This window comes from Paucilactobacillus wasatchensis (genome assembly GCF_000876205.1).
Taxonomy (GTDB): domain Bacteria; phylum Bacillota; class Bacilli; order Lactobacillales; family Lactobacillaceae; genus Paucilactobacillus; species Paucilactobacillus wasatchensis.
This window is the reverse complement of record NZ_AWTT01000006.1, coordinates 1-57,027: the sequence shown is the minus strand read 5'-3', so window position 1 is coordinate 57,027 and position 57,027 is coordinate 1. Positions and strand designations below refer to the sequence as shown.

50 protein-coding genes and 2 pseudogenes are annotated in these 57,027 nt (G+C 40.5%); 35 read left to right on the top strand and 17 right to left on the bottom strand.

Annotated elements, in window-relative coordinates; all coding sequences use genetic code 11:
- Positions 1-912, top strand: a 912-nt coding sequence (locus WDC_RS02140) for a DgaE family pyridoxal phosphate-dependent ammonia lyase (protein WP_044010174.1), incomplete at its 5' end; no start/stop codon positions are given.
- 14 nt (positions 913-926) lie between these two features.
- Positions 927-1,667, top strand: a complete 741-nt coding sequence (dagF, locus tag WDC_RS02135) for a 2-dehydro-3-deoxy-phosphogluconate aldolase (protein ID WP_044010173.1) — start codon at positions 927-929, stop codon at positions 1,665-1,667.
- Positions 1,668-1,814: 147 nt separating this feature from the next.
- On the opposite strand, the pseudogene WDC_RS02130 reads toward dagF, so the two are convergent.
- Positions 1,815-2,684, bottom strand: a pseudogene (locus WDC_RS02130) (NAD(P)-dependent oxidoreductase); the annotation flags it as partial.
- 120 nt (positions 2,685-2,804) lie between these two features.
- Between WDC_RS02130 and WDC_RS02125 the strand changes: the two are divergent.
- Positions 2,805-3,758, top strand: a complete 954-nt coding sequence (locus tag WDC_RS02125; protein WP_044010171.1) for an aldo/keto reductase — start codon at positions 2,805-2,807, stop codon at positions 3,756-3,758.
- Positions 3,759-3,906: 148 nt separating this feature from the next.
- Here the strand turns inward: WDC_RS02125 and WDC_RS02120 are convergent, their stop codons facing one another.
- The 3 genes from WDC_RS02120 to trpX are packed head-to-tail and all read right to left on the bottom strand — an operon-like array spanning position 3,907 to position 6,552.
- A complete protein-coding gene (locus WDC_RS02120; protein ID WP_044010170.1) occupies positions 3,907-4,671 on the bottom strand; it encodes an ABC transporter ATP-binding protein in 765 nt (254 codons plus the stop codon).
- Positions 4,664-5,563 carry an ABC transporter permease gene (locus tag WDC_RS02115; RefSeq protein ID WP_044010169.1) on the bottom strand — a complete coding sequence of 300 codons (900 nt, stop codon included), beginning with the start codon at positions 5,561-5,563 and terminating at the stop codon, positions 4,664-4,666. The genes WDC_RS02120 and WDC_RS02115 overlap by 8 nt, the downstream gene beginning before the upstream one ends.
- A complete protein-coding gene (trpX, locus tag WDC_RS02110; RefSeq protein WP_044010168.1) occupies positions 5,560-6,552 on the bottom strand; it encodes a tryptophan ABC transporter substrate-binding protein in 993 nt (330 codons plus the stop codon). Before trpX ends, WDC_RS02115 begins: the two co-directional genes overlap by 4 nt.
- Positions 6,553-7,217: 665 nt before the next feature.
- Between trpX and serC the strand changes: the two genes are divergently transcribed.
- The 4 genes from serC to WDC_RS02090 all read left to right on the top strand — a co-directional run bounded on the left by serC (position 7,218) and on the right by WDC_RS02090 (position 12,546).
- Positions 7,218-8,288, top strand: a complete 1,071-nt coding sequence (gene serC / locus WDC_RS02105) for a 3-phosphoserine/phosphohydroxythreonine transaminase (RefSeq protein WP_044010167.1) — start codon at positions 7,218-7,220, stop codon at positions 8,286-8,288.
- 1 nt (position 8,289) lies between these two features.
- A complete protein-coding gene (locus tag WDC_RS02100) occupies positions 8,290-9,492 on the top strand; it encodes a phosphoglycerate dehydrogenase (RefSeq protein ID WP_044010166.1) in 1,203 nt (400 codons plus the stop codon).
- Positions 9,492-10,742, top strand: a complete 1,251-nt coding sequence (locus WDC_RS02095; RefSeq protein ID WP_044010165.1) for a DUF1015 domain-containing protein — start codon at positions 9,492-9,494, stop codon at positions 10,740-10,742. The genes WDC_RS02100 and WDC_RS02095 overlap by 1 nt, the downstream gene beginning before the upstream one ends.
- An 811-nt stretch (positions 10,743-11,553) precedes the next feature.
- A complete protein-coding gene (locus tag WDC_RS02090) occupies positions 11,554-12,546 on the top strand; it encodes a ketopantoate reductase family protein (RefSeq protein ID WP_044010164.1) in 993 nt (330 codons plus the stop codon).
- Between the two features lie 50 nt (positions 12,547-12,596).
- Here the strand turns inward: WDC_RS02090 and thrB are convergent, their stop codons facing one another.
- Both thrB and WDC_RS02080 read right to left on the bottom strand, forming a co-directional pair.
- A complete protein-coding gene (gene thrB / locus WDC_RS02085; protein WP_044010163.1) occupies positions 12,597-13,463 on the bottom strand; it encodes a homoserine kinase in 867 nt (288 codons plus the stop codon).
- Between the two features lie 33 nt (positions 13,464-13,496).
- Positions 13,497-14,780, bottom strand: a complete 1,284-nt coding sequence (locus WDC_RS02080) for a homoserine dehydrogenase (protein WP_044010162.1) — start codon at positions 14,778-14,780, stop codon at positions 13,497-13,499.
- 110 nt (positions 14,781-14,890) lie between these two features.
- Here WDC_RS02080 and thrC point away from each other — a divergent pair, with 110 nt between their 5' ends.
- Positions 14,891-16,384, top strand: coding sequence for a threonine synthase (thrC, locus tag WDC_RS02075; RefSeq protein WP_044010161.1), 1,494 nt, complete (start codon positions 14,891-14,893; stop codon positions 16,382-16,384).
- A 72-nt stretch (positions 16,385-16,456) separates the two neighbouring features.
- Here the strand turns inward: thrC and WDC_RS02070 are convergent, their stop codons facing one another.
- Positions 16,457-16,837, bottom strand: coding sequence for a VOC family protein (locus tag WDC_RS02070; protein ID WP_044010160.1), 381 nt, complete (start codon positions 16,835-16,837; stop codon positions 16,457-16,459).
- A 153-nt stretch (positions 16,838-16,990) separates the two neighbouring features.
- Here WDC_RS02070 and WDC_RS02065 point away from each other — a divergent pair, with 153 nt between their 5' ends.
- The gene (locus WDC_RS02065; RefSeq protein WP_044010159.1) at positions 16,991-18,535 is read left to right on the top strand and encodes an ABC-F family ATP-binding cassette domain-containing protein; all 1,545 of its coding nucleotides are present in this window, start codon (positions 16,991-16,993) and stop codon (positions 18,533-18,535) included.
- 234 nt (positions 18,536-18,769) lie between these two features.
- On the opposite strand, the gene WDC_RS02060 is transcribed toward WDC_RS02065, so the two are convergent.
- Both WDC_RS02060 and WDC_RS02055 read right to left on the bottom strand, forming a co-directional pair.
- The gene (locus WDC_RS02060; RefSeq protein ID WP_225349607.1) at positions 18,770-19,399 is read right to left on the bottom strand and encodes an HAD family hydrolase; all 630 of its coding nucleotides are present in this window, start codon (positions 19,397-19,399) and stop codon (positions 18,770-18,772) included.
- Between the two features lie 546 nt (positions 19,400-19,945).
- Positions 19,946-20,857: a proline-specific peptidase family protein gene (locus WDC_RS02055; protein WP_044010157.1), complete on the bottom strand. Its 912-nt coding sequence runs from the start codon at positions 20,855-20,857 to the stop codon at positions 19,946-19,948.
- 113 nt (positions 20,858-20,970) lie between these two features.
- On the opposite strand from WDC_RS02055, the gene WDC_RS02050 reads away from it, so the two are divergent.
- The gene (locus tag WDC_RS02050; protein WP_044010156.1) at positions 20,971-21,951 is read left to right on the top strand and encodes a biotin--[acetyl-CoA-carboxylase] ligase; all 981 of its coding nucleotides are present in this window, start codon (positions 20,971-20,973) and stop codon (positions 21,949-21,951) included.
- Entirely contained in the window at positions 21,944-22,477 is a 534-nt protein-coding gene (locus WDC_RS02045; protein ID WP_044010155.1) for a biotin transporter BioY, read from the top strand. The genes WDC_RS02050 and WDC_RS02045 overlap by 8 nt, the downstream gene beginning before the upstream one ends.
- Here WDC_RS02045 and WDC_RS02040 read toward each other — a convergent pair.
- A complete protein-coding gene (locus WDC_RS02040) occupies positions 22,465-24,867 on the bottom strand; it encodes a Xaa-Pro dipeptidyl-peptidase (protein ID WP_044010154.1) in 2,403 nt (800 codons plus the stop codon). The genes WDC_RS02045 and WDC_RS02040 overlap by 13 nt on opposite strands.
- 121 nt (positions 24,868-24,988) lie before the next feature.
- On the opposite strand from WDC_RS02040, the gene WDC_RS02035 reads away from it, so the two are divergent.
- Genes WDC_RS02035 through WDC_RS02020 form a run of 4 tightly spaced genes read left to right on the top strand, consistent with a single transcriptional unit; the run spans position 24,989 to position 28,792 of the window.
- Positions 24,989-26,071, top strand: coding sequence for an ABC transporter ATP-binding protein (locus tag WDC_RS02035; protein ID WP_044010153.1), 1,083 nt, complete (start codon positions 24,989-24,991; stop codon positions 26,069-26,071).
- 26 nt (positions 26,072-26,097) lie between these two features.
- On the top strand, positions 26,098-26,907 hold the full coding sequence (locus WDC_RS02030) for an ABC transporter permease (protein ID WP_044010152.1): 810 nt from the start codon (positions 26,098-26,100) through the stop codon (positions 26,905-26,907).
- Complete coding sequence (locus WDC_RS02025) at positions 26,904-27,725, top strand: ABC transporter permease (RefSeq protein WP_044010151.1); 822 nt, start codon at positions 26,904-26,906, stop codon at positions 27,723-27,725. Before WDC_RS02030 ends, WDC_RS02025 begins: the two co-directional genes overlap by 4 nt.
- Entirely contained in the window at positions 27,722-28,792 is a 1,071-nt protein-coding gene (locus WDC_RS02020) for an ABC transporter substrate-binding protein (protein ID WP_044010150.1), read from the top strand. Before WDC_RS02025 ends, WDC_RS02020 begins: the two co-directional genes overlap by 4 nt.
- 374 nt (positions 28,793-29,166) lie before the next feature.
- Here the strand turns inward: WDC_RS02020 and WDC_RS02015 are convergent, their stop codons facing one another.
- Positions 29,167-30,561: an APC family permease gene (locus tag WDC_RS02015; RefSeq protein ID WP_044010149.1), complete on the bottom strand. Its 1,395-nt coding sequence runs from the start codon at positions 30,559-30,561 to the stop codon at positions 29,167-29,169.
- Between the two features lie 206 nt (positions 30,562-30,767).
- Between WDC_RS02015 and WDC_RS02010 the strand changes: the two genes are divergently transcribed.
- From WDC_RS02010 to WDC_RS01955, 12 genes are all read left to right on the top strand, one after another.
- Positions 30,768-31,181 (top strand): bis(5'-nucleosyl)-tetraphosphatase, encoded by a 414-nt coding sequence (locus WDC_RS02010; protein ID WP_044010148.1) that lies wholly within the window; start codon positions 30,768-30,770, stop codon positions 31,179-31,181.
- An 18-nt stretch (positions 31,182-31,199) separates the two neighbouring features.
- The gene (locus WDC_RS02005; RefSeq protein WP_044010147.1) at positions 31,200-31,769 is read left to right on the top strand and encodes a guanylate kinase; all 570 of its coding nucleotides are present in this window, start codon (positions 31,200-31,202) and stop codon (positions 31,767-31,769) included.
- Between the two features lie 60 nt (positions 31,770-31,829).
- Positions 31,830-32,270 carry a Fur family transcriptional regulator gene (locus tag WDC_RS02000; RefSeq protein ID WP_044010146.1) on the top strand — a complete coding sequence of 147 codons (441 nt, stop codon included), beginning with the start codon at positions 31,830-31,832 and terminating at the stop codon, positions 32,268-32,270.
- 201 nt (positions 32,271-32,471) lie between these two features.
- Positions 32,472-32,858: a hypothetical protein gene (locus WDC_RS01995; RefSeq protein WP_044010145.1), complete on the top strand. Its 387-nt coding sequence runs from the start codon at positions 32,472-32,474 to the stop codon at positions 32,856-32,858.
- Between the two features lie 21 nt (positions 32,859-32,879).
- On the top strand, positions 32,880-33,686 hold the full coding sequence (locus WDC_RS01990) for a DUF6681 family protein (protein WP_044010144.1): 807 nt from the start codon (positions 32,880-32,882) through the stop codon (positions 33,684-33,686).
- A 109-nt stretch (positions 33,687-33,795) separates the two neighbouring features.
- A complete protein-coding gene (locus tag WDC_RS01985) occupies positions 33,796-34,977 on the top strand; it encodes an aminotransferase class I/II-fold pyridoxal phosphate-dependent enzyme (RefSeq protein ID WP_044010143.1) in 1,182 nt (393 codons plus the stop codon).
- A gap of 335 nt (positions 34,978-35,312) precedes the next feature.
- On the top strand, positions 35,313-36,056 hold the full coding sequence (locus WDC_RS01980) for an amino acid ABC transporter ATP-binding protein (RefSeq protein ID WP_044010142.1): 744 nt from the start codon (positions 35,313-35,315) through the stop codon (positions 36,054-36,056).
- A gap of 13 nt (positions 36,057-36,069) precedes the next feature.
- The gene (locus tag WDC_RS01975; protein WP_044010141.1) at positions 36,070-36,909 is read left to right on the top strand and encodes a transporter substrate-binding domain-containing protein; all 840 of its coding nucleotides are present in this window, start codon (positions 36,070-36,072) and stop codon (positions 36,907-36,909) included.
- The gene (locus tag WDC_RS01970; RefSeq protein WP_044010140.1) at positions 36,906-37,544 is read left to right on the top strand and encodes an amino acid ABC transporter permease; all 639 of its coding nucleotides are present in this window, start codon (positions 36,906-36,908) and stop codon (positions 37,542-37,544) included. The genes WDC_RS01975 and WDC_RS01970 overlap by 4 nt, the downstream gene beginning before the upstream one ends.
- A gap of 13 nt (positions 37,545-37,557) precedes the next feature.
- The gene (locus WDC_RS01965; protein ID WP_044010139.1) at positions 37,558-38,211 is read left to right on the top strand and encodes an amino acid ABC transporter permease; all 654 of its coding nucleotides are present in this window, start codon (positions 37,558-37,560) and stop codon (positions 38,209-38,211) included.
- 197 nt (positions 38,212-38,408) lie between these two features.
- Positions 38,409-38,897 (top strand): pyridoxamine 5'-phosphate oxidase family protein, encoded by a 489-nt coding sequence (locus WDC_RS01960; RefSeq protein WP_044010138.1) that lies wholly within the window; start codon positions 38,409-38,411, stop codon positions 38,895-38,897.
- Between the two features lie 39 nt (positions 38,898-38,936).
- Positions 38,937-39,611: a B3/B4 domain-containing protein gene (locus WDC_RS01955; RefSeq protein WP_044010137.1), complete on the top strand. Its 675-nt coding sequence runs from the start codon at positions 38,937-38,939 to the stop codon at positions 39,609-39,611.
- 87 nt (positions 39,612-39,698) lie between these two features.
- On the opposite strand, the gene WDC_RS01950 is transcribed toward WDC_RS01955, so the two are convergent.
- Positions 39,699-40,691, bottom strand: coding sequence for a 3-hydroxyacyl-CoA dehydrogenase (locus WDC_RS01950; RefSeq protein WP_044010136.1), 993 nt, complete (start codon positions 40,689-40,691; stop codon positions 39,699-39,701).
- A 216-nt stretch (positions 40,692-40,907) separates the two neighbouring features.
- Here WDC_RS01950 and WDC_RS01945 point away from each other — a divergent pair, with 216 nt between their 5' ends.
- The 5 genes and pseudogenes from WDC_RS01945 to WDC_RS01925 all read left to right on the top strand — a co-directional run bounded on the left by WDC_RS01945 (position 40,908) and on the right by WDC_RS01925 (position 46,236).
- Positions 40,908-41,375, top strand: a complete 468-nt coding sequence (locus WDC_RS01945; RefSeq protein WP_044010135.1) for a universal stress protein — start codon at positions 40,908-40,910, stop codon at positions 41,373-41,375.
- A 193-nt stretch (positions 41,376-41,568) separates the two neighbouring features.
- Positions 41,569-43,056: pseudogene (locus WDC_RS01940) on the top strand (ABC transporter substrate-binding protein/permease).
- A 73-nt stretch (positions 43,057-43,129) separates the two neighbouring features.
- Complete coding sequence (locus WDC_RS01935) at positions 43,130-44,299, top strand: aminotransferase class I/II-fold pyridoxal phosphate-dependent enzyme (protein WP_044010134.1); 1,170 nt, start codon at positions 43,130-43,132, stop codon at positions 44,297-44,299.
- Between the two features lie 5 nt (positions 44,300-44,304).
- Positions 44,305-45,291, top strand: a complete 987-nt coding sequence (locus tag WDC_RS01930) for a D-2-hydroxyacid dehydrogenase (RefSeq protein ID WP_044010133.1) — start codon at positions 44,305-44,307, stop codon at positions 45,289-45,291.
- A gap of 72 nt (positions 45,292-45,363) precedes the next feature.
- Positions 45,364-46,236: a TSUP family transporter gene (locus tag WDC_RS01925; RefSeq protein ID WP_044010132.1), complete on the top strand. Its 873-nt coding sequence runs from the start codon at positions 45,364-45,366 to the stop codon at positions 46,234-46,236.
- A 94-nt stretch (positions 46,237-46,330) separates the two neighbouring features.
- Here WDC_RS01925 and hflX read toward each other — a convergent pair whose 3' ends face one another.
- From hflX to WDC_RS01905, 4 genes are all read right to left on the bottom strand, one after another.
- On the bottom strand, positions 46,331-47,605 hold the full coding sequence (hflX, locus tag WDC_RS01920) for a GTPase HflX (RefSeq protein ID WP_044010131.1): 1,275 nt from the start codon (positions 47,603-47,605) through the stop codon (positions 46,331-46,333).
- A gap of 20 nt (positions 47,606-47,625) precedes the next feature.
- Positions 47,626-48,285 (bottom strand): histidine phosphatase family protein, encoded by a 660-nt coding sequence (locus tag WDC_RS01915; protein WP_044010130.1) that lies wholly within the window; start codon positions 48,283-48,285, stop codon positions 47,626-47,628.
- An 84-nt stretch (positions 48,286-48,369) separates the two neighbouring features.
- Positions 48,370-50,238 (bottom strand): cation:proton antiporter family protein, encoded by a 1,869-nt coding sequence (locus WDC_RS01910; RefSeq protein WP_044010129.1) that lies wholly within the window; start codon positions 50,236-50,238, stop codon positions 48,370-48,372.
- A gap of 89 nt (positions 50,239-50,327) precedes the next feature.
- Positions 50,328-50,978: a VTT domain-containing protein gene (locus tag WDC_RS01905; protein ID WP_156126982.1), complete on the bottom strand. Its 651-nt coding sequence runs from the start codon at positions 50,976-50,978 to the stop codon at positions 50,328-50,330.
- A gap of 199 nt (positions 50,979-51,177) precedes the next feature.
- On the opposite strand from WDC_RS01905, the gene helD reads away from it, so the two are divergent.
- Positions 51,178-53,469, top strand: a complete 2,292-nt coding sequence (helD, locus tag WDC_RS01900; protein ID WP_044010127.1) for an RNA polymerase recycling motor HelD — start codon at positions 51,178-51,180, stop codon at positions 53,467-53,469.
- A 66-nt stretch (positions 53,470-53,535) separates the two neighbouring features.
- Here the strand turns inward: helD and WDC_RS01895 are convergent, their stop codons facing one another.
- Positions 53,536-54,546 carry an AraC family transcriptional regulator gene (locus tag WDC_RS01895; protein ID WP_044010126.1) on the bottom strand — a complete coding sequence of 337 codons (1,011 nt, stop codon included), beginning with the start codon at positions 54,544-54,546 and terminating at the stop codon, positions 53,536-53,538.
- A gap of 155 nt (positions 54,547-54,701) precedes the next feature.
- Here WDC_RS01895 and WDC_RS01890 point away from each other — a divergent pair, with 155 nt between their 5' ends.
- Both WDC_RS01890 and WDC_RS01885 read left to right on the top strand, forming a co-directional pair.
- A complete protein-coding gene (locus tag WDC_RS01890) occupies positions 54,702-55,979 on the top strand; it encodes an MFS transporter (protein WP_044010125.1) in 1,278 nt (425 codons plus the stop codon).
- Between the two features lie 33 nt (positions 55,980-56,012).
- Positions 56,013-57,027, top strand: a 1,015-nt coding sequence (locus WDC_RS01885; protein ID WP_044010124.1) for an alpha-L-rhamnosidase-related protein, incomplete at its 3' end; no start/stop codon positions are given.

The window sequence follows — 57,027 nt, the reverse complement described above, 5'->3', positions numbered from 1 at the left end:
TCTGTCTCAAATATTGACTTCAATCCATCTGCTGGAATTGCACAAGCCGTTGCAGGTGTGATTGGACAGGGAAGTAAGTATCATGCTTATCATTCAGAAACTGATCGAATTACTAAACGTGAGATTGTTATGCCCAAAGGCCAAAACGTTGATTACGGTACTCCAGAAGAAGTAATGATTCGTCTTGGTGGCGGTCATGTTGTTGAAGCTGGGTATGCAAATATGTGTTCAGCAGAGCACGTAGATTTAATGATTTCTGAAAATACAGCGGCAGCGTTGTATGTTAAGAGTCACCACGCTGTTCAAAAGAGCATGTTAGAAGTTGCCGATGCTGTCAAAGTAGCACATGCGCACAATCTACCACTTATTTTGGATGCGGCTGCAGAAGAAGATCTGCACAAATATCTTGACCTAGGAGTAGATATTATCATTTTTAGTGGTGCTAAATCATTAGAAGGACCTGCTTCTGCACTTGTTTATGGTAAGAAAAAGTATATTGAATGGGTTCGCTTGCAGAGCCTGGGCATTGGCCGTGCTATGAAGATTGGCAAGGATAATATCCTTGGATTGACTGCAGCCATTGAGGAATATTTAAAGTTTGGTCCCGAAAATGGTGAAAAGATGAAGGCGCGGTTAGCACCGTTCTTGGTTAATTTAAACAAGATCAACGGTATCAAGGCTGAACAAGTTCAAGACGGTGCTGGTAGGGATATTTATCGTGCCAGTGTCACAGTTACAGAGGATTCACCACTAAATGCAGAAGAGGTTACTGCAAAATTAAAGGAAGGTAATCCTGCTATTTATACTCGTGAATACCGTGCCAACGTTGGTATTATTGAATTTGATATTCGTGCTGTAGATGCCGAAGAAATGGATCTCATCATTGCCAGATTGAATGAAATTTTGAAATAAGGGGAGTTAATACAATGCAATTAAAACCAAATTATTTAGATGACAAAATTTGTTTGAATGTTTTAGCCAATTCCGTTGAGAATGCTAAAGAATGTTACGAGGCTGCTGAAGGACATGTGGTTTTGGGTGTTTTAACCAAAAACTATGATCGTGATGAAGCTGCCATTGAAGATATGAAAAAATACCAACAAGAAACAAACAATGCATTATCAGTTGGCCTAGGCGCCGGCGATCCAAATCAATCAGAAATGGTTAGCCGAGTTTCCCAAGTTTTGCAACCACAACACGTTAACCAAGTCTTTACAGGTGTCGGCACAAGCCGTGCGCTGCTTGGCCAAAGTGATACTGTGGTAAATGGTCTGATGTCACCAACTGGCAAGGCTGGTTTTGTCAACATTGCTACCGGCCCTAAGAGTAGTCAACAACCTGCTGCCGAGGTTCCGGTTGAGACAGCGATTGCTTTGTTACAAGATATGGGTGGTACTTCAGTTAAGTTTTTCCCAATGCATGGGCTGGAACATGAAGCAGAATTTAAAGCTGTTGCACAAGCTTGTGCGGCTGCGGGCTTTAACCTCGAACCAACTGGTGGTATTACATTAGATAATTTTGAAGAAATCGTACGCATTGCTGTCGATGCAGGCGTTAACCAAATCATTCCGCACGTTTATAGTTCTATTATTGATAAATCAACTGGTAATACTAAGCCAGAAGATGTGAAGAAACTGTATGAAATTGTTAAAAACATTCTAGCTTAAGTGTTTTTGACATTAAAAAATGTTTAAAAGCAGCCTAAGATTAGTTTCTAGGAAAAGAGAATAAATCTATTCTCCTAGAATCGTTAATCTTAGGCTGCTTTTTTGGATTGTTTTACTTGGCATTGATACCAAATTTGTACGATCTTGTTAGTTTTCCCACCACAACTTGACTAATGCTTGAGTTCCATCATCGCCCAAACCGCGTTCATCAACCAACTTTTCATAGAGCTCTTTGGCCTGACGAGTTGCTGGCAAGTCAAGCCCCATTTTATCAGCTTCATCCAGTGCAATACGTAAGTCCTTCAGAAAGTGTTTGGCGAAAAAGCCAGGTGTGTAGTCATTTTTTAAGATTCGAGGTACATAGTTTGCCATGCTCCAGTTAGCTGCACCACCAGAATTGAGTGTTGCCAATACAGCTGGTAAGTCTAAATTTGTTTTTTGGGCGTAAAGCAACATTTCCGTTAACCCGGTCATGGTGCCCGCAATCATAATTTGATTAGCCATTTTAGTGTGTTGGCCGGCACCGTAGCTACCAAAGTATTGGACGCGTTGACCTAGTTGGTTAAACACAGGTGTTAATTGATTAAATGCAGACTGATTCCCACCGACCATCACGGTTAAGGTGGCATTTTTTGCGCCGACATCGCCCCCAGATACTGGCGCATCTAATGCTAAAATACCGTGTTTGTCAGCTGCCCCACCAATTTTAATGGCTAGTGAGGGGGTACTGGTAGTCATATCGACAATCATTTGACCTGCAGTGGCGGCGGCAAAAATACCATCGTCGCCGAAATAAACTTCTTCAACATCTGCAGGAAATCCAACCATTGAAAAGACAACATCATTATTCTTAGTTGCTAGTGCAGGAGTGTCCGCCCAACGAGCCCCCAATTTTACTAATGAATCAGCTTTTGACTTGGTCCGATTATAAACTGTTAATTGATGGCCAGCTTTAATTAAATTAGTGATAATGCCGTGGCCCATGACCCCGGTACCGATAAACCCAATTTTCATATTATCCGTCTCCTTAAAATATTAATGCATGTCAACTGTTACTTCCGTCATTATCCTACCACGAAACTAAAATTTAGTGCTACACTGTGACTGAAAATACAAATAAGGGAGCGCAAAGGTAAAATGAAAACAATTAATTTGGGTCAAAGTGGACTTGGGGCTTCGCAAATTGCACTGGGTGTAATGCGAATGGGGTCACTAAGCAGCGCCGATGCTACTGAAGTGTTGGAAACGGTGCATGATGCTGGCGTTAATTTTTTTGATGCAGCTGATATTTATGTGGACGGTCGCTCGGAAGAAGTGTTTGGTAAGGCATTAAAGAATGCATCGTTCACACGTGATGATGTGTATGTTCAATCAAAGGGAGGGATTGTGCTGGATCATAGTCGCAGCAAGGGGGACCTTGTATTTGGCCAACGCTATGATTTTTCGAAGCAGCATTTGCTGGATGCCGTTGATGGCTCGTTGCAACGGTTAGGTGTCGATTATCTAGATTCATTTTTGTTACATCGCCCAGATCCACTGATGGAACCAGAAGAAATTGCTGAAGCCTTCAACGAATTGCAAGCAAGTGGCAAGGTCCGACATTTTGGCGTTTCTAATTTTAATCCCAGTCAAATCGACATGTTACAAAGTCACCTCAATCAAAAACTGCTAGTTGATCAACTTCAATTTGGTGTAATGCACACAGGCATGGTTGATAGTGGAATGCATGTTAACATGACCGATGCTGATAGTCTTGACCATGATGGTGGATTATTGGAATACTTACGCTTTCACAAGATGAATGTCCAAGCGTGGTCACCTTACCAATACGGAATGTTCGAAGGTGTTTTCATTGATAACCCTAAGTTTCCTGAATTAAACGATAAGTTACAGGCCGTAGCAGATAAATATTCTGTGACGAAGAATGCCATTGCCACTGCATGGATTACGCGAATGCCACAAAATATTCAAGTTGTGTTGGGTTCAATGAATCCTAATCATTTGAAAGAAAGCATTGCTGGAGCGGATGTACAGCTGGAAAAGCAAGAATGGTATGATATTTATTTTGCAGCTGGTCACGTGCTGCCTTAGAGTATCAATAAATTTTAGCTGGATAATTCGTTTGCGTTAATGTAGTCACATAAGTAGATGGCAAATGGATAAGGCAAAGAACCCCAGTACAAGTGTGCTGCTTGTACTGGGGTTCTTTGTCATATCTCGCACATCTATGCGCGGGCGTTCACACTTCGAAATATTGATACAATTGCTCCATCGTCAGTTTCTGTTTGTCTGGGCCCTTGAAATCTGCCTTAATTTGCCCATCGTCCAACACAACCAGGCGGTTGCCGTATTTCAAGGCATCCTCCAAGTGATGTGTAATCATCAGTGCTGTCAGATTGTCTTCATTGATCCGCTGGTTGGTGGCGTGTAGTAATTCTTGGCTTGTTCGTGGGTCCAATGCAGCCGTGTGTTCGTCAAGTAAGATTACATCTGGGCGTTTTAAAGTGGCCATCAAAAAGCTCAATGCTTGGCGTTGCCCGCCTGATAAGTCACCGGTTGCTGTATCCATTCGATTCTCTAAGCCGTTATTCATAGTTGCGGCCAACTTGGTGAACTCATTCATGTGTTGTTTTAATTGTCGCGGCTTTAATCGGCGTTTAGCACCGCGGTTAAGCGCCAATAACAAGTTTTCTGCAACTGTCATTCGTGGTGCGGTTCCTAATTTAGGATCTTGAAATACTCGACTGAGAAACTTAGTCCGTTCTTCTTCGCTTTCATTCGTGATGTCGGTTTCATGTAATAATAATTTGCCTGCGTCAATCGGTAAGTTACCACCAATCACATTGAAGAGAGTTGATTTACCAGCTCCATTGGCACCGACAATCGTAATGAAGTCGCCGTCGTTAATTGTTAGATTTAAGTCTTTTAAAATTCTTGTTTCACTACTCGTTCCTTTGTTAACCAAAGTAACGATATCTTTTAGCACCAAAATTGGTTTAGTCATCAACCTTAACCCCCTTTGATAAAACGTGGTCTAAGTGCAAGGCTTTTTTGAATTGAGGCAACATCATGCACAAAGCTAATACAATTGATGAAAGCACGTTTAGATCGTTAGCACTGAAGCCAAGTTGCAACACGGCCAGTAGAATTAACCGATAAATAATGCTCCCTAGCGTGACGGCCACTAACCGCTGATTTAAAGTCAGTTCACCAAATGCAACTTCACCAATGATGATGGAAGCTAATGCAATAACGATTGTTCCGATGCCCATGTTGATATCGGCATAACCATTGCTTTGTGCGATTAATGCGCCACACACACCAACCATTCCATTGGAAACCATCAGCCCCATATTTTTCATATTGTCGGTGTGAATTCCCAATGATTTAGCCATTTTTTCATTATCACCAGTGGCAATAAATGCTTGCCCCAAATCAGTTTGCAAGAAGAAAATCAAAATAATAGTGATAACAGCAATGACGATCATGCCCAGTAAGACACTGTCAAAATAGGTCGGTAAACTAGCCAAAAATTTAGCTTTCAGCAATGTTTTTTGTCCGAGCAATGACGTATTAGATTTGCCCATGATGCGTAAATTGATTGAATAGGCGGCCGTCATGGTTAAAATTCCAGCAAGTAAGATCGGAATCTTCCCCTTAGTGTAAAGCAGACCTGTAATTAAACCTGCAATCATACCAGCGACAAATGCGAGCAGCGTCGCCATTAGCGGTGACATACCATGCACAATCGCTGTAACGGCAACTGCCGCCCCTAACGGGAATGTGCCTTCAACCGTCATATCGGGAAAATCTAAAATTCTAAAGGTTAAAAATAATCCGAGTCCTAAAATGGCCCACAGTAGGCCTTGTCCAATTGCAGAAACGATTAAATTCATTTGAAGACCTCCCCATCTTTTTGTGCTTCATGCAAGAATTTGGCTGGGACGTGCAGTCCTAACTTCTTGGCTTGTTTCAGATTTAATGTTGGTTCGCCGTGGCGAATATATTGAATGGCAGTCGTGGCAGTTTTCTTTTTGCCCTTCAGAATTTGGCCAGCTAAGCGACCACCTTGAACACCTAATTTATATTGATTGATACTGTAAGTCGCCACGCCACCGTCTTTGACCATTGTGTCAACGGTTGGAAAGACAGGTTTATTGGCAGCATCTGCATTTTTAACTAGGGTCTGCATTGCTCCCGCAATCGTGTTGTCAGTTGGTACGAACACGGCGTCGACTTGACTCATCATTTCTTGGGATACTTGATTAAGGTCGTTACTATTTGAAATGGAATAAGTTTTTAAGTTAACGTGTTCTTTCTTACATAGCGCCACGAATTTCTTTTCTTCTGTCACAGCCGAGTTATCGCTAGAAGTATAAATAATTCCTAGCGTTTTCAAGTGGGGCATGAACTCTTTAATCAACTGCAGTTGTTCTTCTAACGGTGCTTGATCAGAAATCCCGGAGATATTACCACCTGGTTTTTTATTATTTTTAACCAGGCCAGCTGATTTAGGATCTGTAACAGCACCTAAGACAATTGGAATTTTGCTGGTTGTGTTGGCCAGTGCCTGAGCAGCAGGGGTGGTAATTCCAACCAAAACATCATTATTCTCATCTACTAATTTGGAACTCATTGTTTTTAGATTACTCTGGTCGCCCTGAGCGTTTTGGTAATCAATTTTGATATTTTTACCATTATGAAAACCTTCTTTAGCGAGCCCTGCAACCACGCCCTTATGAATTTGGTCCAACGCAGGCTGATGCATTAGAGTTAAGATCCCAACTGTGGGAGTCTTTTGTTTAGTTACGAGACCACCTTCTTTAAAATAGGCAAAGCCGAGAAAAACTAAAATGATTGCTATAAAAGCATACATTCGTTTCATAATTATTAACCACCTTCGTTTACAAATTTTATAATAATTGCTGATAATATAGGTTCATAAAAATCACTATTAATATGAGATGTGTTCAATAAACGTGTTAACCAAGACCCTGCTCTCATACTAGCTAGTTTCAAAATAAAAAGGAGTCCCCATTACGGTGACTCCTTCTTAATGACAAAAGAAAAAGCCTGCATTGAGGAATCCATGCAGACTCAATATAACTGAAATAAGTCGGCACAGATATAATCTGATGAATCAGGTCATATCTGTGATGAAAACACACATAACCTGAATTACCGGCTTTGCCAACGATTATTCAATTGTTGTGTGGCTGTTTTCATTGGACTAATCTCCCTACGTCGTCTTGATGTGAATAAGTATAGTTTAAATTAATTGATGTTGTCAATGAGAAATTTCTAATTTTACAGGTGAATCTTAATATAAAAATTATTATATTTGGATTAAAACGTGGTTTATTGCTGGCTAATCAGCAGTTTAAAAGTTAAATCTATAAAAATAAATAATTTTATATTTTTAATTTTATGGGCGTTTAAGCTTAATAAGACGGTCTTTTGATCTCTTTTAAGACTAAATTGATTAATAAATCAATTGCATAAATTAATGGGACAAGTATGATAAAAACAATTGAAATGGGAGGCAGACAGATGACAGTTTATAATTTTTCGGCTGGACCAGGCGTAATGCCACAGCAAGTACTTGATCAAATTCAAGCAGAAATGAAGTCTTTTAATAATAGTGGTATGAGTATTTTAGAAATTAGCCACCGCTCACAACTATATACTGAAATGGAACAAATTGCTGAACAGAATCTACGTGATTTAATGCATGTAAGTGACGATTACGCAGTTTTGTTTTTGCAAGGTGGTGGCACACTGCAATTCACTAATATCGCTTTAAATCTGACTGACCAATTTCACCACGTAGCATATATGAACTCTGGTCACTGGGCGCAAAAAGCAATGGAAGCAGCCCAAAAAATTGATGGACTGAAAGTAGATTGGATTGGTGACCCAAAGGGTGGTCTTCCCCACATCCAAGCACTAAATAGTGATCATTTGGATTATTTACATGTGACTACTAATAATACGATTGAAGGTACAACTTATCATCAAATTCCTGAGACAATTCAGCCGTTAGTTGCTGATATGTCGTCTAATATTATGGCAGAACCATATGATGTGAACCAGTTTGATTTAATTTATGCTGGCGCACAAAAAAACATTGGTCCCGCGGGGATGGCGGTGGTGATCGTGAAAAAGTCACGACTAGCTAGTCACCCTGAACTATCTCAAATTATGGACTACTGGCTTGAAGAGCAAAAGCATTCTGCGTTGAATACTCCACCCGTGTTTTGTATTTATGCATCTGGACTGGTGTTCCAATGGTTAAAACAATTTGGCGGTGTAGAAGCTATTTATCAACAAAACCAGGAACAAGCCAATTTACTATATGACTACATCGATAATTCCAAGTTATTTAATAATACCATCCCTGCAGCTGAACGTTCGTTGACGAACATTGTTTTTGGAACGGGCGATCAACAACTGGACCAACAGTTTATCGCTACTGCTGCTGACCATGGTCTGATTAGTCTGGCAGGTCACCGGTTAGTTGGTGGTATGCGTGCTAGTTTATATAATGCCATGCCGACCGCTGGTGTGCATGCATTAATTGAGCAGCTGCAACAATTTGAATTAAATCATGGAGGACTTTAACATGTTTGCAATTAAAACCTATAATGTTATCTCAAATGTTGGCTTGGCGGTATTTCCTAAAAATAAATACAGTATTAACGGTGTGGCAGAACCGGATGCATTGTTAATTAGAAGCCAAAACCTGCATCGTAACGTATTACCCGTCAGCTTGTTAGCAATTGGCCGAGCTGGTGCAGGGGTGAACAATATTCCACTCCAAAAAGCAAGTGAAAATGGAGTGGTTGTTTTTAATGCCCCCGGAGCTAATGCCAACGCGGTGAAAGAATTGATCGTCGCAGTTCTCATTTTAGCGTCGCGACCAGTGATTCCAGCGATTGCGTGGGCTAAGACATTGACGGATGGTGAGCAGGCTGATGTTACCTTGCAGGCTGAAGCTGGTAAGAACCATTATCGTGGGGCTGAATTGGCTGGTAAAACACTTGGTGTAATTGGATTAGGAGCGGTGGGCTCAAAGGTAGCTGATACTGCTCGGCAATTGGGGATGAATGTCATTGGTTACGATCCCTATATTTCAGTTGAGCATGCCTGGCAGGTGACTAGTGACATCAAACGAGCATCAACTTTGTCAGAAGTTTTGTCACAAAGCGATTTTGTAACAATTCACATTCCATATAACGAACAAAATAAAAATTTGATTGGTGCTAATGAATTGTTAATGATGAAAAAAGATGCCATTTTACTGAACTATTCTCGTAATGGTATTGTGGAAGAAGCACCAGTCCTGGCTGCGTTAAACGTCGGTCATTTGAAACAATATTGGACTGATTTTGCGTCTAGTGAACTATTGCAACACGAGAAGGTAGTGGTGACACCACATTTAGGTGGCACAACGCAGGAAGCTGAGGATAACTGTGCACAGATGGTTGCTCAGACGCTGCGTTTGTATTTGGAAAGTGGTGAAATTGAACATTCTGTCAATTATCCAGCTGTGCGGATGCCGTTTAATTCACCATATCGACTAACTTTTTTACATCAAAACGTACCCAATATGTTAGGCCGAATTACAACTGTCTTAGCTGAATTAAATATTAATATTGCTAACATGATCAATGCATCAAAAGGTGATTTTGCGTATACATTGATAGACGTAGATGCGCCAATGACAGCGGCACTATACGAAGAATTTGAACAAAAATGTTTAGCAATTGATGAAATTATTCGGGTGCGCGGACTTGCCCGCCCAACTCAAAAGGAGGAAGACTAGTGGTTAAATTCAAGCCGTTTCGTGTTATACGACCGCCATTTGAATTGATGAAAAAAGTAGCATCACTGCCGTATGACGTACTGGACGACCAACAAGCACGAGATGCTGCCACCAATGAACTTTCGTTTGTTCATATTGACCGGGCAGAAGTCGATTTGCCTGCGTCAATTGATCCATATGATCCACAGGTTTACCAACAAGCTCGTACTAATTTGCAAAAATGGTTGGCAGATGGAACTTTAAAGCAAGATGAACATGCTTCTTATTATGCGTATGCAATGACTTTAAACGGGCGCCGGCAGCTGGGGATTGTGGGTGCTGCTAGTGCTAGTGATTATGAAAATGATCGGATAAAAAAACATGAACTAACCCGTGCGGCTAAAGAGGCTGACCGGATTAAGCACATCGATGCTACGAATGTGAATTCTAGTCCAATATTGTTAACCTATCGCGATCAAGCAGATATTATGAATCAGGTTAACGATTATTGTGATCAAACTGAACCAGATGTTTCATTTACGGCCTTTTTTGGTGTTAAACATGAAGTGTGGCAGTTACCAGTTCAGTTTAATCAATTGGAGCAGTTATTTGCAGCACAAGTGCCAGCCTTTTACATTGCAGACGGCCATCATCGCGCGGCTTCAACGGTTAAGGTGGCACACAAACGCCGCCAGGAATTTCCGGCTGAGATGCCAGACGCAGAATTTAATTATTTCTTAGCCATTGTATTTCCAGCCAGTGAGTTACAAATTTGGGATTATAATCGTGTTTTGAACGTACCAATTCCGGATAATTTTTTAGCTGTTTTAGGAGCTAACTACCAAGTGCAAATAATGGATCAGGCGGTCAAACCAAGTCATGAGGGTGAAATCAGTATGTATTGGAGTGGTCAATGGTTCTCGTTAACACCATTAAAGACGATGAACGAAACCGATCCGGTTGAACGATTAGATGTTTCAAAATTGCAACATAATATTTTAGAAAATATTTTTGGATTGCACGATTTGGCTCATGAAAAACGAATTAATTTTGTTGGTGGGATTGAAGGGCTGGATCAATTAAAAGCAATGGTTGATAGCGGTGATTACACGGTGGCGTTTGCGATGTATCCGACCACAATGAATCAATTGTTAGATGTGGCGGACGCACATCAATTAATGCCGGCTAAGTCAACGTGGTTTGAACCGAAACTATTGAGTGGTTTGTTCATTCATAGTTTAGAAAAATTAAAAAAAGATGAGAGATATTAGCGCCGGTATGACAATGATTATACTGATTTAATTAAAAATAAATTAGAAAAAGTGTTGACAAGTAATCTAATTAATTTGTATACTAACTGCAACAAATTTGATGAGCAGCGTGTAACTTAGATTACGGAGTAGTTATTAGCGAACCTTTCAGCAAGCATCGTTGATGAGAAGATGTAGGTTCCTAGCAATCAAAGATAATCTAAAGCGTTAATCTTTTTCGAGAGATTAGGGGCAGACACCCAATATAATGTCGAGGTATTTCCAATAGTACCCGTCGAGTTGGCATATGTGAGTATGTCATGAATTCAAGGTGGTAACACGCAAAAGCGTCCTTATCGTAATGAAAATTACGGCAGGACGCTTTTTTGTTCATCAAATTTAAAGCTAAAACATAGAATAAGAAATTAACAATACTCACAACACATATTGCATTACATAGAGAGGATGATCTTTTATGACACATAATAAATTTAAAACAACTAATGTTAGTTGGCCGCACTTATAGTCTTTTTGATGGAGGTACGCGTGGTGGTGAGATTTGTTGCTGAAACGTGTAATTTTACCCAACTTTCTAGGGCTAAGTGCAATTAACCGCAAGTGCATAATTCACACTCACGATTAATCACCCTTAGCCTACGAAAGCTGACCGGGTAAAGTTACACTCTTAATTGCTGAAACGTGTAAATGAAACCAAATTCCTAGGACTAAGCTCATTTAGCTCCGAGTGCTAAGAGCGCACTCAAAGCTAAATAAGCTTAGCCTACGGAACTTACCCGGTTTCATTTACACTCTCTTGAAAGGACGAGATAATATGAAATATGGAGTAATTGGTGCCGGTGCTATGGGTGTTCGTTTTGGAACTATGATTCAAGAAAATGCAGGGTGTGATGTTGATTTTATCGACACTTGGGAACCCAACGTGGAAAAAATTAGAGAACAAGGTGGCGTGTACATCGCTCGCGACCATGAAAATAAACACATTGTACCAATCAATATTTATTATCCAGAAGAGTATCAAGGAGATCCAGATGCGTGGATTATCTTTGTGAAACAGATGCAATTAAAAGACGTTATGAAACGTTGTGCACCAATTTTTAAAGACCATCAGATTGCATTTTCAGCAATGAATGGGATGGGACACTTTGATATTATCAGTCAGTATTTCCCAAAGGAACGAATTATTGGCGGTACTGCAATGATTGCGACCGTATTCAATGGGCCTGGTGATGTTGACTTCATGGGTGCCGCAGGAAACGAAGTTATGCACATGTGTAACTATGATGAGCAAATTAATGACTATACGAATGCAATTGAAGCTGACTTTAAGCAAGCAGGCTTAGGGCCAGTTGTTACACAAAACTTTATGGGCACAATGATGTCCAAGGTTGTCTTTAACGCCGTTGTGAATACAATCTGTACAATGTTTGAAATCCAAATGGGGCAATTTATTCAATATCCTGGTGTTCGCGAAATGGCAACTCAGATGTTTAATGAAGCCTACGATGCTTGTGAGCGGGCCGGCATTAAATTAGTTGAGACGCGGCAAGAAGAAATTGATTCGGTGGAAACAGTTAGCCACGCATATGCATATCACTATCCATCAATGTACCAAGATTTCTCCAAGAACCGTCCAACAGAAGTAGATTATATTAACGGCTACATTGCTAAAATCGGTCGAGAGCACGATTATGTATGCCGCACCCATGAATTTGTCGTTCATGAAGTGCACTTAGCTGAACAGATGCGCCAATTCAAATCACGATTTGACGTCAAAGATGAACAGCCAGTGGCTGAAGAAGTTTAAACTTAACAAGAGTATCAAAAAAGCATGTGGCCGTGGGCTCCACATGCTTTTTATTTGGTTACTGTGACACCATCTGATTCAATCTTAAGTTGAACGGCAATGTCATCGAATCCGTGTTGGGATAACTGATCAACAAAATTAGCAACCTTTTCTGGCGGTAAAATAGTCATCACCGTTGGGCCAGCACCACTCAAGTAAGTGCCAATTGCATCACACTCATGGGCAATTTGACGAATCGGCAATAATTCAGGTACGAGCTTTTGGCGAAATGGTTCATGAAATTCATCAGCTTCAATTAACTGGCCGGCCAATTTATAGTCATTGATTAACAAAGCAGCCACAAACGTGTTGGCAATTGAACTGGCATGGGTGGCGGCTTTAAATGTGATTTGCTGGGGCAAAATATCACGGCTATCGCTTGTTTTGAGTTCGTATGACGGAATATAGGCTATTAGAGCTAAAGCTGGGAAAGAGGCTCTGACAGCCTTGAAATGGCCATCAATATCTGTTCCAATTACGAGACTACCTAAGATCGCGGGGGCAACATTGTCCGGATGGCCTTCAATTTTGCAAGCGTAGTCCAACTTTTGGTCATCGGTGAGGTGCAAATTGGCTAATTGATTTGCTACTTCAATTCCAGCAACAATCGCAGATGAACTACTGCCAAGGCCGCGTGTAACGGGGATGTCAGTTTTCATTTTAAGATGGTGCGGGTTTAACTGCGGCGCTACTTGCAGGGCAGTATTGATGACCAAATTATTTTCATTGGTCGGTATTTTAGGTCCTAGTGTGTGTTCGATATACCAGGCGGAGGTTGGTTCTAATATTTCAACAGTTAAAAATAAAGAAACGGCCATTCCGATTGAATCGAACCCAGGGCCTAAATTAGCAGTTGTGGCAGGTACTTTAATCTTCATGGGAAATCTCCTTTCACGGATAAGCTGAGATTACTAATTGCCTAGTACTTTGTACGCGGCAACGAGATCGATTGATTTAAATTCTGCAATTTGGGCAATCAACTGGGCTAATTGATCTTTTGACATATCATGAGTGATGATTACCACCCGTGCTGATTGATCGTCTTGTTTGGTTTGCACAATTTGGCTGAAACTGGCACCAATCTTAGTCATTAGCTGTGTTAGTTTAAGCATTTGACCAGGAACATCTAACATTGCTAGTGACAAATAATAAGGATAGACAACATCTTCGGGCGTCACTAAATTGGTTTCATGTTGATAATTATTAAATGAATTTCCGGTTGTGCCCAGCACAATGTTTTTAGTCACTGAAACAATATCACTCAAGACGCTGTTCGCTGTTGGTAATCCACCGGCACCTGGACCGTAGAATAATGTTTCTCCGACGGCACTACCAGTTACCATGACGGCATTATTTTCGTTGTTAATTGTAGCCAATGGATGATCCTTGGCTACTAAAACAGGTGCGACTTCAGCGAAAATGCCGTTATTAATTCGCCGTGCAATTCCTAATAGCTTAATGGTATAACCAAAGGAATCAGCCTGTTTAACATCTTCTAATTGAATATCTTGGATGCCAATAATTTTCATATCATCAATCGATAAATGCACACCAAACGAAAACTGGCTTAAAATAATCATTTTGTAGGCAGCATCAATTCCAGCCACATCATTAGTCGGATCGCTTTCGGCAAATCCTAATTCTTGGGCCTTTTTTAAAGCTTCTTGATAGCCCCAACCTCTGTGTTGCATTTGCGTCAGAATGTAGTTGGTTGTTCCATTAACAATACCCTTAACTTCCATAATCTGGTCAGCAGCAAAACTGTTAACGATTGTTCGCAAGATTGGAATTCCGCCAGCAACACTGGCCTCGTAAACCAAATCGCACTGATTGTCATGAGCAATTTTGGCGAGTTCTTCACCTGCTGAGGCAATTAAATCCTTATTAGCGGTGACCACGTGCTTTTTTGCGTTCAACAGCGCCGTGATTACTTCTTTGGCCGGGTGAATGCCACCCATAACTTCAACAACAATTTTGATTTCTGGATCGTTGATAATTTGGTTCAAGTCATCCGTTAACATGATATTATCGGTACTGACATTTCGTGGTTTATTGATATCGCGAACAACAATTGTTTTCACATCCAATTGCCGACCGGTAATGTTGGAAATTTTAGCTTGATTCTGTGTTAACATCTGCAGTACACCACTACCAACGGTACCCAGTCCAACTAATCCAATTTTTATGGTTTCCATTTTTATTACCTCAAATTTTATTTGTTATCACTTAAAGGTATTTTAGCATAGGCAATCTAGCGAGCATAGTTTATAATTAATAAAACGGACAAACTGGGAGGACTTTATTAATGGAATATCGTAGCACCCGTGGTGATGATCAGCATACTTTGAGTGGGGCAGCTGCTATTTTGCAGGGGCTTGCACCAGACGGAGGCCTATACGTCCCAGTCAAATTTCCGCAACCAGAATTTAAATTGCAACAATTAGTTCAATTATCATACCAACAGATTGCACAGTTAGTATTAAGTTGGTTCTTTGATGACTTTTCAGCTGAACAAATTAAGACCAGTGTAACGGCAGCATATGGGGATCACTTTGATCGCAAAGAAATTGTGCCTGTTACCAAAAAAGTTGGTGGTAACTATTACATGGAATTATTCCATGGCCCTACATTAGCGTTCAAAGATGTTGCCTTGCAATTACTACCTTACTTAATGACCAATGCTGCTACGATTCAGCATAGTAACCGCCAAATAGTTATTTTGACAGCAACGTCTGGTGATACTGGAACAGCGTCAATGCGTGGCTTTAGTGATGTAGATGGAACTCAGGTCATCGTGTTTTATCCGTACCAGGGTGTCAGCCCCATCCAACTTAAGCAAATGCTTTCACAACCGGGACAAAATTTGAAGGTGGCTGCGGTTAAGGGTAATTTTGACCAGGCACAAACAATGGTTAAACAAATCTTTAATGATCAGGCATTTAACGAGCAATTACACAAGCAGGGAGCTCAATTCTCGTCAGCTAATTCGATGAATATTGGTCGGTTGATTCCGCAAGTGGCCTATTATTTTAATACCTATAGCCAGCTCGTTAAACGCGGTGAGATTGAGCTTGGTGATCAGATTAATTTTGCAGTGCCCACTGGAAATTTTGGTGATATTTTGGCAGGTTACTATGCCAAAAAATTAGGATTACCGATTAACAAATTGATTTGTGCTTCTAATCAAAATAACGTTTTAACTGAATTTATTCGTACTGGCAATTACGACCGTAATCGGCCATTTTATCAGACCAATGCTCCGTCGATGGATATTTTAGTTTCCAGTAATTTGGAACGGTTACTCTTTATGATTGCCGATGAAGACGAACATGTTGTGGTCGATTTAATGAATCAATTACAACAGACCGGCAAATATCAAATTACACCTGAAATGCATGCCAAAATGGATAGCTTTGTTTCGGGTTTTGCTGCTGAAAAAGAAGTGGAACAAGAAATCAACCGGGTCTTTCATGAGAATCATTATGCGATTGATCCACATACAGCGGTAGCGTCAAAAGTGGTACGTAACTTGCAAGAATTGACAGATGACAGTAAACCAACAGTGATTTTAGCGACTGCTAGCCCATATAAATTTCCAGAAACGGTATTAAAGGCGATTACCGGTCAGTCGGCACAAGAAACTGGCTTACCAGCGGTAAAACAGTTGAATCAATATCTCGGTGACGACATTCCAGCGGGAATTCAAGAATTGGATACTGCTAACAGTATTGCAGAAACAGTGATTGAACCTGCATTAATGAAAAATTTGATTACAAAGAGTTTAATTGCACGTCAGTAGATTTAAAAAAGGACCAATGCCCACTTCAAATTTGGGAATTGATCCTTTTTTAGTATCAATGATAAAGATTGGTTAGTGGTATTCGGCGATTTCGATCAAATTATTATCAGGATCGTTGACGTACAGGGAAGTTATTTTACCATGGGCACCATTTCGTTCCACTGGCCCAGCAATGATTGGAACATAATAACTAGTCAGATGATTTTTAACCTCATCTAGCGGGTCCTTCACAATAATACAAAAATCTGCAGAGCCAGCGGTGGGTACTCCGGCTGTTGGTGGGTGGGGCTGGTCAACTAGCTGAAACTTGATCGCTTGTTTGCCACACAGCACTGATTGGCGCTGATCATCAGTTTCAATAATTGGCATGTCAAATACTTCGTGGTAAAAACGTAACGTGGCGGGCAAATCGGTGACCGTTAACGTGATATGATCGATATCTTTAATTTTCATAATGGGGTGCTTCCTTTTTGTTTATTGAGGAATATTATAGCATACCAATTGACGCTATCAGGGCGATTGTGATAGTGTATGAACATTGAGCTTTCAGCGATGAAGATGACAAGTGAGCTTAATCAACCAGATTAAGTTACCAGAGGAGCAGAAATGAGTTTACTAGAAGTTGATAATTTAAGCATGAGTTTTGCGGATAAAAAGCTATATGATGACGCAAGTTTTCAGCTTAATCAAAATGAGCATATGGGAATTGTTGGCCAAAATGGGGCTGGTAAAAGTACGCTAATCAAAATTTTGACTGACACAGTGTTACCGGTGACCGGTGAAATTAAATGGCAAAAAAATATCCGCATTGGTTATTTGGATCAATATGCAGATATTCCAGCCGGCACAACGTTAATTGATTTTTTACATACTGCGTTTGCAGATTTGTATAAAATCAATGACTTGATGAATACGTGTTACGAAGAATACGCCACTAACATGGATGATAAAATGTTGGAACGGGCTGGCCGCTACCAAGAACAGCTAGAAGCACGTAATTTTTATGATATTGAAACCGAAATTGAGCGGGTCATGAGTGGGCTTGGGCTCAACGAGATTGGTCCTGACCATGTCGTCTCAGAAATGAGTGGCGGTCAACGTTCTAAAATTATTTTGGCAAAATTACTGCTAGAAAGTCCAGACGTTATTTTATTGGATGAACCGACGAACTACTTAGATACTGCTCACATTGACTGGCTAATTACCTATCTCAATGATTTTAATGGTGCTGTGATGGTAATTTCCCATGATTACGATTTTTTGGAGCAGGTAACTAACTGTATTTGCGATGTTTCATTTGGTAAAATCACCAAGTATCGTGGTAGTTTCAAGCAAGCAATGCGTCAAAAAGAAGAACGCAAAGAAACTCAGTTACGCGAATATGAGAAACAACAGGTCCAGATAGAAAAAGCCGAACGATTTATTACCAAAAATAAGGCTGGCTCCAAAGCCACGATGGCAAAATCGCGTGAAAAAATGCTGGCACGGATGGAACGGATTGATCCACCAAGTGAAAATCTGGTTGCCAGTTTTAAATTTCCATATGAAAACACAGGCTCACAAAATGCACTGCATGTGGAAGAATTATCAGTTGGTTATTCACATCCACTGTTGGCACCCGTTACATTTTCAATGACAATGGGTGAAAAGCTGATCTTTAAAGGCTTTAATGGGGTTGGAAAATCAACGTTGATTAAATCAATTCTGGGTAAAATACCAGCTAAGGGTGGCGAGTCAACATTTTCACCATCTGCGATTGTAAATTATTTTGATCAGGATTTGGAGTGGGACAATGCTGAATTGTCACCATTGCAGACGATTCAAGAACAATTTCCGACGATGATGCCACGAACAATTCGAACAAGATTGGCAGGAGCAGGCATTAATGCCGCCAACGCAATGAAACCGATGAATTTGCTTTCTGGTGGAGAACAAACTAAGGTCAAATTAGCAATTCTTGAATTAACTCCCGCCAACTTTTTAATCATGGATGAACCAACGAATCATCTAGACGACGAAACAAAAGAGGGACTAAAAAAAGCCCTACAAGCATTTCCAGGCAATCTAATTTTGGTCAGCCATGAGGAAAGCTTTTATACCGGCTGGGTGGATAAAGTTTTAAATGTGGAAAAGTTGAGTTTAAAAAAATAGAGTGTTTAGCAACCGCGCTTAAACACCGAAGTATAACGGCAGAAAAGACCATCGGGCTCATAAACCCGGTGGTCTTTTCTATGGTTATACTTCGGTGCAGAACACGTTTGATCAATAAAACATTGAAAATTAGCAAAACAAAAGTTTGATGCTCTTTCATGGTTATACTTCGGTGTTTGCGGTTGCAGAACTCATTAAATCTGTGAGAAAGGTTAAATTCGACCGTCAAAATAGTTAGTCGAGCAGTCTCAGTAACTCACTAGGACGTTGCAATGAGAAGTCGGCGTCTCCCAGCTCTTCCGGTGCCGCAGCGCCCCATAACGCTGAACCAAATTTAATACCCGCAGCATGTGCTGCCTTCAAATCATTAATCGTATCACCGATATACATCGATTCATCTGGCGCTGCATTTATTTTTGCGAGGCCTGCTAAGATTGGCTCTGGTTCTGGCTTGTGTTTTTGCGTGTCATCAGCTGTAATGTGAGCATCGAAATATTTAGCGATCGAGAACTTAGGCTGAAACTCGTTAACGTATTCGTCGTTTGTTTTTGAAGTTGCAACAACAAGTTTAACACCGAAATGAGTTTTTAGTTGTCGTAATGTATCGTCAATTTCAGCATAAACGGACACTTTGTCTGAGTTTTGGTAAGCCAGTGCGAACCATTCTTTAAAAATTGGTTGTAAATCATTATCACGTACGCCAACTTCCCGGAGTGCATCGATAGCAGTAATACCAAATACTCGGCTTAATTCGTCATATTCTCGATCGTAACCATGTTTGGCAAGTGTAATTTGCATTGCCGGCATGTACATTTTGATTGTATCAATCAGAGTTCCATCAACGTCAAAAATAAAATTTTTCAATTCGTAGCCTCCCGATATGTATTAGTAATATCATACCAGATCTAAGCAGGGTTGATAAAGAGAATCAAATTATAGTGAAATATTGACTTTGTCAAAGCAATAATTTTTTATCCAGTAAACGTGTTCGGTAACCGCATAAACTGGAGTATAACAATAAATAGAGCAGTATGGTTCAAAATACGAACCATACGGTTTTAAGCTTAATTTTTTTATCCAGTAAACGTGTTCGGTAACCGCAAAAACTTCAGTACAACAATAAATAGAGCAGTATGGTTCAAAATACGAACCCTACTGCTTTAAGCTTAATTTTTTTATTCAGTAAACGTGTTCGGTAACCGCAAAAACTTCCGTATAACGATAAATAGAGCAGTATGGTTCAAAAAAACGAACCATACTGCTCTAAGCGTAATTTTTTTATTCAGTAAACGTGTTCGGTAATCGCAAAAACTTCCGTATAACAATAAATAGAGCAGTATGGTTCAAAAAACGAACCATACTGCTCTATTTATCGTTATACTTCAGTTTATGAGCGCGGTTACTCACACTCTAATCTTTGTACTCATCCGCTTCTACATCTCGAATAAATGTTGCTAAGTGGTCAAAGTAGACTGGGGCGTTGTCGATCATGTGATGATGACCACCATTTGGCGTGGTTACTAGCCGGGCGTGTGGGATTTGTTGTGCCATTCGTTTTGCTGTTTCCAGTGGCATTGTTTCGTGTTCACCAAAGGTAATTAGTGCTGGCATGGTGATATTTTTAATTTGGTCCCGAACATCCCATTCCTTTAATTTACCGGTAATTACGAACTCGTTATCTCCTTGAAATGCATTGTAAACGGGTGTGGCCATGGTGCTAATCAAATGTGAAATTGCAGGTGGCTGTTTTCTGTCAACGTAACCGGCATTCAAAATGTCAACGTAACCTTGATAACGGTCATTGTCGTAATCGTTTTTGGCTTCGCATTCCTTCATATAGGCCACGGCATCAGCAGGTAAGGCATCTTCACGAACTTTGTTGATATTAGTAACATATTCATCAATATTGTCGACCATTGATGAAATAATAGCACCCTTCAAATGTTGGCCGTACTTCAATGCATACATTTGAACTAAGGCACCACCCCAGCTTTGACCGATCAAGTAAAAGTTATCGAGGCCTAACTTTTGGCGGACTTCTTCGACTTCATCCAAAAAGTAATCGTAAGTTAAGTACTTAGCGGCGATGTCGGGATCAGAATAATCTGGTTGGTCAGAGTAAAATGATCCAAGTTGATCATACATATGAACAGTAACATCGAGTCCTTGTTTCTTTAATTCTTGTGCAAAATTTTCCCAGTATTCATGCGTGCCACCAGGACCGCCATGCAAGCAGAGTAAATGAATATCGCCACTACCTTGCGTGTTAGTCCATAGATGGTAACCATTATCAAGTGTTAGAATTGTTGTTCCTTGTTTCATCAGATCACCCATTTTCTAATAAATTGTTATTAGTGTAGCGCTTTTTTTAGTGATTGCCAATTATGTTTATTTCTGTTAACCTTAATTAAAAATTGGTTAACGAGGCAAAAAGAATGGACACAAAAGCAGCGGTACTACAATATTTAAATGCGCATCAAAACGCCTGGACTAATAGCACTCAGTTGGTGGCACAGTTAGATGTGTCACGTACTGCCATTTGGAAGGCTGTGAAACAGCTGCAACAAGATGGTCAGCAAATTGAAAGTCAAAGTGGTCGAGGCTACCGTTATGTGCCAAATCAAATGTTGAACCAAGCAATTATTGCGCAGGGAATGAAGCAAGATTGTCTCCTGGAGGTCCATCAGTCAATTGATTCGACTAATAAACGAGCCAAAGAATTGGCGATGACAAACAGTGGTCAACCGGCGACGATCGTTGCTAATGAACAGACTGGCGGCTACGGACGTTTTGGGCGTCAGTTCTACTCGCCAGCACAAACAGGAATTTATTTGAGTTTCTTATTGCCAATTGGCACACAACAAATTCACCCGGGTCTGCTAACGACTGGGACTTCAGTGGCGGTGGCACGGGTATTGGAACGGCAATACAAAGTCCGTGTTGCCATTAAATGGGTCAATGATTTAATTGTTAACCAGCATAAGGTAGCCGGTATTTTATCTGAAGCGGTGACCAACTTTGAAAGTGGCCAAATTAGTAATGTAATTATCGGGATCGGCGTCAATTTAGAGGGTAATCGGCTGATCCCAGCAGATTTAAGCAGTAAGGTAGGCGCGATTAACCAAAATCATTTGCAAGTTAATCGCAATGAAACGGCGATTCAAATTATTAATGGTTTTTGGCAGATGATTGAAGATTTTAATTCGGGACGATTAATGGACGAATACAAACAACGAAGCATTGTGATTGGTCATTCGGTCACTGTTAAAGTTGGTAAGCAAACTGTGCACGGGCAGGTGAAAGATGTTAATAACGAAGGCGAACTTGTTCTCAAAGCGGGTAGTGGGGAATTGCTAACGTTGAGTGCCGGAGAAATTACAAAATTAAATTTATTGGATGGTGGTTATCATGGCTAAAACACGTATTCGCGGTATTATTTATGCGGCGCAACTCGCAATTTTATTAGCAATTAGCGCGCAAATCATTATTCCGTTACCACTAATTCCATTCACGGCCCAGACGCTGGCAGTCGGAATTTTAGCCACCATTTCTGATATTCGCCTGTCAACGTGGGCGATTGGTGGGTATTTACTGTTGGGACTAGTTGGCTTGCCAGTTTTTGCTGGTGGAACGGCTGGCCTGGGGGTGCTATTCGGCCCATCTGGTGGCTACTTGTGGGCTTTTTTTGTCCAAGCTTGGTTGATTAGTTTAGTCAATAAAAAAGCCGACAAATATCTCATTGTCGGTAATTTAGTTGGTGCATTTAGTCAACTGGTAATTGGTGCAATTTGGTTGAAATTTACCAGTCAGTTGGGCTGGCAAGCGGCTTTAACCGCCGGAATAACCCCATTTTTAATTCCGGCAGTGATTAAAGCTGTACTGGCAGCGCTAATTGGTCAATTGTTGTTGCGCCGATTGCGAGAGCCACTTCAGCTGCGTTGAACAGTTGGAATTAATAACTGGCTGCCACTTAAATCAACTTGATAAGTAATTGGTTCATTGCCACGTTGTGTCATCCCAAAATCAGTGGCAAAAATTAGTAAACCTAATTGGTGGCCAATTGCTAAGTGATGAAAAATTGGTTGCAAATCAAACTGTGCGTCCACAAATTGATTAGCCACTAGGTTGTCAGTTTGTTGGGCGTTGTGTCGATTTTGCAGGTTAATATGCCCGTAAGAAATAATTTTATATGGCGTTGCGCGCGTTGCTAGTTTAAACTCACGCAGATCATCTTCACGCCAGTTAAAGCCAAGTTGAATACCATTTCGTTGTAAGATAGATGGCGCCTCGTTGAATCGCTTAGTCATTCCATAGTCGACTAATTGGGCACTAATGAGACCATGATCAGTTGAACTAGCCACTCGGATTTGAAGCATTGGCGTTCCGCGCAAGAGTAGTTCATCTTTGGTAGTTCCAGTTTTGAAGCACAAACTAAATTGATTGGATGTCAGTGCCATTGTGCTTTGCCACTGGGCTGGCTGTCGGCAAAAATCAGTAAAAGTTTGGTTAGGCTGCTGGTCATTAAATGTTTGCAGTTGTGCATTTTTTTGTGGTGCATTTATTAGCGATTTATCATGCAGGAACCAAGTTTGTTGTTGCCCGCTTTCTTCCCAGTTGTCAAATGGGTGCCAAGTTTCAAGGTTAATATTGTCTTGTGCGATCACGGCAGGCAAAATTTCATCTGCCTGATTAGCAACTTCCCACAATTTATTAGTTAGCCACAGATTCACGATGTCAGAAAAATCAAATGAGCGAAATGCGTTAATATAAATATGATGGCCTTGATGCAAAATAATTTTCTTAGAAATGGTGTTTGGCAGGTGATCCCAGACTTCTTTGGCTTGATTCAATTTCACGTTCCAGTCATTCAGACCATGCACTAATAACACGTCAGCCGTGACATTAGCTAGGTTTAGACGATAATTACGAGCTCGCCAAAAATCATTATAGCTACCAGTTTGCCGATCCATTGCCACCTGCATTTCATGTAAATATTGATGAAAAACTGGCTTGATTGAGTGATAGTCAGCGGCTGTTAGTTTGCGGCTAAACGTTTCAGCAGCTAATACATCAGCGTCTTCGCCTTGGAAACCTCCCGGAGCCATCACTAGACCATTTTCGCGGTAGTAATCGTACCAACTGGAAATGGCAGCTTCACTAATAATCGTTTTTAGACCTGCTATTCCGGTGGTTGCAGCAGCAGTGGCTAAGGTGCCTAAATAGGAACGACCCGTCATTGCCACATTGCCATTGCACCACCACGCCTTAATTTGAGTGCCGTCAGTTGGATTGGTGAATGCTTTTCGTTTGCCTGTTAACCATTCAGTGACGGCCACAGTCGCTTTTGTTTGCTCAGGCGAGCCGCATGTTTGCATGCCCCCAGAATTTTTAGTGCCAATACCCGCCGCATAAGCAATGGCAAAACCACGAACGGCTAAATAGTCATTTAACGTATAGGACGCTTCCCTGCTGAAGGTTTCGGTGGCTTGCTTTGTTGTTGCTGTGGTGGTGATGGTTTTGGTTGGTGCTGTAAACGGTGTGGTATTTGTTTGAAAGGTAGTTGCTGATTTATGAGCCAAAGGAACATTCACGTTGTGGGTTAATTGATCGCCCCAAGCATTGTTGGTTCCCTGGTTATATGGACTGGCAGTATAGACGGCGGGAACCTTTAAATGACCGTTTGTGTCACCTGGTCGCAGAATTTCCACTTTGAGTAAATCGGCTTGTTGATCCCGATCAGTATCAAGTGATGATTCAACGTAGACAACTTCATGGATTAACTTGGTTGGGTCAAAAATAGCGATGGATTTACCATTAAAAAAAATTGGTTTTTGGGCAGCGGGTAAGTCATACAATGGGGTTAAAAAGCCACGGCCGGTTAAATTGTCCAATAACGTTTGACCGTTTTTTGTATGGGTACATAGTAATAAATACCAAGCATCAATAATCGTCGTCTGATCCCATTTTGTGGGCATTAAAAATGGTAGCTGAATTTTTTTCATACTTTGAATAATGTCATTTGGTTTGAAATCCAGCTCGGGTTCAAACTGGAGTAATTGCAATGCCACCACATAGAAAATTTCAGTGGTCAGTGGTTCGTATGATTCCAAAAAATCGGGCACCGCAGTGTCTTGAGTAGCTAATAAGCCCGCTAAAAACTGGCTTACATTGGCTGGATTACCGGATTCTGGGTAGGAAAGTTGTAAAAAGTGTTGCCAAAGTTCCTTGGAATTGGCGAAATGGAATTCGCTGGGTAAAAAGCCTATTCGAGTTAGCTCGGCTATTTTTTGTTGATGAGTAGTTGGAGTAATACTAAACTGATTATTTTTCATGTTAAAACTCCTTTGTAAAAAAAGTTTAAGTGGTCCAACAAATTACGTATAATAAGTTATGACAAGTGTACCAGAGTAATAAAAATAATAAATCATAAAACTAAAAATTGGAGGTCGTGAAGTGGCAAATAGTGTAATTGAATTTCGGCAGGTCAATAAAAGTTTTGATGAAACCAAAGTTCTTGATGAGATTGATTTTGAGATCGAAGCAGGCAAATTTTACACCCTGTTAGGACCATCGGGCTGTGGTAAAACAACGATTTTACGTTTAATTGCTGGATTCGCCGATGCAACGAGTGGCGATATTTTATTTGAAGGTCAAAAAATTAATGAGCTGCCAGCTAATGAACGCCAAGTTAATACAGTTTTTCAAGATTATGCGCTATTTCCACACTTAAATGTGTTTGAAAACGTAGCATTTGGCTTAGAAATTCGTAAAATCAGTAAAACAGAAATAAAGACGGCCGTTAACGAAGCACTCAAACTGGTGCACTTGAGTGATTATGGTAACCGGGAGATTTCTGAGCTGTCTGGTGGTCAGCAGCAACGAGTGGCGATTGCTCGGGCAATTGTGAATGAGCCAAAAGTATTACTGTTAGATGAGCCATTATCAGCCTTGGACCACAAATTACGCAAAGAAATGCAAGGTGAGTTGCGAGATTTACAACGGCGCCTGGGAATTACCTTCATTTTCGTGACGCATGACCAAGAAGAAGCATTGGCAATGAGCGATCAAATCTTCGTCATGAATGCCGGCAAAATTTTGCAAAGTGGTTCTCCTGTTGATATTTATGATGAACCAATTAATCATTTTGTAGCTGATTTTATTGGTGAGAGCAATATTGTTCCCGGCAAGATGCAACGTGATTATGTTGTTAATTTTGATGGTCAGGATTTTAGTTGTGTTGATGCGGGGATGAAGCCAAACGAGGCGGTGGAAGTGGTGATTCGGCCGGAAGATCTGGATATTGTTGCTGTTGACACAGGTCAGGTTAATGTGACGGTTGATACCCAACTTTTTCGGGGCGTGGATTACCAAATTAGCGCTCATGACAAAATGAATAACGAGTGGAAAATCAATTCGATTCATAAGACTAGTGTCGGCCAAATCGTCGGTCTGGCATTTGAACCCGAGGATATTCACATTATGCGCTACCACGAAACGGAAGACGACTTTGATGCTCGGTTGGAAACCTACGAATAAAGCGGCATTGAAATGAGGATAAGAAGATGCACAAGAAAACCACATATTTAATTCCATACATGTTGTGGATCGGATTGTTTGTCATTGCACCGATGGCATTAATTTTGTATCAATCATTTTTTAACATTAGCGGTCACTTTACTATGGGCAACTATGAACAGTATTTGACTAATGGTGTGTACTTAAAGATGACGTTCAATTCTATTTTATATGCGCTGATTATTACCATGAGTACATTGCTGATTAGTTATCCGACTGCGTTATTGCTAAATCGGCTCAAAAACAAACAATTTTGGCTATTGTTGGTTATTTTGCCAACTTGGATTAATTTATTGCTTAAAACGTACGCCTTCATCGGATTATTCAGCCAAAATGGATCGGTTAATGATTTTTTGCGGTTTGTGGGTGTGGGCAGCCACCAAATCTTATTTACTGATGCCAGTTTTATTTTTGTGGCTGCATATATTGAGATTCCGTTTATGATTTTACCGATTTTTAACTCGCTGGCGGAATTAAATCCATCGATGATTAATGCTAGTCGTGACTTAGGTGCCAATAGTTGGCAAACTTTTCGGCGGGTGATTCTACCACTAACAATGCCAGGAGTGAAGGCAGGTTTTCAGGCAATCTTTATCCCATCGTTATCTCTATTCATGATTACCCGCCTAATTGGTGGGAACCGTGTGATTACCCTGGGGACGGCAATCGAAGAGCATTTTCTTGTGACCCAAAATTGGGGGATGGGTTCTACCATTGGAGTTGTCCTAATTTTAGCGATGTTTGTGGTGATGTATTTGACCCGGGATCGTAAGGCAAAGGGAGGACGAATTCAATGAAAAAATGGCATATCAGTAATTTATACCTAATTTTTGTTTTTTTGGTGCTCTACTTACCAATTATTTATTTGATTTTTTATTCCTTTAATGCTGGCGACACGATGGATCATTTTAGTGGTTTCTCGTGGCGCCATTATGGTACGTTGCTTAGTGATTCACGGATGATTAGTATTGTACTGAACACACTAATCATTGCGCTGCTATCGTCTTTAATTGCAACTATTGTTGGTACGTTGGGAGCGTTAGGAATTTACTCCACTAAAAAGGCAGCGGTAAAAAATGGGTTGTTATCGCTTAACAACGTTTTAATGGTATCGCCGGATGTCATTATTGGTGCCAGTTTTCTGATCTTTTTCACCTTTTTAGGTTTTAGCCTTGGATTTGGCTCGGTTTTATTAAGCCACATTGCATTTTCCATTCCAATCGTTGTGCTAATGGTGCTCCCCAAAATTAATGAATTGCCGGCAACCATGGTGGATGCGGCCTATGATTTGGGTGCCACTACTTGGCAGACGCTAACCAAGGTTATTTTGCCTGCCATCACCCCGGGTATTTTTGCTGGCTTTTTTATGGCGTTTACCTATTCGTTGGACGATTTTGCGGTGACTTTTTTCGTCACTGGGAATGGTTTTTCAACGCTATCCGTCGAGATTTATTCACGTGCACGCCAGGGAGTTGATTTAGAAGTTAACGCACTGTCAACCTTAATGTTCATCGTATCGTTGTTACTGGTGGTGGGCTATTATCTACTCGGTCGATATAATCAAAGTCGCCGAATGCAGCGTGTCAAAGCAGCGGAGGCGAAAATTAATCAATGAAAAAATTAATGATGGTGATCGCTTTAGTGCTATTCATTTGTGGCGCGCTCGGTGGCATTAATTACAGTATGAATGCCCGTACCAGTACATCAGGTAGTAAAACACTCAATATTTATAATTGGGGAGATTATATTGATCCAGCCCTGATTACAAAATTTGAGCATGAAACTGGCTATCACGTGGTTTATGAAACCTTTGATAGCAACGAAGCAATGTTGACCAAAATAAAACAGGGCGGTACGAGCTATGATTTAACGGTTCCTAGTGATTACACAGTGCAACGGATGCGACGGGCAAATTTACTGGAAAAGGTAGACAAATCTAAGCTACCAGCGTTGAAAAATATTGATTCACGCTTTATGAATCTTTCATTTGATCCGCATAATAGTTATTCAGTGCCATATTTTTGGGGTACGTTGGGAATTGTTTATAATGATCGGTACGTTAAGGCTGAGCAAGTGCAGCATTGGGACCAATTATGGAATCCAGCATTTAAGCAGCAAATAATACTGACGGACAGCGCACGTGACATGCTTGGTGTGGCACTGATTACCCAGGGAAAATCAGTGAACGCAACCAATACAAACGATTTACGAGCGGCCAATAATAAGTTGAAGAAATTAATGCCAAATACAAAAGCAGTGGTGGACGACGAAATCAAAATGTATATGGAACAAAATGAAGCTGCAATTGCGGTCACATATTCGGGTGAAGCGGCGGAGATGATGGGCAATAACTCACATTTGCACTATGTCGTTCCCAGCGAAGGCAGTAATATGTGGTTTGATAACTGGGTAATTCCAAAGACGGCTAAGCACAAAAAAGCAGCATACGCTTTTTTAAATTTCATGTTGCAGCCTAAAAATGCGGCAAAAAATGCAGAATACATTGGTTATGCCACTCCTAATAAAGTGGCAATGAAGTATTTGCCAAATAAGGTGACAAGTAACGCAGAATTTTATCCTTCAGATAAGGTGACCAAAAATCTGCAGGTGTATAAAGATCTACCATTGAGGGTGATTGGTGAGTATAACGATTTATTTTTGGAGTTTAAGATGACCAAATAGAGTGCGACCAACCGCGTAAAAAAGTCGGAGTGTAACGAAAAAACCTGCAGGGCGTGATGCAATCACGTCCTGCAGGTTTTTATGCTACACGCAGATTTTTGCGGTTGGGAGCACGTTGCCGCAATGCTGCCAAAGAGAGCGGTGGGTGATGCAATCACGTCCTGCAGTTTTTAATGCTTTATAGGATTAAATTTTTATTTTGAAAATATTTTATTCAGGAAACTTGTTGGGGTGATCGCTTTTAATTTTTGTTGCGGAGACGTGTTTACCAGGCCAGAGTCCTAGGGCTAAATCAAAATAGGTAATCAAGTAATCAAAGACCGATTACTCAATTACCTATTTTAACTTAGCCTACGAACTCTTAGCGGCCTTGTTCACACTCTTTTTTTGTTTAATTTACTATGCGAAAATCCATAAGAGAAGTAAAGTACTAAGCCAATCAGAAACCAAATTCCTGATGCGATCCATGTTTCTAACTTAAGTTGTGTCAACATGGCGACGCAAGCAATTCCTGAAATGATTGGTAGTACTGGGTACCACGGCACCTTGAAACCACCTTCGTTTTTGATATCTTTGCGGTGACGCAGGGGGATAATGCCGAATGACACGAACGTAAAGGCAATCAATGTACCAATGTTAACCAAGCTGGTTAATTCATCCAGTGGTACCAGACCGCCCATCGCTGCAATCACAATCGTCACTGTGATCAACGCATTACGTGGGATTTTATGTTTAGCTTCAATTTTATCCAAGTATGATGGTAATAAACCGTCACGACCAATTGAATAAACTAAGCGCGAACTGGAATAAATCATTGTAACCATCATAGTGAACATACCGATTAAAGCGCCAATCGAAATTAAGCCAGCAGTCCAGTTTTGGTTCACTGCCTGGAGTGCAAATGCAACTGGGTTGGCGACATCTAGTTTGGTATATTTCACCATTCCAGTGAGGACTACCGCCACTGCCATGTAAAGAATGGTGGCCACGAGTAGGGTTCCGATAATTCCAATTGGCATATTTTTCTTGGCATTTTTAACCTCTGCCGCAGAAGATGAAACAGCGTCAAAGCCTAAGTAGGCGAAGAATACCAAGGCAGCCCCTTGGAAAACACCCTTCATTTTATATGGTAAAAACGGGTGCCAGTTAGTTGGCTTGATGTAAAACATGCCGACTAAAACAAAGACAATGATGATTGCAATTTTGATAATCACGGCCCAATTGTTAATTCGAACTGAGGTCGTCATCCCACGAGATAGCAAAAAGGCGATTGCCAAAACAATTAGTACTGCAACTAGGTTGATATAGGTACCACCGGCTGGATTAAATGAACCAGACAGTGCCTTAGGGACGTGCAAGCCAAAACCCTCGATGAATGAATTGAAATAGGCCGCCCAACCGGTTGACACTGCAGCCACAGCAAGCATGTATTCTAGGATTAAGGCCCAGCCTAAAATCCAACCGACAATTTCTCCCATGACCACGTTGCCATATGAATAGGCACTACCAGCAACTGGCAATGCTGATGAAAACTCTGCGTAACACATCGCTGCCAGTGCACAAACGACTGCAGAGCCTAAAAATGATAAAATAATTCCAGGACCGCTGGTTGTAGCAGCAACCGTCCCTGGTAAAATGAAAATTCCGGTACCAATGACGGCACCGACCCCCAAAGCAATGAGATCAAACGCGGATAACGTTTTGGTAAAACGATTGTCACGTTCCAAGTAACGACCGAGACTCTCCTTGCGAAAAATTTTTGCTGACATAACTTAAACCACCTTTGATTAATTGAATAATTGCGCTTAAACTAGAAATTATCATACCGTTGGTTAAGATTAAAAGTCAATTAAAATTATAACTGTTATTGATAATTTTTGATAGATGAAATATAGTTTGAGTGAGTGTTAATAAGATTTAACAAGTTGTTAATTAGATTAAAAAACAATGATAATTATTAAATAAGGAGCAAAAAATGGCATTAGAAATTACTAGTGGTGCAATTGTTTATCAAAAAAATACAGCAGGTATCCAGTATTTACTCCTCCAAAGTACTAATCGAGGTAATTTTTGGGGTTTTCCTAAAGGCCATGTCGAAAGTGGTGAAACATTATCGCAAACAGCTCGGCGAGAAATAATGGAAGAAACGCAATTAGATTTACTAATCAATACTGATTTTAAAGTGGCAACTGAATACGATTTACCAAATGGCAATCACAAACAAATGACGCTCTATACTGCAGAGGTAACCGCACAACAGGTCATCAGTTTACAAGCCGCCGAAATTAAAAATGCTGCGTGGTTCAACTATGATGCAGCTAGGACTCGATTAACCTATGATAATTTAAAGGAATTATTGGATCAGGCAAATCAATATTTGCAAAATTAAAAGATGGGATTGGAATTGATGAAGCGAGTATTAGTAATTACCGGCGCAACCGGTTCAGGAAAAACAACTGTTAGTAGTTATTTGGCAAAAAAATATGGGATGCCTCAGGTAATTACCCATACCACCCGGGCACCACGACCTGGTGAAATTGATAATGTTGATTATCACTTTGAAACTGATGCTTCGATGGCCAAACTTCATTTGCTGGAACGGGTGGATTATGATCATCATCAATATGGATCTTCTTATGAAGCACTGGACCAGGCCTGGGGAAAAAATCCATTAATTTCAATTGTGTTAGATACCAAAGGTGCACAAACTTACCATGAACAATTAGGTGCTCAGGCAGTCATTATTTTTCTAACCGTCAGCCACCCACAAGCATTGGTATCACGCCTGACTGAGCGTGGTGACCAGACTAAGCCGCTCAAGCAACGTATTTCAAGTGCCGAGTATCAGCGAGATTTACGTTTGCCGCCCAGTTTGACCAAAACCGCGCATTTAATCGTCAATGACGATTGGCAACAAACACAAGGTGAATTGGATCGGCTGGTAGCAAGTATTCAAGCTGAAACGCGATCAGTTTAGTTTCCTAGCAAATTATGGTAAACTGTAACCATTATTATTTAGGAAAATGAGGCCGTTTTTATGAATGTTGATATGACGCAAGCATTGACTATTCTACAGTCGAGTCACTACAAGGTAACAAAACAGCGTAAGTCGTTGGTTGAATATCTAGCGCAACACAAAGACCACTATACGGATGTCACCGCGGTTGATTCATATTTGCGGCAACTATATCCTGGCGTGAGCCACAATACAATCTATCGTAATTTGAAGGAATTTGAAGAAATTGGCATTGTTGAAACCCACGTTAAAAATGACCAAATGCAGGTCAAATATCAGTGTGACTATGCTAACCAACACCATCACCATTTTGTCTGTCAAAATTGCGGGCGGGTCACTGAAATTGAAATGTGCCCGATTGATATGAGCTTTTTTGAACGCCAATTACCGGGAGCGAAAATCACGGGGCACCGGTTTGAACTAGTTGGTTTGTGCGCTCAGTGTCAGAAGAATGCGAGTTAATGTAATAGTTGGGCAATGATCGGCAATTTGATTTACCGGTGGTTGTCTTTTTTATTGCGCACGTGAATTAATTGACGATCTTATCTAATCCTTAATATTACTTTCAAGCAAAACTACATCAGTTTGGTTTAAAATAGTAAAGAAAAGTACGGGAGTTTCTCTTAAATCCCGAAACGAGTTTTTAGTAAAGGAGAATCTAATATGGCTTATCGAACCCCACCATTTATTACACCATTTGCGATTGTATCGTTAGTGCTAGCTTTGAGTGCGACGAACGTGGTGGTTAATAAGGCAACTAATACAAATGAAGGAGCTGCAGTGACGACTAGTTCGACTAGCAGTTCCACCACGGAAACAAGCTCTGTGTCGAGTTCAAGTGAATCCAGCAAAGAGTCGTCGGGAAAAGATGATACATCATCTAGTATCAGTAGTACTGAGACCTCGAGTGCCGAAAGCACGACAACTGATGATAGTGATGATACAAGTGCAGCTAGCTCGAGTTCGGTTGCTAATTCAAGTTCCAGCAGTTCCGTTTCTAGCCAGTCTTCATCTAGTGCTGCTACGACAACGGACGAATCTGCAGAATAATGTTAGGAAAGGAGTGGCATTATGCTTAGCTTTTTAGATATGATTAACCATTCACTGGGCTACTTTAATGTGAATTTAAAATTAAAAAATCAACTGTATACAGCGGTTGGCTTTGTCGGTAACTGGTATTTATTGTATGTTGCGGTTCGCCTTTTGATTAATCACGCATGGTTCCGTGGGATCTTATTTTCATTGGCATTTTTGGTAATCATGTACGCAATTGCGATGAACGTAATTTACTATTTCACTAATAAGACGACCAAGTGGGACCCATCACCTAAGATTGAAAAATTACTTGGCGGTCGTCGGGTTGGAGAAGAAGAAAAGAAGAGACGAACCGCCACACCAACTATTCCAGCAAATGGACTGTTTACTAATGACCAGATTTTGCCAGCTAACGTTGAATTAAACGTGCACGAACAAACCAATTTAAATCGAGTCGTCAGACAGTTGATTGAGCAAAATTTATTGGTGACTGATTACGATCAGATGAGTGAACGTGAAATTATTGATTACAACCGGCAAGAACATCGCTCTGTGCCAGCGCTGCGACCGGACCAAACAGTGCCATATTTTGAGCTCGTGCCAACCGGCTCCCGGCTAGAAGTCTATATTGGGGTTAACCAGATGGAACGATTAGCAGTGGGACATTTAACCAGTGTGGGCTTAACAGAAGTCGTGACGGCCCGGCAAAATTATCAGTTATTTTTGGCCAATGTCTTTATTACGGATGGTCCTGAGAAGATTGCGGGCCGGAGTCAAACGACGATTGTACGTGACAAGGCCTATGGACTAAATGTCAAGGTTGCTTATAAAAATAAGGCGTAATTTAGGTTCACTGCCAAGTAATCCTGAATTTATTTTGACTCTTGTGAAATAAATTGCTATGATTGTCATTATATTTTAATCAAATTCTAATCTAAGCGGGGGTAATAACATGGCAGAACGGGTACAACGTTTAATTGATCGAATGCGTGACGATTTGAGTCAGGTGACACCATCTGATATTCGATCGTTTGATCAGGAAGTTTCTAAAATTCCAGGAATTATCAAATTAACACTTGGTGAACCAGATTTTAATACACCAGAGCATGTCAAAAATGCTGCAATCGAAAGTATTAAAGAAAATCATACGCATTATGCGCCATCAAACGGAACACCAGGGCTTCGAAGTGCGGTTGCCAATTTTTTAGATAAAAAATATCAATTAAACTATACTGCCGATAACGTTATTGTCACTGTTGGTGCTACCGAAGCGATCTGGACTGCGGTCAGTTCAGTTGTCAATCGTGGCGATAAAGTGATTATTCCAACCCCAATTTGGCCCATGTATATTCCAATTACAAAAGTTAACGGCGCAGAACCGGTCTTTTTAGATACATCTGACAACCACTTTGTTTTGACGCCAGAAAAATTGGAACAAGCGATCAAGGAAAACGGCGATTCTGTTAAGGCGGTTGTCCTTAACTTTCCTTCTAACCCAACTGGAATGACCTATCGTCGTGAAGATGTAGCTGCAATTGCAGCTGTGTTAAAAAAATATGATATTTTTGTCATTGCTGACGAAATCTACAGTGAACTAACTTATGGTGACAAGCATGTTTCAATCGCTGAGTACCTACCAGACCAAACTTTGCTGATCAATGGTGTGTCTAAATCACATGCGATGACTGGTTGGCGGATTGGTGTTTTGTGTGCCCCCGCTCCAATTGTTAATCAGTTGGCCAAGATTCATCAATATTCTGTAACCACTGCTACACGGGTGGCCCAGGATGCCGCACAAGAAGCTTTTGAAAATGGCTTTGAAGATGGTCCTGAGATGAAGAAGGAATACCAGCAACGGGCTCAGTTTGTTTATGAAAAAATGACTGAAATGGGCTTTTCGGCCCACCAACCGGAAGGAGCATTCTATCTATTTGCGAAGATTCCTGCCAGTTGGAATGTTGACGACAAGTCATTTTGTCATGACTTAGCTTATACAAATAAAGTGGCGTTGGTTGCCGGTAGTTCATTCGGTCCCGGCGGTGAGGGGTATGTCAGAATTAGCTATGCTGCTTCGATGGATAATTTAAAAGAGGCAATGAAGCGAATTAAAGAAAATGTAGCTACTCGCGGTTAATTGGTGGCAATCAAGTCTCACATACCGGTGCGCTGGTTTTAATTTTAAAACAGGGTACCGGTATTTTTTTGTTATTAATGATAAAAACGAGTTTACTGCTAAGCTATGCTTAACTGGTTAAATGCTGATTTGGTTATCAAACCACAAACTATTCAATTGTTTCTGGGGTTAATTGCTTAATAATCGAAAGAATGTGTGTAAAAGTGCGCTATTCGTATGATTAAATTTTGACCTTATCGTTAATTTGGTTTAAAATTTATTCTAATCTTTATTAAATTGAAATGTGAATTTTAACTTGATTAAGTAACTAAGATGGAAGAGTGGAGGGGATTTGTATGTCAATGATCGAGTTTCATGATGTTCAAAAATATTATGGTGATTTTCAAGCGCTAAAGGACATCAATTTGACCGTTGAGGCTGGCGAAACTGTTGTGTTAATTGGACCTTCAGGTTCGGGAAAAAGCACGTTAATCCGAACAATTAATGGGTTGGAACCAATTCAACAAGGTAAATTAATTGTCAATGGTTATGATTTAGCTGATAAAAAAACAGATCCAAACAAAATTCGTAAGAATGTTGGAATGGTATTTCAACATTTTAATTTATATGCGAATAAAACTGTGCTACAAAACATTATGTTAGCCCCTAAAATTGTGTTGAAGCGCGGTGATAAAGAAAATAGAGAACTAGCAATGAGTTTGTTGAAAAAAGTGGGCTTGGAAAGTAAAGCCGATAGTTATCCACGCCAATTATCTGGTGGTCAACAACAACGAATTGCGATTGCACGTAGCTTGGCCATGAAGCCCAAGTGCCTGTTATTTGATGAACCAACCTCAGCATTGGACCCTGAAATGATTGATGATGTGTTAAATGTTATGAAAGACATTGCTCGTGATTCAAGTATGACAATGTTGGTGGTGACGCATGAAATGGGCTTTGCTCGTGAAGTGGGTGACCGAGTTATTTTCATGGCAGATGGTAAAATTCTTGAAGACGACAGTAAAGAACAATTCTTTGATGGTGAACCAACTAATGAACGTGCTCGTCAATTCTTAAGCAAAATTATTGTGCACAAGTAAGGGAGGGACAGCCATGAAAAGAAAATGGCGTTTCATTGGTATGTTGACTGCCCTGACATTGTTGTTGGTAACGATGTCGTCTTGTGGCACGAAATCAGCCTTGTCGGATCAAAATGTATTACAAAATGATATTAAAAGTAATACGATCACATGGGGTGTTAAGGCAGATACCAAATTGTTTGGTTTGATGGATATTAAAAATAGTAAAGTCCAAGGCTTTGAAATTGATATGGCCAAAGCACTGACCAAGGAAATTCTTGGCAAGGATGGCAAAGCTGTCTTTGTGCCAGTTACTAGTCAAACTCGGGTACCGTTATTACGTAATGGCAATATTGATGCAATTATCGCCACAATGACCATTACCCCAGAGCGCGAAAAGCAAGTCGACTTCACGAAGTCGTATTTCAATGCTGGACAGGCTATTTTAGTTAAAAAGGGCAGCCCAATTCACAGCGTTAAGGATTTGAATAAAAAAGGCGCCGTTGTTTTAGGTGTTACTGGTTCAAATTCAGTTCAAAATATCGGCACTTATGCCCCCAAAGCAAAGGTGCTGCAACTATCTGATTATGCCCAGGCATTGACGGCGCTTAAATCTGGCCAGGGTCAGGCACTAACCACTGATAATGGAATTTTATTTGGGATGTCCGTTGAAAACCCAGGTTATGTGGTCGTTGGGGGCTCATTTACTAAGGAACCTTACGGAATTGCAGTTGATCAAGGGCAAACTAAATTTAAGAATCGATTGAACAAAGCGTTGCGGGCAGTCGAAAAAGACGGTACGTACAACAAGATCTTGAAGAAATGGTTTGGTAACGTCAAAGGATTTAACTATGAGGAGATGAAGCGCTCATGATTCATATTTTTGCGACGCAATGGCCATCATTGTTATATGGTCTGGGACAAACGCTGTTATGCAGCATCATTGCATTATTTTTCAGCTTAATCATCGGTTCATTGTTTGCGATCTTTGAAATTATGCCAAACAAGGCCATGCGAATCATTGGTAATGTGTATGTCGAGGTTTTTCGTAATATCCCATTACTGGTTATCACGATGTTTTTCTTTGTCGTGCTGCCATTGTACGTGGTTAAGGTGAATGGCTTTACAGCCGGGACGATTGGATTAACTATTTATACGTCTGCTTTCATTGCTGAGACTGTGCGAGCAGGAATTCAGTCTGTTGACGAGGGACAAATGGAAGGCGCTCAATCAAATGGCTTAAGCTTTTGGCAATCAATGCGCTATATTATTTTGCCCCAAGCGTTTAAGATTGTAATTCCACCGTTAGGGAACCAATTTATTAACTTAGTGAAGAATTCATCAGTGTTAGCTTTCGTGGCTGGCTTTGATTTAATGTATGAAGGCAATATGGTGGCAAACGACACACTGCAAACAATGTCGACGTTTTTTGCGGTTGGTGTTTTATATCTAATTATCACAATGCCGTTAAGCTATTACATGCGGCACTTGGAAAAGAAACTAGCCTAGGAGGTGGCGGGAAATGCAAAATTTTATTGATGCATATTCATGGATTAATATCCGCTACCTGCTTCAGGGACTGTGGATTACGGTGGAAGTGTCAGTCGCATCAATTATATTCAGTTATATAATTGGGACGATTTTAGGAGTTATTCGGTACTCTGAGATTAAGTATGTGTCGGCAGTTGTCGGATTTGTGATTGATTTAATTCGGAACCTACCACTACTATTAATTATTTTCTTTACGTATTTTGGATTGCCAAACTTAGGGTTTAAACCAGCAATTATTGAGGCAGCAATTTTGGCAATGACTGTGTTTGAATCCATGATGATCGCTGAAATTGTTCGTTCAGGAATTGTGGCGATTGACCCAGGTCAAATGGAGGGTGCCAAATCAAATGGGATTACCTATTGGCAGGCCTTGAGAATCATTTTGTTGCCACAAGCAATGAAGAATATGATTCCAGCACTAGTCAGTCAATTCATTTCGTTAGTTAAGGATACTTCGTTGGCAACGATTATTGTTTTGCCAGAAATGATGTACCATGCTCAGATCATTTACGGACAGAATTCAAATTACATCATTCCGATGTTCATTGCATTAGCAGTTTTGTATTTTGTGGTTTGTTACGCATTGTCACTGCTATCACGCTATTTGGAACGAAGATTAGCATAGAGTGATAAAAAAAGTGCATAGATTCTGAGCATACTACGCTGTCCAAAGAACTAACTGCTAAAGCAGTAATTTCTAATGGCAGCCTAGTAAAGGGAATGATACGAATTGGGTATCGTTCCCTTTACGTAGCTAAGCAAAATTTTTGATTGAAATTTGGTCACAGATGCGCTAAGTTGAGGTAAAAGGAGATCTTACCAATGAGACGCCAGGACAGAGAAGTAACGGATTTTAAAGAGATTGAAAATATTTTGAGCGAATCTAAAGTGATTCATACAGCAATTATGGACGGCGATTTTCCATATGTTGTGCCAACAAATTATGGTTACGAGTTTGATGAGCAGCATCGTTTGACTATTTATTTACATGGCGCGCCTGAGGGTAAAAAACGTGATTTAGTTAGTCAAAATGGCAATGTTGGTTTTCAAATTGACAACGGCGGGCGCTTGATGTTACCTAAAACTGATGATCCGGGCGACCACTCATTTGCCTATCGCAGTATTATTGGCACAGGTAAGGCTGTGTTGGTCGATGATCGGGCCACCAAAAAACATGCGTTGGAACTATTGCTAGTACATGAAACTGGTCACACATGGGATAATATTAAAGAACATGACCTTGAATATGTCGGTGTGATTAGGATCGATGTGCTCAACTATACAGCCAAGGAACACAATGAATTTAAATAATTGGATTATTTGCTCAGATTTTGACTGGAGGTTAAATTAATGATTATTGATAATGAATTTTGGGAATTATTTCCAGACGCAACTATTTACTCGCTAGTTGCCAAGAGACTTAACAATAACGATGAAGATACTGCTTTTTATGAACAGTTGTTGAGCGCAGCCGAAAAAGAAGCACAACAATATATTCAAACCGAGCCATTTCGCGAAAACCCAGTGGTTGCCCAATGGCGCGAGGCATTCACGAAATTTAAAACGAAAAAGGGTGCCCGGTCATCGATTGAAGCATTATTAAAACGAGTAAGCCAAGGAAAAGAACTCGGCACCATCAATCCATTAGTTGATATTTATAACAGTATGTCATTAAAGCATGGTGTACCTTGTGGTGGTGAGGATTTAAATGCAATGGACGGAGAGCTGCACTTAGGGGTTGCTAAGGGCGGCGAACAATTTTTGCCACTGGGTGCAGAAGAAGACGCGCCCGCTTTGACTGGTGAGGTCATTTATTATGATCAAACTGGCGCAATTTGTCGCTGCTTTAATTGGCGTGAAGCACAACGAACAATGCTGACAGAAAACACCACAAATGCAGTGTTGATAATTGAATCGATTAATGCCGAGCAATCTAAACGGGCAAAAGAAGCAATTGAAGAATTACAGCAATTGATTAATGACCGGTTTGGAGTGGAAACAACTAGCTCCACATTCAAAAAATAAAAAGGATCTCTGATTTGTGCTAGGCCCTATCAATTTGACATGGCTTAGCACAATTTTTCAGATGATCCTTTTTTGTAACTGAGATTGTTATTCCAAGAAACCAGGTTGAGCGTATTTAGGGTTTGGATAATGGTAAAAACCTTCACCTGAGCTGACGCCAAGCTTACCTTGGTCAATAAAGTTAGTTTTCAATAAGTTCGCTAACTGATCATATTGATGATTACCCGTTGTGGCTGCGTAGTTTTCAATAATGTTAAATGCAGTTGTAATGCCGACAACGTCCAGAATGCCGAATGGTCCTTGGGGAGCACCAGTAGCCAGCATCCAAGTTTTATCGATCATCTCTGGCTCACCAATACCTTCTAGGTACAGCATCTCAGCTGCATCTAGGAAGGGTACTAAAATTGAATTTAAAATATAGCCAGATTGTTCCTTTTGTACTGGAATTGGCACCATGCCAATTGCCTTAGCAAATTCAATCACTTGCTGAAAAATGGCTGGATCGGTTTCGGCGTGCCCCATGATTTCAGCAGTGTTATTTTTCCAAATTTCATTGGCAAAGTGGAGTGCTAAAAATCGATCTGGTCGCCCTGTATCTGCAGCAAACATACTTGGAATCAGGGTTGATGAATTAGTCGCAAAAATCGTTTTGGCTGGCGCTAGAGGAGCTAACTGTTTGTAAAATTTATGCTTGATTTCAGCCACTTCAGGAATGGCTTCAATGACTAAATCAGTGTCTGCCACAGCTGCCTTAAGATCGCTTGTGTAATTAATACGGGCTAATGTAGATGAAACAGAATGTTTTGATTGATTAATCGCATCAGTAACTTTTTGATTCAAACCAGGTAACAAGTTCGTATTGTAAGATAGGTCGGAAGTTGATTTTTCAAAACTGCTTTCCGCTTTAGCAACTTCCTCCTTATAGGTCGTTTCCAAATTAGCCATTTTAACCTTGGCATTGACTAAAACTTCATCATTGATGTCATAAACGGTGACTCTGAAGCCCTTGAATGCAATTTGAAACGCAATTTGTGCGCCTAACACACCGCTTCCGACAATAGTAACATGTTTGAAATCCATTACGATCATTCCTTTCTGACAGTGCAACTTTCCAATGTAAGCGTATTCATTTCGCTGATAGAAAGCAAATAATTAGTTTTGAAACTGCGGCCAAATTAGAAGTTTTTTTGAAGACATAGGTTATTGCTGGTCAAAAATAAAAAATGTTGGTAGACTTGTATTAGAAAATAGTTTTAGTTACTCTTAGACTTGTCTTTGACAAAGGAGGCCAACAAAATGGAAAAGTATCAAAAAATCATGGTCGGAATTGATGGTTCAGAACAATCGAAACTGGCATTAGAACGGGCGATTCAGTTAGCTAAACTGGCAGATGCCAATATCTTATTGGTCACTGTTCAAAATGATGCCAAGTTCGTGGCATTAGCTGGTGGTGCTAGTGCAACTTACCGGATGGATCCGGTGATGTTGGATGACTCACGTCAACAAATTCGGGACTTTTTAGAAAAGTGTACCGATGAAGTTAAACAAGCTGGGATTCCAGTAGACGCCAAGATTTATTATGGCGATTCTAAAACAGAGTTGGCCGAAGAATTACCAAAAAAAGAAAATGTTGATTTAATTGTACTAGGAGCCACTGGTTTGAATCGATTAGAGCGAGTGTTAATTGGGTCAAATACTAATTATGTGGTTCAAAATGCAAAATGTGATGTTGTGATTGTCAAAGACCCTGCTGATAACAAATAAACAAGTGCTGCTTTAATTTGAAACTGCCTTACGTTAAAATAAGGCAGTTTTTTTGTTGCAAAATCAGCTAATAATATACATTATCTGATGAATAATAGGCTAAATTGTGAATATAAGAAGAAAAATCTTGCATAAATATTAATTTTAGTGTAAAGTCAATCCATCAATTAAAAATTGGGTGAGGAGGAGCAAGATGAAAAAGACAATCCATTTGTGGTTAGCCATTATTTTAGTAGTGACGATTTTAGTCGGTAGTTTATCATTATTGGTGCCACAGCAAAATGTGCAAGCAGCACAAACAGACCAGTACTTACAAAGCATCAAGAAAAAGGGGTACATCACGGTGGGACTATCCGCGGATTATCCACCATATGAGTTCCATAAGACGATTAAAGGAAAAGATAAAATTGTCGGGTTCGATATCGATGTTGCCAAAAAAATTGCTAAGGATTTAGGGGTCAAACTGAGGATTGATGAAATGCAATTTGATAGTTTACTTGGCGCATTGAAAACTGGAAAAATTGATATGATCATTTCGGGCATGTCTAAAACGCCGGAACGGGCTAAAGAGGTAACTTTTTCGCATACGTATTTAGCCGCCAAGCAAAAAATTCTGATCCGGAAATCAGACGTTGATAAGTACAAGACAACAATGGATTTTAATAATGTTAGCGTGGGAGCGCAAAAACAAACAACACAAGAAGAATTAGCCCAGACGCAGCTAACGGGTTCTAAAGTAACTTCATTAGCTAAATTTACCGATTTAGTGTTGCAGTTAGAAAACAAGAAAATCGATGCGATTGTTGCTGAAGGACCAGTGGGGCAGGCGTACGTAGATCAAAATAAGAGTTTAACCCTCATTAATCCAGGATTCACTAATTCCATCAAAAATACGGCTGTTGCTTTGCCAAAAGATTCACCGGCATTGACGGCCAAAGTAAATCAATCAATTGATGAAATCAAATCGCAAAAATTAATGCCGAAATACCAAAAAGCGGCTAATAAGTTAATGTTTTCTAAACAAAGTTTTTTCAAGGAGTACGGCAGTTACTATGTTAAGGGGGCTTAGTTCACAGTTGCCCTGGCATTTATCGGCGTTGTGATTGGAACAATGTTGGGGACAGTACTAGCATTGCTGCGTCGTGGTAAGGTTAAAATTTTAAAGTGGCTTAGTGTTATTTACATTGAATACACGCGAGGCACGCCTTTGCTAGTTCAAGTTTTCATTGTTTTCTTCGGAACACAAGTTATTGGTTTGCATGTATCAGCGTTTGTTTCCAGTGCGCTTGCGATGGGATTAAACAGTGGCGCATATGTGGCCGAAATAATTCGTGGTGGTTTAAATTCAGTTGATAGTGGGCAAAATGAAGCGGCCCGTTCGCTGGGCTTAAATTCAGCGCTAGCCATGCGGCATGTTGTGTTACCACAGGCATTTAAGAATATCCTACCAGCGTTAGGGAATGAATTCATCGCAGTGATTAAGGAATCGTCGATTGTTTCGGTGGTTGGTGTTGGTGAATTGATGTTCCAAACTGGTGTGATTCAAGGTGCCAGTTTCAAGCCGTTTATTCCGTTAGTATTTGCTTCATTAATTTACTTTGTGCTTACCTTTGGCTTATCACGAATCTTAAGTCTAGTCGAAAAACGATACAATTTAAGCAGTCAATCGAATATTATTTAGATATTTTTGGAGTGTCGGGACGCATTGATTGATGCAGTCCCTTTCACTGTTACATTTGAGGAGGCTTTTTCAATTGGATAGTTCATATTTAACTAAGCGATACCAGCATCCAGAACCAAACATTTTGGCCGATATTGGCACGTTGGCGGCGACCACTAAAAATGCCATTGATTTGTCAATCGGTGATCCTGACTTTACGACACCGCAAGCCATTATTGAAGCATCATTTGCTAAAACTAAGCAGGGGATGACTCATTATACCGAAGCCAATGGTCTCCCTGAACTACGCCAAGCAATCGGGGATTATTATCAAACCAAATTTAATTTAGTTTTTACGATGCCGCAAATTAGGGTAACAGTGGGTGCTTCCCATGCATTATTTTTGGCGTTGGCCGTGTTGCTTAATCCTGGTGATGAAGTGATCGTGCCACAGCCTAGTTTCTCACCATATCCAGAAGAAGTGAAGGCTGCTGGTGGGGTGCCTGTGATTTTGGCTAATTCAGCTGAAAACGGCTTTGCAATTGATCCGAAAGCAGTTGAAAAACTGATCACGTCTCATACGAAAGCAGTGATCATTAATTCACCCAATAATCCAACGGGCAATGTCATGAGTAATAGTGAAGCCAAGCAATTAGCTGAGATTGCTAAACAACATCATATTTTTGTGTTAGCTGATGAGGTTTACTCTGACTATCTCATGCCCGGACAAAAATTTATTCCATTTGCGACTTTTGCACCTGAAAATACTGTAACGTTGGGTAGCATGTCGAAAAGCTATGCGATGACTGGCTGGCGGATCGGTTATTTACTTGGACCAGAATATTTGGTAACAGCCGCCAAGCTGGTTAATGAAGGCATCACCTATTCGGCACCGACACCATCGCAAAATGTCGCACTTTTTGCCATTACGCACGCAGATGAATTTATTCCTTCATTTGCCCAGGCATTTGCTGAACGATTGACATATATTAATGACCAGATTGCTGTAACTGATTGGTTGTCAGTTGCGCCAATTGAGGGTGGAATTTATGCGTTTGTTGATATTCGTAAAACCGGTCTTGGTTCAGTTGAGTTTGCGGAGCAATTATTACAACAAGCAGGTATAATTGTGGTACCGGGGCTGGCATTTGGACAAGCAGGTGAAGGATTTATTCGGATCGCCGCTACTCAGCCGTTAGAGACACTAAAATTAGCGTTTCAACGACTGCGGGAGTTAGATGTAACCAAATTGTCAAAGGAGTAACAAGAATGAAAATCATTATGTACAGTGTATTGGCAGAAGAAAAGCCATATATTGAGGCATGGGCGCAAAAAAATGGCCATGAGATCACACAAGTGACTGCGGATTTAACCGCAGCCACAGTTGAATTGGCACGGGGTTATGACGGTATTGATATTCAGCAAACAATTCCAACTAAGGATCCGGTCATCTATCAAAAATTAGCATCGTACGGTATTAAGCAAATTACCGCGCGAATGGTGGGCTATGAAATGCTAGATTTGAAATTGGCAACGGAGAATGGTTTGACCGTGACCAACATTCCGGCATATTCGCCCAGAGCGATTGCAGAATTAGGGGTGACCCAAGCAATGCGGTTGATTCGCCAATTAGGATATTTTGACCAACGAATGGCCAATGGTGATTTTACCTGGAATAACATGATTAGTCGCGAAATTCATGATTTGACAGTGGGAGTAATTGGGGCTGGTCACATTGGCGGTGCATCGGCGCAAATTTATACCGCATTGGGGGCAAAGGTGATTGCCACAGATCCGGTATATAATGTGGAATTGACGCCTTATTTAGAATATGTCGACTTAGATACTTTATTAAGCCAGGCTGACATTGTTACGATTCATACGCCATTAACGGCTGCAACAACTAACTTGATTAATGCCCAAACACTCCATCAAATGAAATCAACGGCCTATTTTATTAATATGGCTCGTGGTGGGTTGGTTGATACGGATGCACTAATTGATGCGTTACAGCAACATGAAATTGCTGGTGCGGCACTGGATACATTGGCTGACGAAAACTTATTTTTTGAACATCAGGTCAAGCCAGCACAGGTTCCGGCAGATTACAAAGTGTTGAAAGCAATGCCGAATGTTTTAATTACGCCCCACTCAGCTTTTTTCACAAATACCGCCATTAAGAATATCGTTGAGATTGGCTTGAATGATGTGGTGGCAATTGTGAATGGTGAGAAGAGTTTGCATGCATTAAATTAATCATTTTCGTTGGTGTTTTCTGGCAAAATTTTGTAGACTGTTATTTGGTAACTAAAATTTTGGAGTAAATACATGATTAATTTGATTGTTGGTCTATTAATTTTTTGTTTGGTTGGTTTGCTGGGCTTAATTATTTATCAACTGCAGCAGGCCAAAGCACCATTTGTAATCCGTGATAATTTTTTGGGTGGCGGAATTGGACTTGTGGCTGATTTTCTCGACACATTGGGTGTGGGCAGCTTCGTCACTACGACAACCTTGTTTCAAGTCACGAATTACTTAGACGACGAACGTAATTTACCAGGTACAATGAATGTCGCCCACGCAATTCCGACCATTACTGAAGCCCTGTTTTTTGTGACGGTGGTTAAAGTGGATATTACAACCTTGGTGGCAATGGTTCTGGCAGCAATTGTTGGCGCAGTGATTGGCAGCGAGGTTGTTGTTCGGTTGGATCAGGCGATGATTCAAAGAATAATGGCAATTGCTCTAATCGTGACTTCGATCCTAATGGCGATTAATAAAATGGGCTGGGTGTCGATTATTGCCATCCACAACAATGCGATGGGTTTGACCGGCTGGCTACTAGCAATCGGTGTAGGCGGCAATTTTATTTTGGGAATGTTAATGGCGGCCGGTGTGGGCCTGTATGCTCCTTGCATGGTGCTGGTTTACTTTCTTGGCCTTAAGCCAATTGCTGCATTTCCCATTATGATGCTATCGTGTGCTTTGCTAATGCCGGCTGTTAGCCTGAACTTTATGCGCACAAAACGGTATTCTTTGCGAGGCATGCTTGGGTTCATCATTGGCGGTATAATTGGGGTAGTAATCGCTGCTACTGTGGTCAAAAGTTTGCCGCTGGCAGTGTTAGGCTGGTTAATTGTAGCAGTGAGTTGTTGGACAGCCTATCAATTGTGGCGTAGTTCTGTCATTCAGTCTAAATAAATTAATAATCTAAAATAACCTAGGTTTGCTGTCGGAGGTGATTTTCCTCTGCCACTAAACTTAGGTTATTTTGAGTTATTTAAAAAGAATGCTGCTAAACTACGTATTGCTTGAATCGTTCTAAATCAACTTTAGACAATTCAACTTTTAACTTAGTGCCATTTGCTAAGTATTCAGTCTTAATAATGTTAGCCTGATCATTCAAAAATGAAACGACATCACCATTGGAAAATGGAATCAAAAGATCAGCAGTGACAAAGTTTTTAAACAGATGTTGTCGGATCAAATCAACCAACATTTGCAATGACTTTGGATCTTGTGCGGATAAGACGATTTGGTCATCGCCTTCGAGGGCGGGGTACTCGATTGTCAGTTTATCTGCTTTATTAAACACGTTAATCGTTGGAATATCTTTGATGCCAATTTCTGCCAGTGTGTCTGCAGTGGTTTGCATCATTTCTTTATAATGTGGGTCCGAATAATCAATTACTTGAATTAACAAGTCTGCCTGGGCTGCTTCGGCCAAAGTTGATTTAAATGCTTCAACTAGGTGGGTTGGCAGTTGGCTAACAAAGCCGACTGTATCACTCAGCAAAAACTGTTTGTTATCAGGTAATGTTAATTGCCGCACACTAGTATCAAGGGTGGCAAACAACATATCTTTTTCAAATACCTGTTTGTCATCATCAATGCCAAATAATTTGATTAAGCCGTTCATGATGGTTGATTTGCCAGCATTGGTGTAACCAACTAAAGCAGCATTAGGAATATCATTTTTATCTCGTTGTGCCCGCCGTGTCACCGCTGACTTATCGATTTCGTTTAGTTCAGCACGTAAATGTGAAATAGAATTCTTAATTGTTCGTCGATTCATTTCCAACTTGGTTTCACCAGCACCACGGTTGGTAAAACTACCGCCACCAGCCCCAGTTTGTTGGTCTAGTCGTTGATTAACGCTAGTTCGCAATCGTGGCAGACGGTATTGTAATTGTGCGATTTCAACTTGGAGTTTAGCTTCTTTAGTTTGTGCCCGTTGAGCAAAAATTTCCAGAATTAAAGCAGTACGGTCAATAATGCGTACCTTGGACTGTTCTTCTAGGTTGCGAATCTGACTAGGAGTCAGCTCATCGTTCACGACCACAGTATCGACTGCCAAAGAGGCAGCTAACTGGGTCAGTTCTTCAACTTTTCCCTTACCAAAATAAGTGGCTGGGTTTGGTCGTTCCAAGTTTTGAATCATTGTCTCTGCAACTGTCATTTGGTTGGCAGCCACCAGATTACCAAGTTCAGACATTGAATAATCGAAGTTGGCCTGATTATTATTTAAACCTGCAATAATCACAGGTTGGGTTGCTTGAGTAGTTTCCATATAAAGCTCCCTTCAGCTAGCTAAATATTTGATGGTAATGTTAATTGATTGAAAAAGTCGACTTTGGTATCCGTTGGAGTGAGACTTAAACGGGTGATACTGCCATTTTTAGGGGATGCCGAGGAGTCCATTTCAGGCGCAAAACGACTAATAATGGAGCGCAAAACGGTTCCGTGTGATGCTACCAAAACATTAGTTTCATCCGGTTGTTGGCGTAATCGCTCGAAACCACGATCTAGTCGTTGCCAGAAAGTGACGTTGTCTTCAGCAGTGCCATAGGGATCGGCATCATGAATCATGTCTCGTACTTTTTCCATGGAGAGACCCGCGATCATTTCGCTGATGGTGTTTAGCCCAAGTGGCCGTCCCAAAAAATCCCAGGTGTGGGCGCCATCCGCACCCTCGAAGTAGCCAAAAAACTCTTCGCGAAAGTCTGGGTCAGTGATTGGTTCGGTTAACGAGGAGGGGTTAGCAGCTAAAATGGTGCGTGCTGTGATCACCGCACGACTGGAATCGCTACTGAATGCGGCATCAAATTTAATTGGTTTGAGCACTTGTGCAGCACGTTTGGCATCCTCGAGCCCTTTTTTGGTTAGTGGTGCATCAGACCATCCCTGGATGCGGTTATATAGATTAAGGTAAGTTTGCCCATGACGAACAAAATAAACTTTAACAGCCATTTTAATTGAACTCCTTTATAAGAAACATATAATGAGTATCCTACTGTTAAGTTTACCATAGTTAGCGTTTAAAATGAGCGCGCATTAGTTAGTATTGAGGCGCCCCAAAGCCTCTCGAATGGCAGGTGCTTGTTCTTTGTTACCAGTAAAAATTAATTTATCGTTGAGTTGAATCAGAGTGTCACCAGTTGGTTTAATGAAGCGGCCATTTCTGTATATTTGGCTAATTGTAATGGCTGAGATAAAAGGTAAATTCCGAATTGAAGTGCCGGTGTAACGGCGATTTTTGACATTCACTTCGTAAATTGCTGCTTGGGTATTTTGAAGAATTTCAAAGGTTGATGGCACTTCGATCAAGCTCCGTAGTAAACTGATATTGATTTCAGGTGTGTTATAAACCTCTACACCAGCAGATGTTAGTTCATCTTCGGCTTCGTTTTTCAGAATGTTACGATCCTCAAACCGAGCAATGACACGTGGCACACCAAATTGTTTTGCTGCTAGCGCTAACCGATAATTTTTCATGGCGTCAAAATGCCCCAACACTAGAATATCGGTATTGAATACCTTTTGTGCGACGACTTCATCAGTTGTCAGACTGTCTAGTAGTTCAACGTGTGTTTCACTGTTAAATGCGTGGTAGTTCTTTTCTTTATCTGTGTACATCGTAATGTCATAGCTGTTTTGAGTTAATTGCTGAGCAACGGGGATGGTGGCAATGTTGGTGCCAATAAAATGAACGGTTAATTTGCGCTTATCTTCAGGTTCAGCCGTATACAGGTGATTAAATAGTAATGGTGCAATAACGCAGGTAATGACTGCGGCCAAAATAAAAGCACCTGATTGCTGGCTGGTAATGACGTGCATGTTGTTAGCTACTTTTAGTACTGCCAAAACAAGTGTAATAGTAGCCATGTTCAATGCCCCGCCAGCAAATGCATTTTGCTGTTTGAATCGTTGTTTTAAAATTAATGCTACGGCCAACTTGGCCACAATATAAGCGATAAAAAAGAGCGGAATTAAAATCACAGTTTTGGGATCAGACAGTAGTTTAGGAATGTTTAATGTGACTCCACTCATAATAAAGAAAATGGGAATGAGTAGACCGTAACCAAATGAATCAAGTTTGTCGCGGGTGTCTTCGTGTGGCTGAAGTAATTTCAGCACAATGCCGGCCAAGAAGGCGCCTAGGATGCTTTCGGCACCGACTGATTCAGCAATTGTCACTAAGGTGACGATTAAAAAGAAGGCCAACCGAATGTCTAGTTGTGTGGTTGATTTGTTGATGCGTTCAAAGAAACTAAAAAATGAACGAAATCGTTTAAACAAAATCAATGCAGCAATAAAGACCAATGAAATAAGCCACAGGGGATGTTGACTGCTGCCAAAAACAGATGCATAGACAGTTAATGCCATCATTGGCACGACTTCACCTAACACGGCAATTAATAGAAGGGTTTGACCATAGGCTTTGCTGAGTAATTCGCGTTCCTTCAACGTGGCAATGACAACGCCGAGACTGATCGTTGAAAATAAAATGGTTGCGAGCCAAATATCTGTAAACAACCCCGTGATTCTAAATAAAAATGCCAAGCCAAATGATAAAACCAGAATTGTGACATATGATTCAGTAGCAATTTGGACCGCAGATTTAGTCTTGCTGGCGTTACGAGCAGCCTCTTTTTCAAAATGATTTCGTGGTGCTTTTTGGCGTTGAAATAAGGAAAAATCAATTTCCATCCCACTCAAAAATAACAACACAATCACACCAATATCTGACAGCAAATTTAGTGAAGTGGAGGCGGTAACTAGTTTGAATCCGCTTTGACCTAGAACAATCCCAGTGATAATTTCTATGACGGCGGTCGGTAAAGCAGTTAGTTTGAACCGAGCCATGATGAGGGGAATCAATAAAGCTGCAAATAAAACAATTACGAGCGACAATTGTGCCATAAGTGAGCTCCTTTTTAAACACATTTAAAAAATAATCGCCATCAGTATAACAAACCTGATGACGATTAGTTAAATATTTCGAATGTCAGTTAAAGTAAATTGCGAGAAATAATGTGACGGCGAATTACTTTAAATAGCCAAATAGTCATTGCTGGAGCGATGGCAACCAGCGCAATGCCGAGAATAATTAAAGATAGATGACTTTGCACAAATGGAATCGTACCGAAGAAATAGCCAAGAGTACTACCAACGGTGACCCATAGTGCCACACCGAGTAGATTAGCTAGCATAAATCGATTTTGTTTAAATTTGGAGGTGCCAGCCACCAATGGGACAAACGTCCGCACGAGCGGCACAAAGCGGCCAAACACAACTGCTTTGATGCCGTGTCGTTGGAAAAATATTTCAGCTCGTTTCAAATTGTGACCGGCAAAATGGCGTTGAAAAAATGGCCAACGAAGCAAAAAATTACCAATGTGATAATTGACTGTGTCGCCCATGAATGCGGCTGAGAAGAAAACTAGAATTAACGCAAAAATATTAAGGTGGGAACCAGCCACTGCTGCTAGTGCACTGGTGACAAATACTAATGATTCACCTGGTAGCCACGGGAATACCACCAGCCCGGTTTCCATGAAGATCAAGACAAATAATACCACATAGCTCCAGGGACCGAGCCAGTTAAATAGTGGCAAGACCAAATCTTGAATATGAGTTAATGCATAGATTATTTGATCCAATGGGTTGACCTCCATTCTGATTACTAACTCTATTTTAGGTTCTTTAACGTAAAAAGACTAGTTTTTTGGCTAATTTTTAGCTTTTATTAAGTCCTTTTTGGCACAATCTTCATGATTGGATTGGAATATAGTTGGAGCGATCTGTATAACATGCTATAATTGTACAATTAATATCGACTAATTTGATGGAGGCAGACATTTGGCAGATTCAATTCGAGCATTTGAACAACAACATTTAGACGAAGTGATTGGCAAAGTTCGCGCAGCCGAAAAAAAGGCCCAAGGAAATGCTAGCACTGCCCAAAAAGAAGTTAAAAACATTAATGAGCAGTTTGCTGACATTCATGTTAATAGCGATTCTTATTCAGGCATGATGGATACGGCTATGTCCGTGCGCCAGCAGCAACAAATGCTGTCAGAACGGGAAAATAGTTGGCAACATGCCAATCGGCAGTTGCAGACGTTGCAAAGGCTTGAAAAAACACCATATTTTGCTCGGATTGATTTTCATGAAGAGGGCGAAAAAGCTGACGAAACAATCTACATCGGGCTTGCTTCGTTTACTGACCGACCAGACCATTTTTTGGTTTACGATTGGCGGGCACCAATTTCTAGTGTCTACTACGATGGTGGCTTGGGTGATATCAGTTATCAAACGCCAGATGGGATGCAACAGGTTAATGTCAAATTAAAACGCCAATTTCAAATTAAAGATGGTGTGATTGTCACGATTTTTGACACGGATGAAACCGTGGGTGACCAAATGCTGTTAGAGGCACTAGGCACTCATTCCGACACCAAAATGAAGAGCATCGTTACCACTATTCAGCAATCACAAAATAAAATTATTCGAAATACCAGCGCCGACTTGCTGTTTGTGCAAGGGGCTGCTGGCTCGGGTAAAACTGCCGCTGTGTTGCAACGGGTGGCGTGGTTACTCTATCGCTATCGTGGTAACCTAAATGCTGGTCAAGTTATTTTGTTTTCTCCTAATCAACTATTTAACGACTATATTAATCAAGTCTTGCCCGAATTAGGCGAGCAAAATATGGTTCAGATGACTTATTTTCAATATGCTAAACGTAGATTGCCAAGTATTACGGTCCAGACACTGCAAGAACGATTTGAAGCACAGCAAGATGCTACTACTAAAAAGATTGATAAATTAAAAACGGGGCTGGAGTTTTTTGAGGCAACTAAACGGTACAGCCGTCATCTTGAAAAGGCTGATATGCGGTTCCGTAACTTAATGTTCAATGGTGAGGTGTTTTTTGATCGCACCAAAATTGAAGAAATCTACTATTCATTTAACCTCAATTATCATTTGGGCAATCGCTTAGACGCGACCAAACAGGAATTAGTGAAAATGCTAAATCGACGGGTGAGTTCAGAAATGCGCGCCAAATGGGTTGAAGAACGTGTTCAATCATTGAGTAAACAAGAATTAGATGATTTATTCGGTGATCAGCCGCGCGAATTTGACTCCGCTGACAAAGAATTCAAATTTTTGGCTCGTCAAATTGTAATTCAAGCGTTTCGTCCGATTAAAAAAGCAATTGATCATAATCGCTGGCTAAATATTAATGCTCAATTTATTAATTTTATGAAGGCGGCCCCGCACTTGGTTAAGTTGGCGGAATATGGATTGACCACACAGCAATGGGAGCAGCAGGTTGAAACAACCTATCAACAGCTGAAGGATCGGCGATTGGATGCCGACGATGTTACTGTTTATTTATACTTGTACGATTTAATCACTGGCAAAAAAGGTGAACGCGATATGCGGTTTGTCTTCGTTGACGAGGTACAAGATTACGATGCCTATCAGCTCGCCTACTTACAATTTTGTTTTCCAAAAGCACGCTTTACTTTGCTAGGAGACCTAAACCAAGCTATTTTCACGAAGGAAAATAGTAAGCAACTATTAAATCAACTAGGGAACATGTTTGAACCTGATAAAACCGAGGTGGTCCAGCTGACCAAATCGTATCGTTCCACCAAACAGATCACTGATTTCACCAAGCACTTACTTAAAAACGGTGAGGCAATTGAAGCCTTTGAGCGAGTTGGCGACTTGCCAAGCGTAACTGTTAGCAACAATATGGATGCTGCCGTCACAACGTTAACAACAACTTTGAAAAAGTACCAGAGCGAGCATGATACAACGGCAATTATTGGCAAAACGTTGGCTGATAGTGAACAGTTATATCAATTGCTGCAGAAACAAGGCGTTAAAACTACATTAATTCGCACCGAAAACCAACGATTGGTTCCGGGAACGATTATTGTGCCATCATTTTTAGCCAAAGGACTAGAATTTGATGCGGTAGTGGTGTGGGACGCTAATCGCGAAAAATACGCGCATGAAGATGAACGTCAGTTACTCTACACAGTTTGCTCGCGGGCAATGCATGCATTGACGATTATTGGTGTTGGCTCGATGACACCATTGTTGGAGCAAGTGCCGAAGGATGAGTATGAACTGGTTTAAGATTAGATGAGACTAACAATGTAGTTTAAAAAAGCACATCCTGTGATGTGCTTTTTTGTATGCCAACTATTTAGGAAATACAGTTCGCTTTTCTGACGGGTAACTTTTAGGACTGACCTTTTTCTTATATGCAGCCGGAGTTGTATTCAGGCTCTTTTTAAATAGTCGAAATAACGAAGAACTATTTTTAAAGCCGATCACCTCACAAATTTCATCCATGCTGCAGTGCGTTTTAAGCATTAGATTTTGTGCCGCAGCCAGTCGGCGACGTTCGATCAATTCTTTAAATGTTTTGCCAGTTGTCTCTTTGATTTTATTGCCTAAATAGTTGGTGTTATAACCAAATTTTTGACTGACATTCTCCAGTGAAATGGTGGCAAAGTTTTCATCGATATATTTCACAATTGGTAAGAATTCATCGTTGGAGGTATCCGCAAAATTGATGGCCTCTTTTTCAATTGACTGTGACAGTTCGATTAACAAGGCAGACAAAATCAATTTCAACGATTGATTACGGCGCTTATCTTGACTGACACCCTTCAAAATTAAGCTCTCGATTAGTCGTGTACCGACTAAGTTTTTCGTCAAATTAAACAAAATGAAGTTATTGTGAATGGAATTTATTTTGGACGCATTGTACAAAAACTGGGTCACAATGTTAGCGGATTCCTCAATATAGTCAAATAGTTGATTAATAATCGAGTCATCTTTGAGTAAAATATTGACAAGCACATCATTTTCACCGGTATAGTCAATTCGCTGGACGATGTCTTTATCCATTAAAATTAGATCACCGGTGTGGAGCACTATTTTTTCGTCATTGATGTATTGGGTGCATGAACCTGAATACATGTAATTTAGTTCAATAAAATTATGCGTATGAGCAGGCACATAGGAAAAGCGATTATTTTTATTAACGGCGATATCGCCATCCTTAAAAAAATCCCAACGCGGCATTTGTGGGATCGGATGATTGATATAATCCAATTCCATAAAGTTAACATTACCACCGTATTTCTTTTGTTCTCGTTCAACATCATTTAACTGGAACAATATGTCGCGCAACCGTGCTGCCATTACAAAGGATCCTCCCAATAAGTTCTAATTGCATATCATTATAACATTAATTACCTGTGATTTTGCAATACTATCCATGTGGAGCAGATATTGTTGACCATTTAGTAAGCGGTTACAATTACAGTGTACCTATTATTAAGAGGAGGTTTCAAGTTATGCAAAATGGTGATGTAAATCAGTCACAAGTTAGACGTTATATGCCGCTGGCTGTCGCTGCTGGGATTGGGTCTATCTTGGGTTCTGGTATTATTGTTGGATTATCGGCCACAATTACTGTGTGGCAAACGGGATTAGGATTATCAAATACACAGGTTGGTATTATTTCAGGTGCGTTGACTTTTGCAATTGCATTCGGGTCTTTACTTGCAGGTCAAATCACTAAAACAGTTGGTCTTATTCGAGCTTTTAACTGGCTTAATTTGATTTATGCAATTGGAGCTATTATTTGTGTTTTATCAGGCAGTTACGCAATTTTATTGGTCGGTGTGATTATCACTGGGTTTGCCTCTGGTGCTGATCTGCCAATTAGTATGACGGTAGTATCACATGATGCACCTGATGAGAGTACTTCCGCTAGTTTGGTATCATCGACTCAAATTTTCTGGCAAATTGGTGTATTTATGTCATATGTTGGTGCATTTGTGGTTTCAAAGATGGCAGGCGCTTCAGGTGCGCGAGTTGTCTTCACAATGTTAGCCGCTTTTGCAATTATCACTTGGCTTTGGCGTTCACTTTCAAGCAAATTTAGAGAGTTCCATAAAGAAGGGGAACAACGCCGAATTGACCATGAAAATGAAGCTCATCTTCAAGAAAAAGTTTCAATTAAAAATGTCTTTCTTGGTGAAAACCGCAGCAAATACATGGGCTTTTTCTTTGCCATTATCATTTTCTACGTTTGCTGGAACTTATTAGCCAACACGTTTGGTCAGTTCCAAACATTTACACTTGTGCAAGCACATGCTAGTCAGAGCTTTGCTACTGGTGCTGGGGTTATCCTGAATTTGATTTCATTATTTGCCACGATTGCCTTTGCTTCGGTTGCAGGTGGCAAGTATCGTAATAAGATGTTCGTGTTCGGTTCACTGGTTCAAATTTTGGCCATGCTAGGTCTTGCTATCAGCAGCCATGCACTGTGGCCAATTGTCTTTGCCATTGGTTTTTATAACATTGGTAATAACACCGCTGGTGAAGCAATGTATAAGGTATGGACACAAGAGTCATTTCCAGTTGAAGTTCGGGCATCCGTTCAAGGATTTATCAATGGATTTTCACGAATTTGCTGTGGATTGTTTGCCATTATCACACCATCATTAGTTGTTCCATCAGCTATTCGGACGACGATGTATGGCTTTGCTGGTTTGGTAACGATCGGCTTTATTTCTGGCATTGTGATGATGCGGTTGCAAAAAAAGCACGGTCTAAATCAACACTAGTTTTACGCATATTAGGGAAAGTGAGAGACAAAAATGGCATTTACATTTCAAATTAATGATGACGTTAAATTTGAACATAACGAAAAACTATTAGACAAATCAACCAGCTATCGCCCTACAATTAAGCAACATGTGGTTCAGGCTAACGCGATTGTTGAACTTGAATCAAACGATACATTATTAGATGGTGTGGGCACCAAAAAAATTGCCGATATCACAGAATTAGAAACAGTGAAGTTAAAAAGAGATGGCAAGGTCATCTTAGATTTTGGTGACCATCAGGTTGGTCAGTTCAGTATCAATGTAAATTCAGTTGGTTCACCAATGGATGCACCATTATTTCTTAAGTTAAAATTTGCTGAGATGCCAACTGAGCTAGCTCGTAAGAGTGAAGATTATGATGGCTGGCTGAGTAAATCATGGATTCAAGAAGAGTATGTTCATTTGGACGTATTACCTGCTAAGTTGGAATTGCCAAGACGTTACAGTTTCCGGTACGTTGAAATTACTGTCGAAGATACTTCGCCCAAGTGGCAAGCGGTATTTAGTAGTCCAACTGTCACAACGACAACGTCTGCTGATAGTGCTAAATTAGTGCAACCACAGTTGGATGATCCTGAATTAAAACGAATTTACCAGGTCGGACTTAAAACACTGGAAGATTGCATGCAGGATGTTTTCGAAGACGGTCCTAAACGCGACCGTCGTTTGTGGATTGGTGACTTACGGTTGCAAGCCCTAGCCAATTATCAAACGTTTAAAAATACTGATCTGGTTAAACGGTGTCTGTATTTATTTGGTGCTATGCCGACTGATGATGGCCGGGTGCCAGCTAATGTATTCATCAAGCCTGAATATACGCCAGATGATACGTTCTTATTTGATTATAGTTTGTTCTTTGTTTCGATTTTGTCAGACTTTGAAGCATTCAAGTTTGATCAGGAAGTTTTGGCTGATATGTATCCGGTTGCCAAAAAACAAATCGATGTTGCGCTGGCAAAGGTAGATGAACACGGACAATTAGTGCTTGATGATGCCTATCCTGTCT

Coding starts and splice junctions, on each gene's coding strand:
- dagF (WP_044010173.1), top strand. CDS start 927: ATGCAATTAAAACCAAATTATTTAGATGACAAAATTTGTTTGAATGTT.
- WDC_RS02125 (WP_044010171.1), top strand. CDS start 2,805: ATGAAAACAATTAATTTGGGTCAAAGTGGACTTGGGGCTTCGCAAATT.
- WDC_RS02120 (WP_044010170.1), bottom strand. CDS start 4,671: ATGACTAAACCAATTTTGGTGCTAAAAGATATCGTTACTTTGGTTAAC.
- WDC_RS02115 (WP_044010169.1), bottom strand. CDS start 5,563: ATGAATTTAATCGTTTCTGCAATTGGACAAGGCCTACTGTGGGCCATT.
- trpX (WP_044010168.1), bottom strand. CDS start 6,552: ATGAAACGAATGTATGCTTTTATAGCAATCATTTTAGTTTTTCTCGGC.
- serC (WP_044010167.1), top strand. CDS start 7,218: ATGACAGTTTATAATTTTTCGGCTGGACCAGGCGTAATGCCACAGCAA.
- WDC_RS02100 (WP_044010166.1), top strand. CDS start 8,290: ATGTTTGCAATTAAAACCTATAATGTTATCTCAAATGTTGGCTTGGCG.
- WDC_RS02090 (WP_044010164.1), top strand. CDS start 11,554: ATGAAATATGGAGTAATTGGTGCCGGTGCTATGGGTGTTCGTTTTGGA.
- thrB (WP_044010163.1), bottom strand. CDS start 13,463: ATGAAGATTAAAGTACCTGCCACAACTGCTAATTTAGGCCCTGGGTTC.
- WDC_RS02080 (WP_044010162.1), bottom strand. CDS start 14,780: ATGGAAACCATAAAAATTGGATTAGTTGGACTGGGTACCGTTGGTAGT.
- thrC (WP_044010161.1), top strand. CDS start 14,891: ATGGAATATCGTAGCACCCGTGGTGATGATCAGCATACTTTGAGTGGG.
- WDC_RS02070 (WP_044010160.1), bottom strand. CDS start 16,837: ATGAAAATTAAAGATATCGATCATATCACGTTAACGGTCACCGATTTG.
- WDC_RS02065 (WP_044010159.1), top strand. CDS start 16,991: ATGAGTTTACTAGAAGTTGATAATTTAAGCATGAGTTTTGCGGATAAA.
- WDC_RS02055 (WP_044010157.1), bottom strand. CDS start 20,857: ATGAAACAAGGAACAACAATTCTAACACTTGATAATGGTTACCATCTA.
- WDC_RS02050 (WP_044010156.1), top strand. CDS start 20,971: ATGGACACAAAAGCAGCGGTACTACAATATTTAAATGCGCATCAAAAC.
- WDC_RS02045 (WP_044010155.1), top strand. CDS start 21,944: ATGGCTAAAACACGTATTCGCGGTATTATTTATGCGGCGCAACTCGCA.
- WDC_RS02040 (WP_044010154.1), bottom strand. CDS start 24,867: ATGAAAAATAATCAGTTTAGTATTACTCCAACTACTCATCAACAAAAA.
- WDC_RS02030 (WP_044010152.1), top strand. CDS start 26,098: ATGCACAAGAAAACCACATATTTAATTCCATACATGTTGTGGATCGGA.
- WDC_RS02025 (WP_044010151.1), top strand. CDS start 26,904: ATGAAAAAATGGCATATCAGTAATTTATACCTAATTTTTGTTTTTTTG.
- WDC_RS02020 (WP_044010150.1), top strand. CDS start 27,722: ATGAAAAAATTAATGATGGTGATCGCTTTAGTGCTATTCATTTGTGGC.
- WDC_RS02015 (WP_044010149.1), bottom strand. CDS start 30,561: ATGTCAGCAAAAATTTTTCGCAAGGAGAGTCTCGGTCGTTACTTGGAA.
- WDC_RS02010 (WP_044010148.1), top strand. CDS start 30,768: ATGGCATTAGAAATTACTAGTGGTGCAATTGTTTATCAAAAAAATACA.
- WDC_RS02005 (WP_044010147.1), top strand. CDS start 31,200: ATGAAGCGAGTATTAGTAATTACCGGCGCAACCGGTTCAGGAAAAACA.
- WDC_RS02000 (WP_044010146.1), top strand. CDS start 31,830: ATGAATGTTGATATGACGCAAGCATTGACTATTCTACAGTCGAGTCAC.
- WDC_RS01995 (WP_044010145.1), top strand. CDS start 32,472: ATGGCTTATCGAACCCCACCATTTATTACACCATTTGCGATTGTATCG.
- WDC_RS01990 (WP_044010144.1), top strand. CDS start 32,880: ATGCTTAGCTTTTTAGATATGATTAACCATTCACTGGGCTACTTTAAT.
- WDC_RS01985 (WP_044010143.1), top strand. CDS start 33,796: ATGGCAGAACGGGTACAACGTTTAATTGATCGAATGCGTGACGATTTG.
- WDC_RS01980 (WP_044010142.1), top strand. CDS start 35,313: ATGTCAATGATCGAGTTTCATGATGTTCAAAAATATTATGGTGATTTT.
- WDC_RS01975 (WP_044010141.1), top strand. CDS start 36,070: ATGAAAAGAAAATGGCGTTTCATTGGTATGTTGACTGCCCTGACATTG.
- WDC_RS01970 (WP_044010140.1), top strand. CDS start 36,906: ATGATTCATATTTTTGCGACGCAATGGCCATCATTGTTATATGGTCTG.
- WDC_RS01965 (WP_044010139.1), top strand. CDS start 37,558: ATGCAAAATTTTATTGATGCATATTCATGGATTAATATCCGCTACCTG.
- WDC_RS01960 (WP_044010138.1), top strand. CDS start 38,409: ATGAGACGCCAGGACAGAGAAGTAACGGATTTTAAAGAGATTGAAAAT.
- WDC_RS01955 (WP_044010137.1), top strand. CDS start 38,937: ATGATTATTGATAATGAATTTTGGGAATTATTTCCAGACGCAACTATT.
- WDC_RS01950 (WP_044010136.1), bottom strand. CDS start 40,691: ATGGATTTCAAACATGTTACTATTGTCGGAAGCGGTGTGTTAGGCGCA.
- WDC_RS01945 (WP_044010135.1), top strand. CDS start 40,908: ATGGAAAAGTATCAAAAAATCATGGTCGGAATTGATGGTTCAGAACAA.
- WDC_RS01930 (WP_044010133.1), top strand. CDS start 44,305: ATGAAAATCATTATGTACAGTGTATTGGCAGAAGAAAAGCCATATATT.
- WDC_RS01925 (WP_044010132.1), top strand. CDS start 45,364: ATGATTAATTTGATTGTTGGTCTATTAATTTTTTGTTTGGTTGGTTTG.
- hflX (WP_044010131.1), bottom strand. CDS start 47,605: ATGGAAACTACTCAAGCAACCCAACCTGTGATTATTGCAGGTTTAAAT.
- WDC_RS01915 (WP_044010130.1), bottom strand. CDS start 48,285: ATGGCTGTTAAAGTTTATTTTGTTCGTCATGGGCAAACTTACCTTAAT.
- WDC_RS01910 (WP_044010129.1), bottom strand. CDS start 50,238: ATGGCACAATTGTCGCTCGTAATTGTTTTATTTGCAGCTTTATTGATT.
- WDC_RS01895 (WP_044010126.1), bottom strand. CDS start 54,546: ATGGCAGCACGGTTGCGCGACATATTGTTCCAGTTAAATGATGTTGAA.
- WDC_RS01890 (WP_044010125.1), top strand. CDS start 54,702: ATGCAAAATGGTGATGTAAATCAGTCACAAGTTAGACGTTATATGCCG.